This is a genomic window from Saccharothrix lopnurensis, assembly GCF_042658445.1.
GTDB classification, from domain to species: domain Bacteria; phylum Actinomycetota; class Actinomycetes; order Mycobacteriales; family Pseudonocardiaceae; genus Actinosynnema; species Actinosynnema lopnurensis.
The window spans coordinates 1-56,178 of the sequence record NZ_JBHSQO010000007.1 but is presented as its reverse complement, the minus strand read 5'-3'; the positions used below and the strand labels follow the sequence as shown (position 1 = coordinate 56,178).

The 56,178-nt window shown below is 73.8% G+C and carries 55 protein-coding genes (1 of these 55 only partly in view); 28 read left to right on the top strand and 27 right to left on the bottom strand.

Annotated elements, in window-relative coordinates; genetic code table 11:
- Positions 1 to 962, bottom strand: partial view of a WD40 domain-containing protein gene (locus ACFP3R_RS09530; RefSeq protein WP_380634748.1) — the start only. The gene continues 4,015 nt to the left of window position 1, outside the view; the window shows 962 of its 4,977 coding nt (coding positions 1-962); its start codon is at positions 960 to 962; the stop codon falls past the left edge of the window.
- Between the two features lie 11 nt (positions 963 to 973).
- Here ACFP3R_RS09530 and upp point away from each other — a divergent pair, with 11 nt between their 5' ends.
- A complete protein-coding gene (gene upp / locus ACFP3R_RS09525; protein WP_380634746.1) occupies positions 974 to 1,597 on the top strand; it encodes a uracil phosphoribosyltransferase in 624 nt (207 codons plus the stop codon).
- Between the two features lie 106 nt (positions 1,598 to 1,703).
- Here the strand turns inward: upp and ACFP3R_RS09520 are convergent, their stop codons facing one another.
- Positions 1,704 to 2,543, bottom strand: coding sequence for an NAD(P)H-binding protein (locus tag ACFP3R_RS09520; RefSeq protein WP_380634745.1), 840 nt, complete (start codon positions 2,541 to 2,543; stop codon positions 1,704 to 1,706).
- Positions 2,544 to 2,752: 209 nt separating this feature from the next.
- On the opposite strand from ACFP3R_RS09520, the gene ACFP3R_RS09515 reads away from it, so the two are divergent.
- Entirely contained in the window at positions 2,753 to 4,048 is a 1,296-nt protein-coding gene (locus ACFP3R_RS09515) for a glycoside hydrolase family 18 protein (RefSeq protein ID WP_380634743.1), read from the top strand.
- Between the two features lie 97 nt (positions 4,049 to 4,145).
- Here ACFP3R_RS09515 and ACFP3R_RS09510 read toward each other — a convergent pair whose 3' ends face one another.
- Entirely contained in the window at positions 4,146 to 4,751 is a 606-nt protein-coding gene (locus tag ACFP3R_RS09510; protein ID WP_380634741.1) for a TetR/AcrR family transcriptional regulator, read from the bottom strand.
- An 81-nt stretch (positions 4,752 to 4,832) separates the two neighbouring features.
- Here ACFP3R_RS09510 and ACFP3R_RS09505 point away from each other — a divergent pair, with 81 nt between their 5' ends.
- The 5 genes from ACFP3R_RS09505 to ACFP3R_RS09485 all read left to right on the top strand — a co-directional run bounded on the left by ACFP3R_RS09505 (position 4,833) and on the right by ACFP3R_RS09485 (position 8,802).
- Positions 4,833 to 5,033, top strand: coding sequence for a type II toxin-antitoxin system VapB family antitoxin (locus ACFP3R_RS09505; protein ID WP_233824133.1), 201 nt, complete (start codon positions 4,833 to 4,835; stop codon positions 5,031 to 5,033).
- 365 nt (positions 5,034 to 5,398) lie between these two features.
- Positions 5,399 to 5,788, top strand: coding sequence for a type II toxin-antitoxin system death-on-curing family toxin (locus ACFP3R_RS09500; protein ID WP_380634740.1), 390 nt, complete (start codon positions 5,399 to 5,401; stop codon positions 5,786 to 5,788).
- Positions 5,789 to 6,398: 610 nt separating this feature from the next.
- The gene (locus ACFP3R_RS09495) at positions 6,399 to 6,782 is read left to right on the top strand and encodes a MerR family transcriptional regulator (protein WP_380634738.1); all 384 of its coding nucleotides are present in this window, start codon (positions 6,399 to 6,401) and stop codon (positions 6,780 to 6,782) included.
- Positions 6,783 to 6,826: 44 nt separating this feature from the next.
- Positions 6,827 to 7,735: an aldo/keto reductase gene (locus ACFP3R_RS09490; RefSeq protein WP_380634976.1), complete on the top strand. Its 909-nt coding sequence runs from the start codon at positions 6,827 to 6,829 to the stop codon at positions 7,733 to 7,735.
- A 146-nt stretch (positions 7,736 to 7,881) separates the two neighbouring features.
- Positions 7,882 to 8,802 (top strand): aldo/keto reductase, encoded by a 921-nt coding sequence (locus ACFP3R_RS09485; protein ID WP_380634975.1) that lies wholly within the window; start codon positions 7,882 to 7,884, stop codon positions 8,800 to 8,802.
- Positions 8,803 to 8,818: 16 nt separating this feature from the next.
- Here the strand turns inward: ACFP3R_RS09485 and ACFP3R_RS09480 are convergent, their stop codons facing one another.
- On the bottom strand, positions 8,819 to 9,268 hold the full coding sequence (locus ACFP3R_RS09480) for a flavodoxin family protein (protein ID WP_380634736.1): 450 nt from the start codon (positions 9,266 to 9,268) through the stop codon (positions 8,819 to 8,821).
- Between the two features lie 267 nt (positions 9,269 to 9,535).
- Between ACFP3R_RS09480 and ACFP3R_RS09475 the strand changes: the two genes are divergently transcribed.
- Positions 9,536 to 9,868, top strand: a complete 333-nt coding sequence (locus ACFP3R_RS09475; RefSeq protein ID WP_380634735.1) for a hypothetical protein — start codon at positions 9,536 to 9,538, stop codon at positions 9,866 to 9,868.
- On the opposite strand, the gene ACFP3R_RS09470 is transcribed toward ACFP3R_RS09475, so the two are convergent.
- From ACFP3R_RS09470 to ACFP3R_RS09460, 3 genes are all read right to left on the bottom strand, one after another.
- A complete protein-coding gene (locus ACFP3R_RS09470) occupies positions 9,855 to 11,480 on the bottom strand; it encodes a phospho-sugar mutase (protein ID WP_380634734.1) in 1,626 nt (541 codons plus the stop codon). The two genes, ACFP3R_RS09475 and ACFP3R_RS09470, sit on opposite strands and share 14 nt — an antisense overlap.
- Positions 11,477 to 12,289 carry a purine-nucleoside phosphorylase gene (locus ACFP3R_RS09465; RefSeq protein ID WP_380634732.1) on the bottom strand — a complete coding sequence of 271 codons (813 nt, stop codon included), beginning with the start codon at positions 12,287 to 12,289 and terminating at the stop codon, positions 11,477 to 11,479. Before ACFP3R_RS09465 ends, ACFP3R_RS09470 begins: the two co-directional genes overlap by 4 nt.
- A gap of 174 nt (positions 12,290 to 12,463) precedes the next feature.
- Entirely contained in the window at positions 12,464 to 14,092 is a 1,629-nt protein-coding gene (locus ACFP3R_RS09460) for a serine/threonine-protein kinase (protein WP_380634973.1), read from the bottom strand.
- 249 nt (positions 14,093 to 14,341) lie between these two features.
- Between ACFP3R_RS09460 and ACFP3R_RS09455 the strand changes: the two genes are divergently transcribed.
- The 6 genes from ACFP3R_RS09455 (at position 14,342) to ACFP3R_RS09430 (ending at position 22,419) form a co-directional block, all read left to right on the top strand.
- Positions 14,342 to 16,117, top strand: a complete 1,776-nt coding sequence (locus ACFP3R_RS09455) for a methylmalonyl-CoA mutase family protein (RefSeq protein WP_380634731.1) — start codon at positions 14,342 to 14,344, stop codon at positions 16,115 to 16,117.
- Positions 16,114 to 18,408: a methylmalonyl-CoA mutase gene (gene scpA / locus ACFP3R_RS09450; protein WP_380634729.1), complete on the top strand. Its 2,295-nt coding sequence runs from the start codon at positions 16,114 to 16,116 to the stop codon at positions 18,406 to 18,408. Before ACFP3R_RS09455 ends, scpA begins: the two co-directional genes overlap by 4 nt.
- On the top strand, positions 18,401 to 19,414 hold the full coding sequence (meaB, locus tag ACFP3R_RS09445; RefSeq protein ID WP_380634728.1) for a methylmalonyl Co-A mutase-associated GTPase MeaB: 1,014 nt from the start codon (positions 18,401 to 18,403) through the stop codon (positions 19,412 to 19,414). The genes scpA and meaB overlap by 8 nt, the downstream gene beginning before the upstream one ends.
- A 67-nt stretch (positions 19,415 to 19,481) precedes the next feature.
- The gene (locus tag ACFP3R_RS09440; protein ID WP_380634726.1) at positions 19,482 to 19,805 is read left to right on the top strand and encodes a hypothetical protein; all 324 of its coding nucleotides are present in this window, start codon (positions 19,482 to 19,484) and stop codon (positions 19,803 to 19,805) included.
- A 188-nt stretch (positions 19,806 to 19,993) separates the two neighbouring features.
- A complete protein-coding gene (locus ACFP3R_RS09435) occupies positions 19,994 to 21,160 on the top strand; it encodes a M20 family metallopeptidase (protein WP_380634725.1) in 1,167 nt (388 codons plus the stop codon).
- Positions 21,157 to 22,419, top strand: coding sequence for an amidohydrolase (locus ACFP3R_RS09430; protein ID WP_380634724.1), 1,263 nt, complete (start codon positions 21,157 to 21,159; stop codon positions 22,417 to 22,419). Before ACFP3R_RS09435 ends, ACFP3R_RS09430 begins: the two co-directional genes overlap by 4 nt.
- A 490-nt stretch (positions 22,420 to 22,909) precedes the next feature.
- Here the strand turns inward: ACFP3R_RS09430 and ACFP3R_RS09425 are convergent, their stop codons facing one another.
- Entirely contained in the window at positions 22,910 to 24,625 is a 1,716-nt protein-coding gene (locus tag ACFP3R_RS09425) for a glycerol-3-phosphate dehydrogenase/oxidase (RefSeq protein ID WP_380634722.1), read from the bottom strand.
- A gap of 204 nt (positions 24,626 to 24,829) precedes the next feature.
- Between ACFP3R_RS09425 and ACFP3R_RS09420 the strand changes: the two genes are divergently transcribed.
- Both ACFP3R_RS09420 and glpK read left to right on the top strand, forming a co-directional pair.
- Positions 24,830 to 25,570: an MIP/aquaporin family protein gene (locus tag ACFP3R_RS09420; RefSeq protein ID WP_380634721.1), complete on the top strand. Its 741-nt coding sequence runs from the start codon at positions 24,830 to 24,832 to the stop codon at positions 25,568 to 25,570.
- A gap of 32 nt (positions 25,571 to 25,602) precedes the next feature.
- Entirely contained in the window at positions 25,603 to 27,108 is a 1,506-nt protein-coding gene (glpK, locus tag ACFP3R_RS09415) for a glycerol kinase GlpK (RefSeq protein ID WP_380634720.1), read from the top strand.
- A 42-nt stretch (positions 27,109 to 27,150) separates the two neighbouring features.
- Here glpK and ACFP3R_RS09410 read toward each other — a convergent pair whose 3' ends face one another.
- Positions 27,151 to 28,554, bottom strand: a complete 1,404-nt coding sequence (locus ACFP3R_RS09410; RefSeq protein ID WP_380634718.1) for an NAD(P)H-quinone dehydrogenase — start codon at positions 28,552 to 28,554, stop codon at positions 27,151 to 27,153.
- A 127-nt stretch (positions 28,555 to 28,681) separates the two neighbouring features.
- On the opposite strand from ACFP3R_RS09410, the gene ACFP3R_RS09405 reads away from it, so the two are divergent.
- The gene (locus tag ACFP3R_RS09405; protein WP_380634717.1) at positions 28,682 to 29,131 is read left to right on the top strand and encodes a gamma-glutamylcyclotransferase family protein; all 450 of its coding nucleotides are present in this window, start codon (positions 28,682 to 28,684) and stop codon (positions 29,129 to 29,131) included.
- A gap of 79 nt (positions 29,132 to 29,210) precedes the next feature.
- Here ACFP3R_RS09405 and ACFP3R_RS09400 read toward each other — a convergent pair whose 3' ends face one another.
- The 9 genes from ACFP3R_RS09400 to ACFP3R_RS09360 all read right to left on the bottom strand — a co-directional run bounded on the left by ACFP3R_RS09400 (position 29,211) and on the right by ACFP3R_RS09360 (position 36,941).
- Positions 29,211 to 30,125, bottom strand: a complete 915-nt coding sequence (locus ACFP3R_RS09400; RefSeq protein WP_380634715.1) for an endonuclease domain-containing protein — start codon at positions 30,123 to 30,125, stop codon at positions 29,211 to 29,213.
- 122 nt (positions 30,126 to 30,247) lie between these two features.
- Positions 30,248 to 31,042 carry an ESX secretion-associated protein EspG gene (locus ACFP3R_RS09395; RefSeq protein ID WP_380634714.1) on the bottom strand — a complete coding sequence of 265 codons (795 nt, stop codon included), beginning with the start codon at positions 31,040 to 31,042 and terminating at the stop codon, positions 30,248 to 30,250.
- Entirely contained in the window at positions 31,042 to 32,328 is a 1,287-nt protein-coding gene (locus ACFP3R_RS09390; protein ID WP_380634712.1) for a PPE domain-containing protein, read from the bottom strand. Before ACFP3R_RS09390 ends, ACFP3R_RS09395 begins: the two co-directional genes overlap by 1 nt.
- A gap of 28 nt (positions 32,329 to 32,356) precedes the next feature.
- Positions 32,357 to 32,734: a transcriptional regulator gene (locus ACFP3R_RS09385; protein ID WP_380634710.1), complete on the bottom strand. Its 378-nt coding sequence runs from the start codon at positions 32,732 to 32,734 to the stop codon at positions 32,357 to 32,359.
- A gap of 110 nt (positions 32,735 to 32,844) precedes the next feature.
- Positions 32,845 to 33,432, bottom strand: coding sequence for a DUF3558 domain-containing protein (locus ACFP3R_RS09380; protein WP_380634708.1), 588 nt, complete (start codon positions 33,430 to 33,432; stop codon positions 32,845 to 32,847).
- A gap of 6 nt (positions 33,433 to 33,438) precedes the next feature.
- Positions 33,439 to 33,897: a GNAT family N-acetyltransferase gene (locus tag ACFP3R_RS09375; protein ID WP_380634706.1), complete on the bottom strand. Its 459-nt coding sequence runs from the start codon at positions 33,895 to 33,897 to the stop codon at positions 33,439 to 33,441.
- A gap of 11 nt (positions 33,898 to 33,908) precedes the next feature.
- The gene (locus ACFP3R_RS09370) at positions 33,909 to 34,781 is read right to left on the bottom strand and encodes an HAD family hydrolase (protein WP_380634704.1); all 873 of its coding nucleotides are present in this window, start codon (positions 34,779 to 34,781) and stop codon (positions 33,909 to 33,911) included.
- On the bottom strand, positions 34,778 to 35,164 hold the full coding sequence (locus tag ACFP3R_RS09365; protein WP_380634702.1) for a DUF1707 SHOCT-like domain-containing protein: 387 nt from the start codon (positions 35,162 to 35,164) through the stop codon (positions 34,778 to 34,780). Before ACFP3R_RS09365 ends, ACFP3R_RS09370 begins: the two co-directional genes overlap by 4 nt.
- Before the next feature lie 10 nt (positions 35,165 to 35,174).
- On the bottom strand, positions 35,175 to 36,941 hold the full coding sequence (locus tag ACFP3R_RS09360; protein WP_380634700.1) for an acetyl/propionyl/methylcrotonyl-CoA carboxylase subunit alpha: 1,767 nt from the start codon (positions 36,939 to 36,941) through the stop codon (positions 35,175 to 35,177).
- A 116-nt stretch (positions 36,942 to 37,057) separates the two neighbouring features.
- On the opposite strand from ACFP3R_RS09360, the gene ACFP3R_RS09355 reads away from it, so the two are divergent.
- The gene (locus tag ACFP3R_RS09355) at positions 37,058 to 37,729 is read left to right on the top strand and encodes a hypothetical protein (RefSeq protein WP_380634698.1); all 672 of its coding nucleotides are present in this window, start codon (positions 37,058 to 37,060) and stop codon (positions 37,727 to 37,729) included.
- A gap of 180 nt (positions 37,730 to 37,909) precedes the next feature.
- On the opposite strand, the gene ACFP3R_RS09350 is transcribed toward ACFP3R_RS09355, so the two are convergent.
- Both ACFP3R_RS09350 and ACFP3R_RS09345 read right to left on the bottom strand, forming a co-directional pair.
- Entirely contained in the window at positions 37,910 to 39,232 is a 1,323-nt protein-coding gene (locus ACFP3R_RS09350) for a dicarboxylate/amino acid:cation symporter (RefSeq protein WP_380634696.1), read from the bottom strand.
- A 173-nt stretch (positions 39,233 to 39,405) separates the two neighbouring features.
- Positions 39,406 to 40,014 carry a Maf family protein gene (locus ACFP3R_RS09345; protein ID WP_380634694.1) on the bottom strand — a complete coding sequence of 203 codons (609 nt, stop codon included), beginning with the start codon at positions 40,012 to 40,014 and terminating at the stop codon, positions 39,406 to 39,408.
- Between the two features lie 259 nt (positions 40,015 to 40,273).
- Here ACFP3R_RS09345 and ACFP3R_RS09340 point away from each other — a divergent pair, with 259 nt between their 5' ends.
- Positions 40,274 to 40,681 (top strand): hypothetical protein, encoded by a 408-nt coding sequence (locus tag ACFP3R_RS09340; protein WP_380634692.1) that lies wholly within the window; start codon positions 40,274 to 40,276, stop codon positions 40,679 to 40,681.
- Here the strand turns inward: ACFP3R_RS09340 and ACFP3R_RS09335 are convergent.
- Complete coding sequence (locus ACFP3R_RS09335) at positions 40,678 to 40,887, bottom strand: acyl-CoA carboxylase subunit epsilon (protein WP_380634690.1); 210 nt, start codon at positions 40,885 to 40,887, stop codon at positions 40,678 to 40,680. The two genes, ACFP3R_RS09340 and ACFP3R_RS09335, sit on opposite strands and share 4 nt — an antisense overlap.
- The gene (locus ACFP3R_RS09330; RefSeq protein WP_380634689.1) at positions 40,884 to 42,515 is read right to left on the bottom strand and encodes an acyl-CoA carboxylase subunit beta; all 1,632 of its coding nucleotides are present in this window, start codon (positions 42,513 to 42,515) and stop codon (positions 40,884 to 40,886) included. The genes ACFP3R_RS09335 and ACFP3R_RS09330 overlap by 4 nt, the downstream gene beginning before the upstream one ends.
- 176 nt (positions 42,516 to 42,691) lie before the next feature.
- On the opposite strand from ACFP3R_RS09330, the gene ACFP3R_RS09325 reads away from it, so the two are divergent.
- The 7 genes from ACFP3R_RS09325 to ACFP3R_RS09295 all read left to right on the top strand — a co-directional run bounded on the left by ACFP3R_RS09325 (position 42,692) and on the right by ACFP3R_RS09295 (position 48,791).
- On the top strand, positions 42,692 to 43,471 hold the full coding sequence (locus ACFP3R_RS09325; RefSeq protein ID WP_380634687.1) for a biotin--[acetyl-CoA-carboxylase] ligase: 780 nt from the start codon (positions 42,692 to 42,694) through the stop codon (positions 43,469 to 43,471).
- Positions 43,472 to 43,501: 30 nt separating this feature from the next.
- Complete coding sequence (locus tag ACFP3R_RS09320; protein WP_380634685.1) at positions 43,502 to 44,020, top strand: PH domain-containing protein; 519 nt, start codon at positions 43,502 to 43,504, stop codon at positions 44,018 to 44,020.
- Entirely contained in the window at positions 44,007 to 44,936 is a 930-nt protein-coding gene (locus tag ACFP3R_RS09315) for a hydroxymethylglutaryl-CoA lyase (protein WP_380634683.1), read from the top strand. The genes ACFP3R_RS09320 and ACFP3R_RS09315 overlap by 14 nt, the downstream gene beginning before the upstream one ends.
- A 147-nt stretch (positions 44,937 to 45,083) precedes the next feature.
- Positions 45,084 to 45,536: a YbaB/EbfC family nucleoid-associated protein gene (locus ACFP3R_RS09310; protein WP_380634681.1), complete on the top strand. Its 453-nt coding sequence runs from the start codon at positions 45,084 to 45,086 to the stop codon at positions 45,534 to 45,536.
- Entirely contained in the window at positions 45,533 to 45,841 is a 309-nt protein-coding gene (locus tag ACFP3R_RS09305; RefSeq protein ID WP_380634680.1) for a WXG100 family type VII secretion target, read from the top strand. The genes ACFP3R_RS09310 and ACFP3R_RS09305 overlap by 4 nt, the downstream gene beginning before the upstream one ends.
- A 35-nt stretch (positions 45,842 to 45,876) precedes the next feature.
- Complete coding sequence (locus ACFP3R_RS09300) at positions 45,877 to 48,510, top strand: TNT domain-containing protein (protein WP_380634678.1); 2,634 nt, start codon at positions 45,877 to 45,879, stop codon at positions 48,508 to 48,510.
- On the top strand, positions 48,507 to 48,791 hold the full coding sequence (locus tag ACFP3R_RS09295) for a hypothetical protein (protein WP_380634677.1): 285 nt from the start codon (positions 48,507 to 48,509) through the stop codon (positions 48,789 to 48,791). The genes ACFP3R_RS09300 and ACFP3R_RS09295 overlap by 4 nt, the downstream gene beginning before the upstream one ends.
- Positions 48,792 to 48,811: 20 nt before the next feature.
- Here the strand turns inward: ACFP3R_RS09295 and ACFP3R_RS09290 are convergent, their stop codons facing one another.
- Positions 48,812 to 50,086 carry an ATP-binding protein gene (locus ACFP3R_RS09290; RefSeq protein WP_380634675.1) on the bottom strand — a complete coding sequence of 425 codons (1,275 nt, stop codon included), beginning with the start codon at positions 50,084 to 50,086 and terminating at the stop codon, positions 48,812 to 48,814.
- Positions 50,086 to 50,757 (bottom strand): response regulator transcription factor, encoded by a 672-nt coding sequence (locus ACFP3R_RS09285; RefSeq protein WP_380634673.1) that lies wholly within the window; start codon positions 50,755 to 50,757, stop codon positions 50,086 to 50,088. The genes ACFP3R_RS09290 and ACFP3R_RS09285 overlap by 1 nt, the downstream gene beginning before the upstream one ends.
- Before the next feature lie 33 nt (positions 50,758 to 50,790).
- Here ACFP3R_RS09285 and hisN point away from each other — a divergent pair, with 33 nt between their 5' ends.
- Positions 50,791 to 51,576, top strand: coding sequence for a histidinol-phosphatase (gene hisN, locus ACFP3R_RS09280; protein ID WP_380634671.1), 786 nt, complete (start codon positions 50,791 to 50,793; stop codon positions 51,574 to 51,576).
- A 1-nt stretch (position 51,577) separates the two neighbouring features.
- Here hisN and ACFP3R_RS09275 read toward each other — a convergent pair whose 3' ends face one another.
- From ACFP3R_RS09275 to ACFP3R_RS09265, 3 genes are read right to left on the bottom strand one after another with little or no spacing between them, the layout of a single operon-like run.
- Positions 51,578 to 52,132 carry a GtrA family protein gene (locus ACFP3R_RS09275; RefSeq protein WP_380634669.1) on the bottom strand — a complete coding sequence of 185 codons (555 nt, stop codon included), beginning with the start codon at positions 52,130 to 52,132 and terminating at the stop codon, positions 51,578 to 51,580.
- 35 nt (positions 52,133 to 52,167) lie between these two features.
- Complete coding sequence (locus tag ACFP3R_RS09270) at positions 52,168 to 52,683, bottom strand: GtrA family protein (protein WP_380634971.1); 516 nt, start codon at positions 52,681 to 52,683, stop codon at positions 52,168 to 52,170.
- Between the two features lie 34 nt (positions 52,684 to 52,717).
- Complete coding sequence (locus tag ACFP3R_RS09265; RefSeq protein ID WP_380634667.1) at positions 52,718 to 55,081, bottom strand: sigma-70 family RNA polymerase sigma factor; 2,364 nt, start codon at positions 55,079 to 55,081, stop codon at positions 52,718 to 52,720.
- Between the two features lie 148 nt (positions 55,082 to 55,229).
- On the opposite strand from ACFP3R_RS09265, the gene ACFP3R_RS09260 reads away from it, so the two are divergent.
- Positions 55,230 to 56,036, top strand: a complete 807-nt coding sequence (locus ACFP3R_RS09260) for a GGDEF domain-containing protein (RefSeq protein ID WP_380634665.1) — start codon at positions 55,230 to 55,232, stop codon at positions 56,034 to 56,036.
- The last annotated feature ends 142 nt before the right edge of the window (positions 56,037 to 56,178 follow it).

Sequence of the window (56,178 nt, the reverse complement as noted above, 5' to 3'; positions counted from 1 at the left end):
GCGCCGCCGTAGAACTCGTCGAACGCCTCCTTGAACGGCCCCCACTTGGGCCAGTACGGCGGCGTCGGCGTGCGGCCCCACGCCTCCTCGTGGGTGAAGTACGCCCGGCACGCCATCCGGTTCACGTCGCGGGAGCCGGGCACGACCACCACCCGGCGGCGCGGCAGGTCGACGGCCTCGGCCAGGTCCGCCAGCGACCGGAACGCGCGGGCGAACTCGTCCGGCCTGCCGTTCGCGGTCAGGTGCCCGGTGAACACCACCAGGTCGGGGCGCAGGTCCTCGAACTCGCCGAGGTCCGCTCCCGGCACGCGCGTCAGGTGCAGCACCACCACCCCGTCGCCGCCGGTCCGGACCTCGGGCCTCGGCGGGCGCAGCGCGTCGGCGCCGATGGCGTAGCTGTCCGGCCCGGCGGAGGTGGCGATGATGCCCACCACCCGGCCCGTGGCCGGGTCCCACACCGCGCTGCCGCTGTAGCCGCGCCGCACGCGCGGCGCCGAGTCGCTGTCCAACCGCACCAGCCGCCCGCCCACCGGCCCGCGCACCACGGCCCGCACCCACGCGCCGTCGGGCCGGTCGGCCGGGTGGCCGAACACGTCCACCGGGCTGCCGGGGTGCGGTGGCGTCCTGATCAGCCGCGCGGGCGTCACCCCGGCGGGCAGGTCCAGGGCCAGCGCGGCGACGTCACCGCCCGGCACGCCCTCGCGCGGTGGCGGGGGCGTCCAGGAGGCGACCCGCGCGGTCACCGGCGGGTGGTCCAGGGCCGGGAAGTCGACCCGCACGCCCCCGCCCGGGGGCTCGGCCGACCGCGCGTCGAGGCCGAGGGCGAGGTTGACCACGTGCGCGCAGGTCAGCACCCGCCCGCCGACCACGACCCCGCCGCCGACCGGATCGCCCCCGGGATCGAGCACGCGGACGACCGAGGTGGGTAAGGAGGCGTCGGGCACCGGCCAGGGGTACCACATACTGTTCGACCATGGACGTCCTCGTTGTCGACCACCCGCTGGCGCGGGCGCGACTGACCACCATGCGCGACGCCCGCACCGACAACGCGGCGTTCCGCGCGGCGTTGCAGGAGCTGACCGTGATGCTCGTGTACGAGGCCACCCGCGACGCGGCGGTGGCCGAGGAGCGCGTGCACACGCCCGTCGCCCGCACCACCGGCCACCGCCTGGCCACCCCGCCGCTCCTGGTCCCGGTCCTCCGGGCCGGCCTGGGCATGGCCGACCAGGCGCACAAGCTGATCCCCGACGCCCAGATGGGCTTCGTGGGCCTGGCGCGCGACGAGGAGACGCTCCAGCCGACCCCGTACATGGAGTCGCTGCCCGAGTCCCTGGCCGGCCGCCCGGTGTTCGTGCTGGACCCGATGCTGGCCACCGGCGGCTCCATGGCCTACACGATCCGCCTGCTGACCGACCGGGGCGCGACCGACGTGACCGCGATCTGCTGCCTGGCCGCCCCGGAGGGCATCGAGCACCTGTCCGCCTCGGGCCTGCCGGTCCGCCTGGTCACCGCCAGCGTCGACGAGCGCCTGAACGACTCGGGCTTCATCGTCCCCGGCCTCGGCGACGCGGGCGACCGCCAGTACGGCGCCGTCTAGGTCATGAACCCGTCGCGAGTCGTACGTTCACGACCACCGTGTCGTACGTCCAGGACCCCCGAGTTCAACGTTCGCGACCCGGGAGCCCTGGACGTGCGGCGGGTCCTCAGGTCAGTTCGGCGGCGTGGTCGGCGACCCACCGGGCCAGGGTCCGGCCACGCCCGCCGGTGACCCGCTCGAAGTCCGGCGTGACGACGGCCGGCTCCTCGGCGTGCTGCGCCATGTACCCCATCAGGTACTCGGCGACGTCCCACGGCAGCCCCTCGTCGCGGATCAGCGCCGCCCGCGCCTGCCCGTAGGTCAGCCGCTCGAAGCCGATCGGCCGCCCGAGCCCCCGCGCGAACGCCTCGGCCTGCTGCCGGTGCGTCAGCGCCTCCGGCCCGCTGAGCGTGTACGCCTCGCCGTCGTGCCCCTCGCGCAGCAGGGCGTGCACGACGACCTCCGCCACGTCGGCCTCGTGCACGGGCGCGCCGACCGCGTCCGGGAACGGCGCCCGCACCACGTCGTCGGCCTTGACGCCCCGCGCCCAGATCAGCTTGTTGCTCATGAACTCGCCCGGCCGGACGTGCGTCCACGCCACGCCCGACTGCTCGATCACCCGCTCCACGTCCTGGTGCTCCTCGTAGCTGCCCGGCCGCTCGAACGTGACCGCGCTGCTGGACAGGAACACCGCTTTCCGCAGGTCGTGCGCGTGCTCCAGGAACGCCGCCATGTGCGCGGCCGGGTCACCCACCCCCGGCACGGCGACCAGGAAGACCGCGGTCACGCCGGTGAGCGGCAGCTCGTCGGGCCTGGTCAGGTCGCCCGCCACCACCTCCACGCCGCTCGGCGGGTCGGCCCGGTCGGGGTTGCGGGTCAGCGCCTTGACCGGCACCCCGTCGTTCGCCAGTTGTCGGACCACGGCGCCGCCGATGGTGCCGGTCGCGCCGGTGACCAAGATGCTCAAGGTTCCCCCTGGTGAATCGCCGTTCAAACTTGAGCACCGACGCTAGCGCGGTGGTACCTCGATGCGCACATGCAAACTCTTGCACTGTCGGGCAGAGCTGTTCGGCGTGCGCGGATTGGGCCTTTTGGGCGTAGCAATGGTCTAGACCTCATCCCTATCGTGGTCTGGACCACAAGGAAGTGACGTCGCCGCACCCCGCGAGGAGAAGCATGACGAGCAGGAGATGGGTGCTCCCCGCACTCCTGGCCACCGCGATCACCGCGTCCCTGGCCCCGCACGCCACCGCTCACGACAACGACCGCGGGCACGGTCACACCAAGACGCGCACCGTCGGGTACTACACCCAGTGGAGCGGCTACGACCGCAACTTCCTGGTCAAGAACCTGGTCACGAACGGCACCGCGCCCAGGCTCACCCACCTGAACTACGCCTTCGGCTTCCTCGACGAGTCCGGCAAGTGCGTCAGCTCCGACCCGTGGGCCGACTACCAGCGCCCGTTCACCGCCGAGCAGAGCGTCAACGGCAAGGCCGACGTGGCGGGCCAGCCGCTGTCGGGCAACCTCAACCAGCTCAAGCAGCTCAAGGCCAAGTACCCCAAGCTGCGCATCAACATCTCCCTCGGCGGCTGGACCGGCTCGAAGTACTTCTCCAACGCGGCCCTCACGCCCGAGTCGCGCGCCGCGCACGTGGCGTCGTGCCTCGACATGTGGCTCAAGGGCAACCTGCCCGACGCCGCACCCGGCGCGGCGGCCGGCGTCTTCGACGGCATCGACCTCGACTGGGAGTGGCCCTCCTCCGAGGCCGCGCCCGGCAACGTCGTGCGGCCCGAGGACAGGCGGAACTTCACCGCGCTGCTGGTCGAGTACCGCAAGCAGCTGGGCAGGATGACCTGGCGCACCGGCAAGGCGTACGACCTGACCGCGTTCCTGCCCGCCGACCCGCGGCAGATCGACCGGGGCTTCGAGGTCGCGCGCGTGTTCGGGCTGCTGACCTTCGGGACCCTCCAGGGCTACGACTTCCACGGCGCGTGGGACCCGCAGACCAACCAGCAGTCCGCGCTCCGCACCCCCGCGGGCGACCCGGCGCCGCTGCCGTTCAGCTCGCAGGTCACCGTCGACCACTACCTGAAGAACGGCGCGCCGAAGAACAAGGTCGTGCTGGGCGTGCCGTTCTACAGCCGCGGCTGGACCGGCGTGACCAACGCCGGCAACGGCCTGTTCCAGGACGCGACCGGGCCCGCGCCGGCCACCTACGAGGCCGGTTACGAGGACTACCGCATCCTCAAGGCGCAGCTGGGCAACTTCACGGTGCACCGCGACACCAGGGCCGGGCACGCCTGGCTGTTCGACGGCACCACGTTCTGGACCTGGGACGACCCCACCGAGATGAAGCGCAAGGGCCGCTACGTGGCGGAGCGGCGCCTCGGCGGCGCGATGATCTGGTCGCTCGACGGTGACACCGCCGACGGCGAGCTGATCAAGGCGCTCACCAGCGGACTGTCCTGACAAGGGCAGTCCACCGGGGCCCGGGGAGGTTTCGCGGCGGCCGCCTCCCCGGGCCCCACCTCCATCTGCGCCTGTCCTGGTCTCGCCCGCTGCGGCCTTACCTGTCCCGGCTTCGCCCGCGCCAGCCGTCCGCCTGTGCGCGGACGGCTCGTTCGTACATCGGGGCGACCTCGACGCCGGGCGGCAGGTTGCCGTTGATCTCCAGGCTCACCAGCCCGTGCGCCAGGCCCCACAGCGCCAGCGCGGCGTCCTCGTGCGGCACCTCGGCGAACAGGCCCGCCCGCACCGCGCGGCCGACGTTGCGCACGACCGGTAGGAACGTCCGGCGGGCGGCCTCCCGGCTCTCCTCGGCGGGTTCGAAGCTCGGCACGGCCCTGCCGAACATCACCAGGTAGAACTGCGGGTCGGCGAGCGCGCTCTCCCGGTAGACCAGGCCCATCCGGACGATGTCCTCCACCGGGTCCTCGGTCTCGGGGACCTCCGCGATCCGTTCACCGAAACGGCGGAACGCCTCGTCGTACAGGGCGTTCAGCAGGGCCGACTTGCCCCCGAACAGCGAGTACACGGCCGTGGTGGAGGTGTTGACATCCGCTGCGAGCCTGCGCAAGCTCAAAGCGCCCGGACCCTCCGCGGACAGCAGCTCGCCCGCGCGGTGGAGCAGGCGGACGCGGAGCGCGTCGTCGTGGGTTTTCGGTCGCGGCACGGCCCGATCTTATCAAAACAACGTTATAAAACTTGGTCTGGTCAACGTGGTATCAAGTTGGTACCGTCATTTCCCATGGCTATGACCCTGCGTCTGAGTGACGAGGAGAACCGGCGGCTCGACGAGCTCGCCGCGGCCGAAGGGCGCTCCAAGCAGGAGGTCGTGCGCCTGGCGCTGGCCGAGCGCTGGGCCCGCCTCCAGAAGGAGGAGCAGCTGTCCGAGGTGCTCGGGCGCGTGCTCCCCAAGTACCGGGGGCTGCTGGACCGGCTCGGCTCGGCCTGAATCGTTGCGGTTTCCCGCACCCGCACACACGTTCGGGTGGTACCGCCCCTTGCGCCCTCCTCGTTCGAACACATGTTCGATACGATCAATCCATGCAGCTCAACGACCCCCACTCCCGTTTGCCGCCCCGCCACGCCTGCGAACGTCCACGGCGATCACCGGTGCACCGGTATGGTGCGCCGTTGAAGATCGGGTCGCGTTCAGGTTGCACTTCGGTGCACAACGCGGCCGACACCATCCTCGCCGCCGCTCAGGCGGGGAGGCGACACGGACCTGAGGGGGTGGGTAGTGGCGGCAGATGCTGCCCTGATGCGGTGAGGTCGCACCACGGCCCCCTCCCTTCGGGACAGGGAGCGCGTCAAGCAGTGGTCAACTACCTCGACGCCGGCGACTTGCTCGTGCTGGCGACCGCCGTGACCGGCGGGGACCTGGTCGTGCGCGATTTAGGTCTCCTCGACTCCGCAGCCCACCGCCCCCGGGCGACAGTGTTGGGGGTCGAGGCGTACGACACGCTCTGGCTGAAAGCCTCCGCCCTGCTCGACTCGATCGTGCGCACACGCCCGCTTGCCGAGGGCAACTGGCGACTGGGCTGGGTGGCGGCGGTGACCTTGTGCGACATCAACGGCTGGTGGATCGACGCCGACGAGGACGAGGCCCTGGACCTGGTGCGGGCACTGGGCAGGGAGCAGATCGACGTGCCGGGGATGGCGGCGCACCTGGAGGCGTGGGGTATGCCCAAACCGAGGGGGGAGTAGCCGCGCGGGTAGGGCCAGGCGTGGGCACGCGAGCTTTGGGGGACGGAAGCGCTGGTTGACGCCGCGATGGGCTGGTGCCTGGGGTGGCCGGTGCCTGGGTAGCTGGTGCTTGAGTCGGTTGCCGCTTGAGCTGGCCGCTGCCTGAGACGGTCGCCGCCTGGGTTGGCCGCTGCCTGAGTTGGTTGCCGCCTGGGTTGGCCGGTGCCTGAGACGGTCGTCGTCTGAGCTTGCCGGTACCTGAGCGCTTGGCTTCCGAGCCGGCTGGTGCGCGAGCGGGTCGGAACCGGGCAGGCCGGTGTTCGAGCCGTTCCGCGTCCGAGGTTGATCGACCCGGCGGTTGCCGACCGCCGGAACCGTTGTCCGGCCTCACCTGTGGGAGCGATTCCACCCGCACCCGCCCCTGCGCTCGTCCGTCCCTGCGCTCGTCCGCCTCGCGCTCCTCCACCTCGCGCTCCTCCACCCCGCCCTGCTCTCCCCCTCCTCCCGCGCACGTGCCACTCCGCACGCCGCCGCGCCGGCCTGTCCACGAGGTCGTGCGGGGGTGACCGGGCGTGCCGGGTGGCTGAACCGGGTTGACCTGGAGTGCACTCCAGCTCCTACGGTCGACACCGTGACTTACTCGATCGCCCAGGCGGCCGAGCGCAGCGGGTTGTCCATCGACACGCTGCGCTACTACGAACGCATCGGTCTGGTCGACCCGCCGGCCCGGGACTCAGGCGGGCGGCGCACCTACAGCGAGGAAGACCTCGGCTGGTTGATCTTCCTCACCCGCCTGCGCACCACCGGTATGCCCATCCGCATGATGCGCGAGTACGCGCAGCTCAGGCACCGCGGTGACGCCACGGCCGGCCGTCGCAAGCAGATGCTGTACGAGCACCGCGCCTCGGTGCGCGAGCGCATCGCCGAACTCCAGACCTGCCTCGACGTGCTGGAGTACAAGATCACGCACTACGAGCAGATCGAGAGCACCTTCGTGGAAGGGATCACCGCGTGACCCAGCTGGGAGAACTCCGGGTCGGCAGGCAGGGACTCGGCTGCATGGGCATGAGCCAGTCCTACGGCGCCGGCGACGAGACCGAGTCCACCGCCACCGTCCACCGCGCCCTGGACCTGGGCGTCACCCTCCTCGACACCGCCGACGTCTACGGCGCGGGCGCCAACGAGGAGCTGGTCGGCCGGGCGATCGCGGACCGCCGGGACCGGGTCGTCCTCGCCACGAAGTTCGCCCTCGGCGACCCCGACCGGCGCCCGCGCGGCGACGCCGCCTACGTCAGGCAGGCGGCCGAGGCGTCGCTGCGCCGGCTGGGCACCGACCACATCGACCTGTACTACCAGCACCGCGTCGACCCGGAGGTCCCGATCGAGGAGACCGTGGGCGCGATGGCCGAGCTGGTCCGGGAGGGCAAGGTCCGCTACCTGGGCCTGTCCGAGGCGGGCGCGGCCACGATCCGGCGCGCCCACGCCGTCCACCCGATCACCGCCCTCCAGAGCGAGTGGTCGCTGTGGACGCGCGACATCGAGGCCGAGGTCCTGCCGACCTGCCGCGAACTGGGCATCGGCCTGGTGCCGTTCTCGCCGCTGGGGCGCGGTTTCCTGACCGGCCGCGTGACCTCGGTGGACGACCTCGACGCCGACGACGTGCGGCGCGGCCTGCCCCGGTTCTCGGGGGAGAACTTCGCCCGCAACACCGCCATCGTCGACGCGCTGCGGGCACTCGCGGACCGGCGCGGCGTCACGGCGGGCCAGTTGGCGCTGGCCTGGGTGCACCACCAGGGCGACGACGTGGTCCCGATCCCCGGCACCAAGCGGGTGAAGTACCTGGAGGAGAACGTCGCCGCGGCCGACCTGGTGCTGTCGCCCGAGGACCTCCGCGCCATCGAGGACGCCGCGCCGACCGTCTCCGGGGAGCGCTACACGCCGGAGATGCTGAAGCTCTCGAACCGGTAGTTGACCGAGTAGCGCCGACGACGTTGGCCGCACCTCGCGAGCCCTGCACAGTGGGGCTCGCGAAGCTCGCGCGAAAGGGGAGGACCGACACCGTGGAGAAACGTCGTTTGGGCTCGCTGGAGGTCAGCGCCCAGGGCCTGGGCTGCATGGGGATGAGCGAGTTCTACGGCCCCGGCGACGAGGCCGGGTCGACCGCCACCCTCCACCGCGCCCTGGACCTGGGCGTGACCTTCCTCGACACCGCCGACATGTACGGCCCGTTCACCAACGAGGAGCTGATCGGCCGGGCCGTCGCGGGCCGCCGGGACGAGGTCGTGCTCGCCACGAAGTTCGCCGTGGTCCGCGAACCGGGCAGCGAGTGGGGTCTGCGGGGCGACCCGGAGTACGTCAGGCAGGCGGCCGAGGCGTCGCTGCGCCGGTTGGGCACCGACCACATCGACCTGTACTACCAGCACCGCGTCGACCCGAACGTGCCGATCGAGGACACCGTGGGCGCGATGGCCGAGCTGGTCCGGGAGGGCAAGGTCCGGCACATCGGCCTGTCCGAGGCGGGCGCGGCCACGATCCGCCGGGCCCACGCCGTGCACCCGATCGCGGCGGTGCAGACCGAGTGGTCGCTGTGGTCGCGGGACATCGAGGACGAGGTCGCGCCGACCTGCCGCGAGCTGGGCATCGGCGTCGTCGCCTACTCCCCGCTGGGGCGCGGCTTCCTGACCGGCCGCTACACCTCGCCGGACGACTTCGCGGCCGGCGACGTGCGCCGCACCCACATGCCGCGGTTCAGCGAGGAGAACCTGGCCCGCAACCTCGCCCTCGTGGAGTCCCTGCGCGAGGTGGCCCGGGAGCACGACGTGACGGCCGGCCAGATCGCCCTCGCCTGGGTGCACCACCAGGGCGCGGTGCCGATCCCGGGCACCAAGCGGGTGAAGTACCTGGAGGAGAACGCCGCCGCGGCGGACATCCGGTTGACCGGGGAGCAGTTGGAGCGCATCGCCGCGGCCGTGCCCGCGGACGCGGTCGCCGGCACCCGCTACAACGCCGACACGATGCGGTTGATCGGCCGGTAGGGCGCGGCGGGCCGCGTCACAGGAGCGTGGCGGCGACCGTGGCGCCCAGCTCCCGGCACCGCAGCACCGTGGCGGCGTCGGGAGCCCCGGTGAGCACGAGGGTGTCGGCGACCGGGCGCCACCGCAGGCCGGCGGTGATGTCGCGGATCGCCTTCACCGCGCCCTCGGCGCCCTGGTTGCCGTGCACGTACGCGCCGAACGGCCGCCCGCGCGTGGCGTCCAGGCACGGGTAGTAGACGGTGTCGAAGAAGTGCTTGAGCGCGCCGCTGATGTACCCGATGTTGGCGGGCGTGCCGAGCAGGTAGCCGTCGGCCTCCAGCACGTCGGAGGCTGTCGCGCCCAGCGCCGGGCGGCGCACCACCTCGACCTCCGCGAGCTCGGGGTCCGACGCGCCCTCCAGCACCGCCTCGAACAGCTCGTGGGTGGCGGGCGACGGCGTGTGGTGCACGATCAGCAGGCGGGGCACGTCACGCGAGCCTGCCGACATCCCGGCCTCACCGCAAACCCGACGCCGGCAACCCCACGCCGGCCAACCCCACCCGGGCGAACCCATCGCCGGTGAACCCCACCCGGGCAATTCCGCCCCCGGCGCGCTCCGCCCGGCAAACCCGCCGGTCAGCGGCACCGCACACCGCGCGAGCCGCACCCCCGACCGCAACCCCAAGATCAATAGCCGGGCCCCGGGGAACCGGCCGACCCCCCACGCGTCTTTAATGGTGACCAGGAGGGAGTCATGGACACTCGCAGCATCGCCACCATGGACCGGAACCGGCGGATCACCTGGGGCGCGGGGGTAGGTATCAGCGTCGGCCTCATCGGTCTGCCGCTCGTCTTCATCTCGCTGTGGCCGGGGGTCGACCACAGCCCGTGGGACGTCAACACGATGATCCTGGCCACCGGCGTGGCGCTGTGCTCGGTCAGCTACATCTCGGGCCGCATCTCGGTGGCCGCGTTCACCGAGTACCGCCGCAACCCGGTGAGCCCGCCGACCAAGCGGCCGTACATGGTGGCGGGCGGTGCGCTCGTCGTCGCCGTGCTGTGCCTGCTGCTCGCTATCGCGGTGTGAGGGTGAGCAGCCCGGAGACCTGAGCGCGGAGTTCGGCCAGCCTGTCCGCGGCTCGTGAGCGGGCCGCGGACAGGTCGCCGGACACCGGTTCGACGACCTCCAGGTACGCCTTCAGCTTCGGCTCGGTGCCGGACGGCCGCACGACCACCCGCACCCCCGACCCGGTCAGCCGCACGACGTCGGCTTCCGGCAGCAGGTCCTCGAACGCGAAGCCGGCGGGCGGTTCGGCCCGCAGCCGCGCCATCAGCTCCCCGATCCGGCTCAGGTCGGTGAACCGCAGCGACACCTGGTCGGTCAGGTGCAGCCCGTGGTCCACGGCCAGCTGGTCCAGCGCGTCGAGCAGGTCGCGGCCGGTCGCCTTCAGCCCGGCCGCCAGGTCGCACGCCACCACGGCCGCCGAGATGCCGTCCTTGTCGTTGACGTACCCGGGGTCGACGCAGGTGCCCAGCGCCTCCTCGTAGGCGAACACCAGCCCCTCGCCGGCGCGCACCAGCCACTTGAACCCGGTCAACGTCTCCGCGTACCGGGCGCCGTGCGCCGCCGCGATCGACCTGAGCAGCGACGACGACACGATCGTGGTGGCGACCAGCGGGTCCGGGGCGTCCGAGGTGGACAGCACCAGCGAGCCCAGCAGCACGCCCGTCTCGTCGCCGCGCAGCATCCGCCACGACCCGTCGCGCCCGCGCACGCCCAGCGCGCACCGGTCGGCGTCCGGGTCCAGCGCGATCGCCAGGTCCGCGTCCGCCGCCGCGGCCAGCTCCAGCAACCGGTCCGCCGCGCCCGGCTCCTCCGGGTTCGGGAACGCCACGGTCGGGAAGTCCGGGTCCGGCACGGCCTGCTCCCGCACCACCCGCACGTCGGTGAACCCGGCCCGCCGCAACGCCTCCACGGCCGTCGCGCCGCCCACGCCGTGCATGGGGGTCAGCACGACCCGCAGGTCCCGCGCCACACCGCGCGGCAGCGACGCGACCCGCTCCAGGTAGCCGTCGACCTCCGCGTCGGGCACGGTCTCGTGCTCGTCGGACAGCGGCACCGACACGGCCGCGGGCACCGCCCGGATCGCCGCCTCGATCTCCCGGTCGGCGGGCGGCACGATCTGCCCGCCGCCCTCCAGGTACAGCTTGTAGCCGTTGTCCGCGGGCGGGTTGTGCGAGGCGGTGATCTGCACCCCGGCGACCGCGTTCCGCGTGCGCACCAGGAACGCCAGCACCGGCGTCGGCAGCGGTCCGGGGAGCACCCGCACGGTGAACCCCTCGGCGGCCAGCACCCCGGCCCCCGCCGCCGCGAACGCCTCCGACCCGTGCCGCGCGTCCCGGCCGACGAACACCGTGCCGACCCGGTCGTTCGCCTTGAGCCACGCGGCGAGCCCGGCCGTGGTGCGGGTGACCACGGCCCGGTTCATGCCGTTGGGCCCGGCCCGCACGGGACCGCGCAACCCGGCGGTGCCGAAGGCCAGCGGCCCGGCCATCCGGTCGGCCAGGTCCTCGCCGGCCGCCGCGTCACCGGCCATGGCCCTGGCCAGCACGCCCTGGAGCTCGGTCCGGGTGTCGGGGTCGGGGTCGTCGGCGATCCAGCGGAACGCCGCGTCGCGCAGCGCCGGGGACAGGCTCATGCGCGGGTCACCAGCTCGCGCAGCAGCTCGCCCATCCGGCTCGCCGCGGCCTGGCCCGCCTCCAGCACCTCCTGGTGGTTGAGCGGTTCGCCGGTGATGCCCGCGGCCAGGTTCGTGACCAGCGACAACCCGAACACCTCGACGCCCTCGGCGCGGGCCGCGATGGCCTCCAGCACGGTCGACATGCCCACCAGGTCGGCGCCCAGGGTGCGCAGCATCCGGATCTCGGCGGGGGTCTCGAAGTGCGGTCCGGGCAGGCCCGCGTAGACGCCCTCCTCCAGCGACGGGTCGATCTGCCGGGCCAGGTCGCGCAGCCGCGGCGAGTACAGGTCGGTGAGGTCCACGAAGCGGGCGCCGACCAGCGGCGACGACGCGGTGAGGTTGAGGTGGTCGCTGATCAGCACGGGCCGGCCGACCGCCATGCCCTGCCGCAGGCCGCCGGCGGCGTTGGTGAGCACCACGGTCCCGACCCCGGCCGCGGCGGCGGTGCGCACGGCGTGCACGACCTTGGCCACGCCCTTGCCCTCGTAGCCGTGCGTGCGACCGAGCACGACCAGCACGTTCTTGCCGCCGATGGGCACCGAGCGGATCGTGCCGCCGTGCCCGACCGCGGTGGGCGCCTCGAAACCGGGCAGCTCGGCCACGGCCACCTCGGCGGCGGGCTCCCCGATCAGGTCGGCGGCCGGGCGCCAACCCGAGCCGAGGACCACGGCGATGTCGTGCCTGTCCACCCCGGTGCGCTCGGCCAGGGCCCGCGCGGCGTCGGTGGCCAGGGCCTCGGGGGTGGTGCTCTCACTGATGGCGGTCACGGCGGGGAGCCTAATAGTCGTCCGGAGGGGTCGCCCATGCTGTCGTGACCGCGGATCTGCGGCCTGGGTGGTGGCCCGGTCGGTGAAGCTGAGTGGGTGGAGCAGTTCGGTGCGGCGTTCGACCAAGGGTGATGGAGCGTGGCCTGCTGGACAAGGCCGCGAGGCGCGGAACCGCTAACCCGCCACCGTGAACGTGGGCGCGATCGTGTCGAACAGCTGCCGCCCCGTCTCCTCCTGCTCCGTGGGCACCACGACCTCCACCACCCACAGGTCGGCCTCCTGCGGCAGCACCAGCGAGTACCGCGTCCGCCGCAGGTCGGGACCTCCCTCACCGTCCACGTCGGCCGCCCGCTCCGCCGTCCGGTAGCTGTACCGGACCGCGTCCTCCCAGCCACCCCCCACCTCGGCGGGCTCCACGACCTCCCCGAAGTACCGGTCCCCGTCCCACCGCGACCGCACCATCTCCACGTAGTCCTCGACCGAGCGCCGCGGGTGGTAGTCCGGGAACCGCTGCACCGCCACCTCGTACGCCCCGGTCGGGTCGACCAGGTGCACCACCGTGCTCGGCACCAGCCCCCGGTTGGCCCGCTGCTCCAGGAAGCCGGTCCACCCGGCCCCGACCGAGATGGTGAACTCCGCCCCCTGCTCGCCGTTCGCCGTGGCGGCGGAGGCCGTCGTGGGGTTCAGGGACGGGGTGCCGGTCAGCGACGGCAGCGGCGGGGCGTCGTGGGCCGCGGGTGGCGGGGTGAGCGGTGCGCCGGCGACCGTCCTGGTCAGGGCGAACCCGCCGACGCCGGCGACGGCGAACAGCACCAGCGCGGCCAGGGCGACGGCCGCGCGGCGCCACCGGGGGACCGGCGCCGGCGGTAACGGGGCGGCGCCGGTCCGCAGGAACGGCAGCGGGCCCGGGTCGGCGGCCAGCGGGGTGTCCGGGGCGACCAGGGGCGGGCGCTCGACCCTCACCACCGGTCTGCTGGGCGCGTCGACCGGGAACACGTCGACGCCCGGTTCGGGCAGCAGGGGCCGCACCAGGCGGCGGACCTCGGCCAGCGGCATCCGGGCCGCCGGGTCGCGCACCATCAGCCCCGCCACGACGGGTTCCAGCGCGCCGCACACCGAGGCCGACGGGACCTCGCCGTGCACGACCTGGTTGATCGTCTGGAGCACGTTCGCGCCCTCGTACGGCCGGCTGCCGGTCATCGCGGTGAACAGCGTCGCGCCCAGCGACCACTGGTCGGCGGCCGAGGACACCTCCTCGCCCGCCGCGACCTCGGGCGCGATGAACGCGGGCGTGCCGAGCATGATCCCGCGACTGGTCAGGGTGGCCTCGGCGACGTTGCGGGCGATGCCGAAGTCGGTCAGCTTCACCCGCCCGTCGTCGGCGACCAGGACGTTGCCCGGCTTGACGTCGCGGTGCGTGATGCCCGCCCGGTGGGCCGCCTCCAGCGCCGCGGCCACCGCGTCCGCCACCACCGCGCCCTGCTCGTCGGTCAGCGGCCCGCGCTGCCGCACGACCTCCGCCAACGACGAGGACGGCACCAGCTCCATCACCACGTACGGGTCGCCGTCGACCTGCGCCACGTCGTGCAGCGTGACCAGGTTCGGGTGCGCCAGCGCCGCGGCCGAGCGCGCCTCCCGGAGGGTGCGCTCGCGCAGCACGGTCGCCTCGCCGTCGGGCGCGCCGGGCGGCAGCAGGATCTCCTTGACCGCCACGTCCCGGCGCAGCACCTCGTCGTGCGCCGCCCACACCGTGCCCATCGAACCGCGCCCCAGCACGTGTTCGAGCCGGTAACGGCCCGCGATGAGGCGACCGCCGCCGGGGTGGCCACCACCGGGACGGCCGTCACCCGGCCGTCCGCCACCCCCTGAGGCGTCACCAGGGGTTGCCAAACCGTCCCCGGTCATTTCTTCTGGGGTAACCCCTGAGATACCCCCGCCGCCCGCGCTCTCCACTGCACCATCGTCCATCAGCGTGAAAGACTGCCATCTGCATCGTTCACGGCGGCGGACCTCACATAGCCGTGACCCTACTGTTGAGTAACACTGCGGAGCATGATGGAGCCGTCAGGCGAGTTGGCGCTGGCCGCGGAGTTCCCCGCGATCGACCGCGACCAGTGGCTGGGCCTCGTCCGGGGCGTGCTGGACAGGTCGGGCGCGGACTTCGGGTCGCTCATCACCACCACTTACGACGGCATCGACGTGCGGCCGCTCTACACCGCCGACGACCGCGCCCCGGCCGCCGGGTTCCCCGGCCTGGCCCCGTTCACCCGGGCCGGCCGGCCGCAGGGCGCGGTGGACGGCTGGGACGTGCGCCAGCAGCACCGGGTCGCGGACCGCGAGGCGGTCATGGCCGACCTGGAGAACGGCGTCACGTCGCTGTGGCTGAAGGGCCTGGACCCGGCCTCCTACGACGACCTGCTGGCCGACGTCTACCTGGACCTCGCGCCCGTGGTGGTCGACGCGGGCGCGGACTTCCTCGCCGCCGGGCGCGCCGTGCTGCGCCTGTGGGACCAGCGGCCGGTGCTGCCGAGCGAGGTGCGGGGCAACGTCGGCGCGGACCCGCTGGGCGTGCAGGCCCGCACCGGGCAGCCCGCCGACTTCGGGGCCCTCGCGGACCTGCTGCCGAAGGCGCGGGCGTTCCCCGACCTGCGCCTGGTCGTGGTGGACGGGCTGCCGTTCCACGAGGCGGGCGGCAGCGACGCCGAGGAGCTGGGCGCCTCGCTGGCCGCCGGCGTGGCCTACCTGCGGCAGCTGACCGGGGCCGGGCTGAGCGCCGCCGAGGCCGTGCGGCTGCTGGAGTTCCGCTACGCGGCCACCGCCGACCAGTTCCTCACCATCGCCAAGTTCCGCGCCGCCCGGCGCCTGTGGGCGCGGGTCACCGAGGTCGTCGGCGAGCCCGCGCCGCAGCTCCAGCACGCGGTCACCTCGCCCGCGATGATGACCCGCCGCGACCCGTGGGTGAACATGCTGCGCACCACCGTGGCCTGCTTCGGCGCGGGCCTGGGCGGCGCGGACGCGGTGACCGTGCTGCCGTTCGACGCCGCCATCGGCCTGTCCGACGACTTCTCCCGCCGCATCGCCCGCAACACCCAGTCGCTGCTGCTGGAGGAGTCGAGGCTGGCGGGCGTGATCGACCCGGCGGGCGGCTCCTGGTACGTGGAGAACCTCACCGACGAACTGGCCCGCGCCGCGTGGTCCTGGTTCCGGGAGATCGAGGCCGCGGGCGGGCTGCCGGCGGCGTTCGGCCTGGTCGCGGACCGGATCGCGACCACCTGGGAGAAGCGCCGCGCCAACCTGGCCGACCGCACCGACGCCATCACCGGCGTCAGCGAGTTCCCCGACGTGGACGAGCGTCCGGTGGTGCGGCCGCCGGCGCCCGAGGAGCCCGGCGGCGGCCTGCCGCGCGTGCGGTACGCGCAGGCGTACGAGGCGCTGCGCGACGCCGCCGACGCGAGCCCCGAGCGGCCCCGGGTCTTCCTGGCCACGCTCGGCCCGGTCGCCGCGCACACCGCGCGCGCCTCCTTCGCCGCGAACCTGTTCCGGGCGGGCGGCATCGAGACGACCGACGCGGGCCCCACGGGCACCGTCGACGAGGTGGTGGAGCGGTTCCGCGCCAGTGGCGCCCGCATCGCCTGCCTGTGCGGCAGCGACAAGAGCTACGCCGAGCTGGCCGCGCCCGTCGCGCGGGCACTCCGCGAGGCCGGCGCGGAACGCGTCCTGCTCGCGGGCCGGGACTCGACGGCGGAGGTCGACGAGCACGTGTTCGCCGGCTGCCGCGCCCTGGACGTCCTGGAGCGTACGTTCGACTTCCTGGGGGTGCCGCGATGATCCCGAACTTCGCCGAGGTCGAGCTGGGCGAGCCCACCCCGGCCGGCGCGGACCAGTGGCACGCCGCGCTCCAGGAGGCGACCGGCAAGGGCGCGGACGCGCTGGTGCGGGAGACGCCGGAGGGCATCGGGGTCAAGCCCGTCTACACCGACGCGGACACCGAGGGCCTGGACTTCCTGGGCACCTACCCGGGCGCCGCGCCGTTCCTGCGGGGCCCGTACCCGACCATGTACGTCAACCAGCCGTGGACCATCCGGCAGTACGCCGGGTTCTCCACCGCCGAGGAGTCCAACGCCTTCTACCGGCGCAACCTGGCCGCGGGCCAGAAGGGCCTGTCGGTGGCGTTCGACCTGGCCACGCACCGCGGCTACGACTCGGACCACCCGCGCGTGGCGGGCGACGTCGGCATGGCGGGCGTGGCGATCGACTCGATCTACGACATGCGCCGGCTGTTCGACGGCATCCCGCTGGACCGGATGAGCGTGTCGATGACCATGAACGGCGCGGTGCTGCCGGTCCTGGCGCTCTACGTGGTCGCGGCCGAGGAGCAGGGGGTGAAGCCGGAGCAGCTCGCGGGGACCATCCAGAACGACATCCTCAAGGAGTTCATGGTCCGCAACACCTACATCTACCCGCCGCAGCCGTCCATGCGGATCATCTCCGACATCTTCGCGTTCACCTCGCGGCGGATGCCGAAGTTCAACTCCATCTCGATCTCCGGCTACCACATGCAGGAGGCGGGCGCGACCGCCGACCTGGAGCTGGCGTACACGCTGGCCGACGGCGTCGAGTACCTGCGCGCGGGCCGGGACGCGGGCCTGGACGTGGACGCGTTCGCGCCGCGCCTGTCGTTCTTCTGGGCGATCGGCATGAACTTCTTCATGGAGGTCGCGAAGATGCGCGCGGCCCGGCTGCTGTGGGCGAAGCTGGTCAAGGGCTTCGGCGCGGGCAACCCGAAGTCGCTGTCGCTGCGCACGCACTGCCAGACCTCCGGCTGGTCGCTGACCGCGCAGGACGTGTTCAACAACGTGGCCCGCACGTGCGTGGAGGCGATGGCCGCGACCCAGGGGCACACCCAGTCGCTGCACACCAACGCGCTGGACGAGGCACTGGCGCTGCCCACGGACTTCTCCGCGCGCATCGCCCGCAACACCCAGCTGCTGCTCCAGCAGGAGTCCGGCACCACCCGGGTGATCGACCCGTGGGGCGGCAGCGCGTTCGTGGAGCGGCTCACCCACGACCTGGCGCGCCGCGCGTGGGCGCACATCACCGAGGTCGAGTCGGCGGGCGGCATGGCGCGCGCCATCGACGAGGGCATCCCGAAGCTGCGCATCGAGGAGGCCGCCGCGCGCACGCAGGCGCGCATCGACTCCGGGCGGCAGCCGGTGATCGGCGTGAACAAGTACCAGGTCGCGGTCGACGAGCGGATCGACGTGCTCAAGGTCGACAACGCGGGCGTGCGGGCCCAGCAGCTGGCGAAGCTGGAGCGGCTGAGGTCCGAACGCGACCAGTCCGCCGTGGACCGCGCGCTGCACGCGCTGACCGGCGCGGCCGGGGGCGGGGGGAACCTGCTGGAGCTGGCCGTCGAGGCCGCCCGCGCCAAGGCGACCGTCGGCGAGATCTCCGAGGCGCTGGGCCGGGTGTGGGGTCGGCACTCCGCGCAGATCCGCACCATCACCGGCGTCTACCGGCAGGAGTCCGGCGCTGTGTCCAACGTGGACGAGACCCGCGAGCTCGTCGAGCGGTTCGCCGAGGAGGAGGGCCGCCGGCCGCGCATCCTGGTCGCCAAGATGGGCCAGGACGGGCACGACCGCGGCCAGAAGGTGATCGCGACCGCGTTCGCGGACCTGGGCTTCGACGTGGACGTCGGCCCGCTGTTCCAGACCCCGGACGAGGTCGCCCGCCAGGCCGTGGAGGCCGACGTGCACATCGTCGGGGTGTCGTCGCTGGCCGCCGGGCACCTCACGCTGGTGCCCGCGCTGCGCGCCGCGCTGGCCGAGGCGGGCCGCGAGGACATCATGATCGTGGTCGGCGGCGTGATCCCGCCCCAGGACTTCGACGCGCTGCGCGAGGCCGGCGCGGCGGCGATCTTCCCGCCCGGCACGGTGATCGCGGACGCGGCCGGTGACCTGCTGCGGAAGCTCGCCGCGGAGCTGGGGCACGAGCTGGTCGGCGGGTCGGTGGATCAGGAGTCGGTGGATCGCGGGTCGGCCGGGGACGGGTCGGGTTCGCGGGCCGGGTCCGGTGCGCGGGACGGGCGGGAAGCGCCGGGGCAGCCGGCGCATGGCTAGGCAGGTCGACGTCGGCGCGTACGCCGAGGGCGTGCTCGCCGGGGACCGCGGCACCCTGGCGCGGGCGATCACCCTGGTCGAGTCCACCCGCCCGGACCACCGGGCCGCCGCGCAGGAGCTGCTGGTCGAGCTGCTGCCCCGGTCGGGCGGCGCGCACCGCGTCGGCATCACCGGCGTGCCCGGCGTGGGCAAGTCCACCTTCATCGACGCGTTCGGCTCGATGCTGACCGCGGCCGGCCACCGGGTGGCGGTGCTGGCCGTCGACCCGTCGTCCACCCGCACCGGCGGCTCGATCCTGGGCGACAAGACCCGGATGGCGCGGCTGGCGGTGGACCCGGCGGCGTTCATCAGGCCGTCGCCGACCTCCGGCACGCTCGGCGGCGTGGCCAGGGCCACCCGCGAGACGATCGTGCTGGTCGAGGCCGCGGGACACGACGTGGTGCTGGTCGAGACCGTCGGCGTGGGGCAGTCCGAGGTCGCGGTGGCGAACATGACCGACTGCTCGCTGTTCCTGACCCTGGCGCGCACCGGCGACCAGCTCCAGGGCATCAAGAAGGGCGTGCTGGAGCTGGCCGACGTCATCGCGGTCAACAAGGCCGACGGGCCGCACGAGCTGGACGCCCGCAAGGCCGCCCGCGAGCTGGCCGGCGCGCTGCGGCTGCTGCGCCCGGCGGACGCGGTCTGGCACCCGCCCGTGCTGACGTGCAGCGGGCTGACCGGGGCCGGGCTGGACGCGGTGTGGGAGCAGGTCGTCAAGCACCGCGAGGCCCTGGAGGCGGCGGGCGAGCGGGACGGGCGGCGGCGGCGCCAGCAGGTCGAGTGGACCTGGGCGATGGTCAACGACCTGCTGCTGACCGGGCTGCGCTCGGCGCCCGCGGTGCGCGCCCTGGTGCCCGAGGTCGAGCGGCAGGTGCGGGACGGCGAACTGACCGCGACGCTGGCCGCCGAGCGCATCCTGGCCGCGTTCAACGGGATCACCGGTACCGCCGGCGCACACGCGACGTGAGTGCTCACCGGTTTGGCTGACCACTGACAGTGGTAACCGGGAGAAGCGGTGACTAGGCTAGGTGACCATGTGGCGTTCTGTGCTCGCGGTGTGCCTGCTCGTGCTCGCCGGGGCTCTCACCGTGTCGGGCACAGCGGCCTCGGTGCCGTCCTCGCCGGCGGGGTACGCCGCGCAGCCGACGGACGCGCCCGCGCCCGGCAACGAGACCCTCCAGCCCGGGAGCACGGTCGGGCCGGGTCCGGACATCAACGCACCCCAGGAACCCGCCCCGGCGAACCCCGAGACGCGCAAGAAGTTGTGGCTCGGAGGTATCGCGCTGCTGCTGTTCGGCCTCGTTTACTGGCGGAACAAGAAGCGCTGGACCAAGTGGAGGGCGGGGCGCAAGTCCTGAAACGTGACGGAGTCTCCTCCGTCCGCCGGAATCCGTCCTCACCCCGTCGGAGTACGGGCAGACTCGATCGGGCTTGATCGGTCTGACCGAACTCCGCGCACCGCTCGGCGCACCCGTGCGACCGGTTGCCGGTTGATCAACGCGAGGGGCGTCGCGCCTACCGGGCCGTGATGCAGGATGGACGCGAAATGGGTACCGACTTCAAGATGAGCACGCGCTCGGCCATCGAGCGGTACTCGGATGCGCTGATCGCGCTCTCGCGCAGCATCCACTCAGAGCCCGAGCAGGCGTTCGCCGAGCACCGCAGCGCGGCCAAGGTGGCCGACCTGCTCGCCGCCGAGGGCTTCGAGGTCGAGCGCGGGGTGGCGGACCTGGACACGGCGTTCACCGCCTCGTTCGGCTCCGGCGAGCTGGTGCTCGGCCTGTGCGCGGAGTACGACGCGCTGCCCGAGGTCGGCCACGCGTGCGGGCACAACGTCATCGCCGCCGCGTCCACCGGCGCGGCCCTCGCGCTGCGCGACCTGGCCGATGACCTGGGGCTCACCGTCAAGGTGATCGGCACGCCCGCCGAGGAGGTCGGCGGCGGCAAGGTGCTGATGCTCGAACGCGGCGTGTTCGACGACGTGGCGTTCTCGATGATGGTGCACCCCGCCCCGTACGAGGCGGTGGCCGCGCGCTCGCTGGCCATCACCGACGTCGAGGTCCACTACACCGGCAAGCCCTCGCACGCCGCCGCGGCGCCCCACCTGGGCGTGAACGCGGCGGACGCGATCACCGTCGCCCAGGTCGCCATCGGCCTGGCCCGCCAGCAGTTGGAACCGGGCCAGATGGTCAGCGGCATCGTCACCAGGGGTGGTGCCGTGCCCAACGTGATCCCGGCCCGCACCTCGGCGATGTTCGACCTGAGGGCCGACGACCTGGACTCCCTGCGCCGGCTGGAGGAGCGCATCAACCGCTGCTTCGAGGCCGGCGCGCTGGCCACCGGCTGCACCCACGAGGTCGTCAAGGTCTCCCCGGTGTACGCCGAGCTGACCCCCGACCCCTGGCTCGCGGGCGCCTACCGGCGTGCCGCCGTCGAGCTGGGGCGTCGTCCGTTGAGCCCCGAGGAGGAGCTCAAGGAGAAGATCGGCAGCACCGACATGGGCAACGTCACCCGTGCGCTGCCGGCCATCCACCCGACCATCGCCATCGACTGCGGAGACGCGGTGAACCACCAAATCGAGTTCGCGACCGCCTGCGCCTCGGCTTCGGCCGACCGGGCGGTGCTCGACGGGGCCCTTGCCCTCGCCTGGACGACAATCTCCACCGCGCTCGACCCCGAGCAGCGCGCACGTCTCCTGGCGGGCGCCGCATGACGGTCCTTGATTCGCGTCTTCCGGAAGAGGGTGCCGACGTGCTGTTGACCGAACGGGGGGTCAGCATTGCCCCTGTGGATGATCCCGGGGAGGGGCGCGGCCCCTCGTGGCTGGACGACTGGCTGGCGGCCAACGCCGGAGAGGTCGTCGCCTGGCGCCGGCACATCCACGCGCACCCCGAGCTGTCGCGCAAGGAGCACAACACCACCGCGATGATCGAGCAGATCCTCCGCTCGGTGGGGCTCAAGCCACGCATCATGCCGGGTGGCACCGGTCTGATCTGCGACGTCGGCAGTGGGCCGCGGTGCGTGGCGCTGCGCGCGGACATCGACGCGCTGCCGCTGACGGAGCACACCGGCCTGCCCCACGCGTCCACGGTGGAGGGTGCGTCGCACGCCTGCGGCCACGACGCGCACACCGCGGTGCTGCTGGGCGCGGCGCTGGCCCTGGCGTCGGCGACCGAGCTGCCCGGCCGGGTGCGGCTGGTGTTCCAGCCCGCCGAGGAGGTCATGCCCGGCGGCGCGCTGGACGTGCTCGCGGCGGGCGGCCTGGACGGCGTGGAGCGCATCTTCGGCCTGCACTGCGACCCGCGCCTGGAGGTCGGCCGGCTCGGCACCAGGATCGGGGCCATCACGTCCGCCTCGGACATGCTGGAGCTGCGCCTGACCTCGCCGGGCGGCCACACCTCCCGGCCACACCTGACGGCCGACCTGGTGCACGCGCTGGGCACGGTCATCACCGGCCTGCCGGGCCTGCTGTCGCGGCGGGTGGACCCGAGGTCGGGGACGGTGCTGGTGTGGGGCGCGGTGCACGCGGGGGAGGCGCCCAACGCGGTGCCCCAGGACGGCGTGCTGCGCGGGACCCTGCGGACCGGTGACCGGGACATCTGGGCCGAGCTGGAGCCGTTGATCAAGGAGTTGGTGGGTGCGCTGCTGGCGCCCACCGGGGTCGGCTTCGACCTGCACCACCGGCGGGGGGTGCCCCCGGTGGTCAACGACCGCGAGAGCACGATGCTGCTGCGGGCCGGGATCGAGGCGGCGCTGGGCGAGGACGCGCTGGCGGGGACGGAGCAGTCGTCCGGTGGCGAGGACTTCGGGTGGTACCTGGAGCACGTGCCGGGGTCGTTCGCGCGGCTCGGTGTGTGGGACGGGGTGGGGAAGCAGCGGGACCTGCACCAGCCGATGTTCGACCTGGACGAGCGGGCGTTGATGGTGGGGGTGCGCGTGATGGTCCACGCCGCTCTGGCGTCTTTGGCGTAGTTCTTGGTTTTGGTTTTTGGGGTGTTCACGGGCTGTCGCTCGCCGCTGGGCAGGCCGCCGGGGGAGGGGCTCGGCTCGTGGTCTCCCGTATGGCCTGCCTGAGGCAACCACCCTTGTCCAGGGGGTGTCGCGAAAAGCGTGCGACACCCCCTGGACAAGCGCGGTAGGGCTGCGCCCAGGCCATACGGGAGACCACGAGCACCCCACAGTTGGAGACTGCGCGCCCCGGTCCCGTCGTGCAACCGGTCTCGTCGGCGTCTTGTGAAGGCGTGCGCGAGTCGAACGTTCGGGCCCGTCGTGTCGAACGTTCGGGACGGGTGAGTTCTACGTTCGGGTTGCGCGAGTCGTACGTTCGGACCTCGCGTGTCGTACGTTGGGGACGCGCGTGTCGTACGTTCAGGTCGGGCGTGTCGTACGTTCGGGACCGGTGAGTTCAGCGTTCAGGACGTCTTCAGGGCGCGTTCGGAGGCCGCGTGCCCTGTTGTGGGTGTCAGCTCACCGGTTCCGTGAGTTCGGGTCGTACCTCGGGGGCCGCCGCTCGCACCGCGTCCGCCGCGTGGTCGTCCGGTTCGGCCTGTGAGGCCCGTTCCGCCTCGACCCGGGCCGTGTAGACGGCTACCTCGTGGGTTGTCCGCTCCTCGTCCCAGCCGAGGACGCCGGCCATCAGGCGGGCTACCGGTTCGGCGCACTCGGTGCCCCGGTGGGGGTATTCGATCGAGATGCGGGTTCGGCGGGTCAGCACGTCCTCCAGGTGCAGGGCACCCTCGTGCGACGCGGCGTAGACGACCTCGACCTGGAGGTAGTCGGGGGCGGCCGGTACGGGTTTGAGGAGGTCCGGGTCTGCTGATCCCAGGACCTCGTGCACCAGTGATCCGTAGCGGTCCAGCAGGTGCCTCACTCGGTAGGGGTGCAATCCGTACCTGGTGGCGAGTTGGTCTGCCTGGTTCACCAACGCGTGGTAACCGTCCGCGCCCACCAGGGGGACCTTGTCCGTGATGGACGGTTGGAGGCGGCCCGGCAGGTCGACTCCTGCGGCGTCCACGGCGTCCGCGCCCATCACGCGGTACGTCGTGTACTTGCCGCCGGCGATCGCGACCAGGCCCGGTGCCACGCGGGCCACGGCGTGTTCCCTGGACAGCTTCGAGGTCGACTCGCTCTCCCCGGCCAGCAGCGGGCGCAGGCCGGCGTACACGCCTTCGATGTCCTCGTGCGTCAGCGGGGTGGCCAGCACCGAGTTGACGTTCGTGAGGATGTAGTCGATGTCCGCGTGCGTGGCCGCCGGGTGGGCCAGGTCCAGGTTCCAGTCCGTGTCGGTGGTGCCCACGATCCAGTGGTTGCGCCAGGGGATCACGAACAGCACGGACTTCTCCGTGCGCAGGATCAGCCCGGCCTCCGCCACGATCCGGTCCCTCGGCACCACGATGTGCACGCCCTTGGACGCCCGCACCCGGAACCTGCCGCGCGAACCGGACAGCCGCTGGAGCTCGTCGGTCCACACGCCGGTCGCGTTGATCACCGCGTGGGCCTGCACGTCGACCTCGCGCCCGTCCTCCACGTCGCGCACCCGCACGCCCGACACGCGGTCCGCCTCCCGCAGGAAGCCGACGACCTGCGTCGACGTCCGCACGACCGCCCCGTAGTGGGCCGCCGTCCGGCCGACCATCATGGTGTGCCGCGCGTCGTCGGCCTGCGCGTCGTAGTAGCGGATGCCGCCGACCAGGGCGTCCGGCTTCAGCGCGGGCACGAGCCGCAGCGCGCCGGCCCGGGTCAGGTGCTTCTGCCCCGGCACGGACCGCGCCCCGCCCATCGTGTCGTACATGAGCAGGCCGGCCGCCGTGTACGGGCGCTCCCACAGCCGGTGCGCCAGCGGGTACAGGAACGGCACCGGTTTGACCAGGTGGGGTGCGATCCGGGTGAGCATCAGCTCGCGTTCCCGCAGGGCCTCGCGGACCAGCCCGAACTCCAGCTGCTCCAGGTAGCGCAGCCCGCCGTGGAAGAGCTTCGACGAGCGCGACGACGTGCCCGAGGCCAGGTCGCGCGCCTCCACCAGGGCCACCCGCAGGCCGCGCGTCGCGGCGTCCAGGGCCGCGCCGACGCCCACCACGCCGCCACCGATGATCACCAGGTCGAACGTCTCCGCGGCCAGCCGCTCCCAGGCCCCGGAGCGGTCTTCGGGCCCCAGCCGACCCGTAGTGGGCGAAACCACGAACGCCTCCCAGTTGTCGACGGCACACCAGGTCCGACCAGGAGTACCCGGTAACACCAGGACCGACTCGACCACGTTACCCGCTGGTACGCCACCCGTGGACAACTGATCGACCCGGAACTAGCGTCAACCGGACGTTGTGGGGTGGGCAGCGCCGCCGGACCCGGACAGTGCTGCCTCCTGACAAGGCCAGGAGGTCGGCTGGTGAGCAGTGGATCGATCTTCGTGTGGGAGACCCTCGGCACCGCGGTCCTGATCCTGATGGGCGCCGGCGTGGTCGCCAACGTCGTGTTGAAGGACACGCTCGGCAACGCGGGCGGGTGGCTCCTGATCAACTTCGGCTGGGGCTTCGCGGTGTTCGCGGGCGCCAGCATCGCCGCGCCCAGCGGCGCGCACCTCAACCCGGCGGTGACCCTGGGCCTGGCGATCGCGGACAAGACCCCGTGGGACCAGGTGCCCGCCTACTTCGCCGGTCAGCTGGTCGGCGCCTTCCTCGGCGCCGTGCTCGCCTGGCTGGCCTACAAACTCCAGTTCGACGCGCACGACGACCCCGCCGGCACGCGGGGCATCTTCTGCACCGGCCCGACCGTGCCGCGGGCCGGCTGGAACGTCGTCACCGAGGTCATCGGCACGTTCGTGCTGGTCGCCTGGGTGCTGCTGAGCCCGGCCGCCAAGGAGGCCGCGGACGGGGTGCCGCAGCTCGGCAACTCGGCCCTCGGCTACGCGGGCGTGGCGTTCGTCGTCATCGGCATCGGCAACTCGCTGGGCGGCCCCACCGGGTACGCCATCAACCCCGCGCGCGACCTCGGTCCCCGCATCGCCTACGCGATCCTGCCCATCCGCGGCAAGGGCGGCGCCGAGTGGGGCTACGCCTGGGTGCCGGTGGTCGGGCCGCTGATCGGCGGCGCGCTCGCCGCCCTGCTGTTCCTGGCCCTCCCGGTCTGACCCCACCACCGGTTCGAAAGGACAACGCCGGCATGACGCAGTACGTAGCCGCGATCGACCAGGGCACCACCTCCACCCGGTGCATGATCTTCGACCACTCGGGTCGGGTGGTCTCGGTCGACCAGAAGGAGCACGAGCAGATCTTCCCCAGGGCCGGGTGGGTCGAGCACGACGCCGACGAGATCTGGGCCAACACCCGCCAGGTGGCGGCGGGCGCGCTGGCCAAGGCCGACCTGTCCGCCGGGGACGTCGTCGCCGTGGGCATCACCAACCAGCGCGAGACCGCCCTGGTGTGGGACCGCACCACCGGCCGCCCGGTCCACAACGCGATCGTGTGGCAGGACACCCGCACCGACCGGATCTGCCAGGAGCTGGGCGACCTCGGCGGCGGGCAGGAGCGCTACCGCGCCCGGACCGGCCTGCCGCTGGCCACCTACTTCTCCGGTCCCAAGGTGCGCTGGATACTCGACAACGTCGAGGGCGCGCGGGAGAAGGCCGAGGCGGGCGACCTGCTGTTCGGCAACATGGACACCTGGGTGCTGTGGAACATGACCGGCGGCGTGAACGGGGGCGTGCACGTCACCGACCCGACCAACGCCTCCCGCACCCTGCTGATGGACCTGGACACGCTGAGCTGGGACGAGGGCATCGCGGCCGACATGGGCATCCCGGTGTCGATGCTGCCGGAGATCCGCTCGTCGTCCGAGGAGTACGGCAGGGTCCGGGAGCGCGGCGCGCTGGCCGGCGTGCCGATCGCGGGCATCCTCGGCGACCAGCAGGCGGCCACGTTCGGGCAGGCGTGCCTGTCGCCGGGCGAGGCCAAGAACACCTACGGCACCGGCAACTTCGTGCTGCTCAACACGGGCACGGAGAAGGTGATGAGCGAGAACGGCCTGCTCACCACCGTCTGCTACAAGATCGGCTCCCAGGCGCAGGTCTACGCGCTGGAGGGCTCGATCGCGGTGACCGGGTCGCTGGTGCAGTGGCTGCGCGACAACCTCGGCATGATCACCAGCGCGGCCGAGGTCGAGCAGCACGCGCGCACCGTCGAGGACAACGGCGGCGCGTACTTCGTGCCCGCCTTCTCCGGCCTGTTCGCGCCCTACTGGCGCTCGGACGCGCGCGGCGCGATCGTCGGGCTCACCCGCTTCGTGAACAAGGGGCACCTGGCGCGCGCGGTGCTGGAGGCCACGGCGTTCCAGACCCGCGAGGTCATCGACGCCATGAACGCCGACTCGGGGGTGGCGCTGACCTCGTTGAAGGTCGACGGCGGCATGGTCGTCAACGAGCTGCTGATGCAGTTCCAGGCGGACATCCTGGGCGTGCCGGTGATCCGGCCCGTGGTGAACGAGACCACGGCGCTGGGCGCCGCCTACGCGGCCGGGCTGGCGGTCGGGTTCTGGGCGTCCGAGGACGACATCCGGCAGAACTGGGCGCAGGACAAGCAGTGGGACCCGGCGATGGACGAGGAGACCCGGGCCGAGCGGTACCACCTCTGGAAGAAGGCCGTGACCAGGACTTTCGACTGGGTGGAGTGAGCCGTCGGGGCGGTGCTCCCGGGCACCGCCCCCTCGTCGGGGTCAGTCCAGGTCGTCGTGGCGCATGAGCTGGCGGCCGGCCTCGGTGATCGACCCGGTCAGCGACGGGTAGACCGAGAACGTGGTCGCCAGGTCCTCCACGGTCAACTGGTTCTGCACGGCCAGCGCGATCGGCAGGATCAGCTCGCTGGCGTTCGGCGCGACCACCACGCCGCCGATGACCACGCCGGTCGCCGGGCGGCAGAACAGCTTCACGAAGCCGCGGCGCAGGCCCTCCATCTTGGCCCGCGGGTTGGTGGCCAGCGGCAGCATGATCGTGCGCGCGGGCACCTCGCCCGAGTCGATGGCCTGCTGGCTGATGCCGACGGTGGCGATCTCCGGGTTGGTGAACACGTTCGCGGCGACCGTCTTGAGCTTGATCGGGCTGACGCCCTCGCCCAGCGCGTGCCACATGGCGATGCGGCCCTGCATGGCGGCCACGGACGCGAGCAGCAGCAGGCCGGTGCAGTCGCCGGCCGCGTAGACGCCGGAGATGTTCGTGCGCGAGACCCGGTCGACCGGGATGTACCCGCCGCGGCCCAGCTCGATGCCGATCTTCTCCAGGCCGATGTCGCTGGTGTTGGGGACCGAGCCGACCGTCATCAGGGCGTGGCTGGCCTCGATCCTGCGACCGTCCTCCAGGTGGATCAGGACGCCGTCGCCGACGTTCTCCACCCGGTCCGCGCGGGCGTGCTTGACCACGGCGGTGCCGCGCTCGGCGAACACGTCCTCCAGCACGGCGGCCGCGTCGGCGTCCTCGTGCGGGAGCACCCGGTCGCGCGAGGAGACCATCGTCACCTTCACGCCCAGTTCCGTGTAGGCGGAGGCGAACTCCACACCGGTGACGCCCGAACCGATGACGGCCAGGTGTTCCGGCAGCTCGGGGAGGTCGTAGATCTGGCGCCAGGTGAGGATCCGCTCGCCGTCCGGCTCGGCGCCCGGCAGCACGCGCGGGGTCGCGCCCGTGGCGATGAGCACCACGTCGGCGGGCAGGACCTCCTTGGTGCCGTCCTCGACGAGCACGACGACCTCGTGCTGGGCCAGGCCGCGGGCGCCGTCGCAGAACTTCGCCCTGCCGTTGACGATGCGGACGCCCTCCCGCTGGAGCCGCGCCCGGACGTCGGCGGACTGGGCGAGCGCCAGGCCCTTCACCCGGCCGTGGACGGCGGGCAGCTCGACCGCGGCCTCGGTGTTGTCCATGCGGATGCCCAGCTCACCGGCGTTGCGGAAGGCGCTGCGCCCACCCGCGGAGGCGATGAACGTCTTCGACGGGACGCAGTCGTAGAGCACGCACGCGCCACCCGGGCCCTCGCGCTCGACGACGGTCACGTCGGCGCCGTGCTGGGCCGCGACGAGCGCCGCCTCGTAACCTGCCGGGCCGCCGCCCATGATGACGATGCGGGTCACGCCACGTCCTCCTCCGGGGTTGTCTGCGCTGTTCGCAGCCGTGTCAAAGGTACGCGGTCGGGTACCGGGGCGTGTCGTCCGGTCTTCTGGTACCTCGCGGTGATCGAGAGGTCGCTAGGCTGTGGGCGTGCCGCTCTATGCCGCGTACGGATCCAACATGGACCCGAACCAGATGATGGAGCGAGCCCCGTACTCCCCGATCGCGGGGACCGGGTGGCTCGCCGGCTGGCGTCTGACGTTCGGGGGCGAGGACCTCGGCTGGGAGGGCGCGCTCGCGACCATCGTCGAGGACCCGGACTCGCAGGTGTTCTGCGTCCTCTACGACGTGAGCCCGCGTGACGAGTCCCGCCTGGACCGCTGGGAGGGGGCGCTGGGTCTGTACCGGAAGATCCGCCTGCGCGTCCAGACCCTGGAGGGCTCGGTCACGGCCTGGCTCTACGTCCTGGACGCCTACGAGGGGGGGCTGCCCTCGGCCCGCTACATCGGCGTGGTGGCCGACGCCGCCGAGGCCGCCGGCGCTCCCGACGACTACGTGGCCGACCTCCGCACCCGCCCCTGCCAGGGCATAGGCCCCTAACCCCGCGCGAGTCGTACGTCCAGACCTCGCGAGTCGTACGTCCAGGCCCGGCGAGTCGTACGTTCAGGACCCCCGAGTTCTACATTCGGAACCCTCGACTCCTGCGTTGCGGCGGGGAGAGCGCGGCACTGAGGTGCCGGAACAGCCTGGTCGGCTCACGCAGGTCCGAGGCGTCGGCCCGGAGCACCTTCCAGCCACGTCGTCGCAGGTCCTCGTCCCGGGCCCGGTCGAAGTCGGCTTTGTCGACGTGCGCCGCGTAACCGTCGTACTCCAGGGCCAGGCGTTGCTCGGGCCAGGCGAAGTCGAGCCGCCAGATCTCGCGGTCGTCCAGGTCGCGCACCGGGTACTGCGGTCGGGGCACCGGGAAGCCCGCTTCGGCGATCATCAGCAGCAGCGTGCTCTCGGCCGGTGACTCGGGCAGCCCGGAGGCGAGGTCCAGCAGGAACACGCCCTGCCGTCGGCCACGAGGGTCGCGCCGACCCGCGAGGCGCACGGCGAGGTTGGTCTTGAACTCGGTCCGCTGCTCGGCCGGCAGCGCGGCGAGCGCCTGGTCCGCGCAGGCCAGCGCCGTGCTGCGGCGGCCACGGCAGAGCAGGTCGGTGAGCGCCTGGTCGAGCACCATGCAGCGCAGGCCGTCGATCTTGACCACGTCGGCCGCGTCGTAGTTGTGGTAGTGGATCGCGACGTCGGGGCGCGGCAGGACCCTGCGCTCGTAGCACAGGGCCAGGTGGATGCGGTTGGTCTCGGCGGCGGTGCAGCCGTGCAGCCAGGCGGAGGTGTGGCCGGCGAGTGCCGCCTCCGGGCCCGCCATCAGCAGAGCCGCGGCGGCACGCGCGTGCACGGTGAGCATGTGCTCCCGCTGCACGAGGACCGTGCGGCAGTAGCTGACCAGCCGACCGTCCTCGATGGCGCGGCGCACCACCTTGGTGCCGATTTGCCGGTGGAGGTGCGCGCGCTGGTGGACCCCGTGCAGGCCGGGCGGTAGTTCGATCATGCAGAACCGAGTGGCGGAACGCCGATTCCGTACACGGTTCACCCGGAAGGGTGTCCTGAACGCTGAACTCGGGGGGCCTGGACGTACGACTCGCGAGGTCTGGACGTACGACTCGCGGGGGGTCAGGGGGTGGGTAGGGATTCCAGGTGGTGCAGGAGGCGGCGGTGGTCCACCGGGGAGACGGTGGACCACGGTTGTTGGCCCGGGGTGGAGCGGCGGAGCTGGAGGTAGCGGCCGGCGGGGGTGTCGAAGAAGGCGACCACGTCGGCCGGGCGCACCCGCTTGCCCCACTTGTCGCGGTGGGCCACGCCGAACTGGCCCCGGGACGAGACGTCGCGGAACATGTCGGCCAGGGTCTGGGCGTCGTCCGGGCGGACGCCCCGGGAGGTCAGGGCGCCGACCAGGTCGTCGGGGGTGGCGGCGGCCGCCGCGGCGGCGTCCAGGTCGGCGCTGGGCAGGGTCACCGAGTGGCCCGGTCCGGCCGGGAGCGGGGGGAGCGTCGAGAGGGCTTCGCGGTGCAGGCCCTCGCTGGAGGCCGGGCGCAGGGTCAGCCGGTCGTCGTCCAGGACCGCGAGGACGGCCGACTGGCCCTTGGCGGCCGCCAGGACGCGGACGCTGCGGCCCAGCCACAGCCGGCCGTCCACCTCGCGCTGCGGCCGGTTGAGCAGGTGGAGCAGGTCCTCCAGCACGGGGTCCAGGGACACCGGTCGGCCCAGGCCCCGCCGCTCCAGGTCCGTCCACGCCCGGCGCTCCAGCTCCGCGCGCTCGGCGTGCGTCTTGCCCGGTGACGGCACCTTGAGCACCAGCGGCATGGTCTCCAGCCGCAGGTGCTCCCACAGCACGTCGAACTCCAACGCCGAGATCGTCACCGGCTCGCGCACGTCGTTGAGCCCCAGGTCCAGGCCGAAGGTCGTCATCAGCGGGTGGTGGTCTCCCCGATGACCGGCGGGGAGAACCCGCCGATCCCGTAGATGTCGTCGGTCTCGCGGAGGTAGTCGGCCGCGTCGTGCGTGGCGTCCTCCTCCTCTTCCACCGCGCCGCGCGCCGCGCCCAGCCCGCCGAACGGGTCGAACGAGGCCGGGACGGGCGCCGCCGCCACGGTCCGCTTGTGCACGGTGTCGTTGTTGCCGGCCTGGCCCGCGCCCATCATCGTGCCCGCCGAACCGCCCGGACCCGCCGTCGCCGCGTGCTGGGCGTTGGCCGTCGCGAACGCGCCGAAATCGGCTGAGCTGACCGACGTCGTGCCGACGGGCACCCGGTGCTCGGGGCCGCCGATCGACTGCTGCCCGGCGCTGCCCTGCTGCTCCGTCGTGTCGTTGGACACGCCGGAGGACGAGGACGAGGCCGACCCGGACTGCTTGCGGCGGTCCTGGCCGGTGCCGCCCACCACGCCGCCCGGGGCGTGCGCGCCGGTGGTCGGGCCCGTCGTGGGCGCCTGGGCCGACGAGGGCCGGGTGTTGGACTGCTGCTGGGACGACGAGGACGTGCCGGTGGTGCCGCCGCCCGGCGACGTGGCGCCGGGGCGGTGCGCGGGAGCCGTGCCCCGCCCGCCGCGGCCACCGGGCCTGCCCCGACCGCCGCCGTACCCGCCGCGCCCGCGCGACCCGCCGTAGGCCCAGCCGTGCCCCGGCACGCCCGCGCCGTCGTTGCGCACCACGTCCGGCGCGCTGATCACCAGCTGCGGCGGCTGGTGGAACTGACCGAGGGTGCTGGTGTTCGAGGAGGTGCTCGACGCGTAGGTGGCCATGACCTCGCGGGCCCGCTGCTCGGCCGCGTCCTGCGCCTGCTCCTGCTTCTCGAAGTCCGTCTGCCCGCCGACCAGCGCGGTGAGCAGGCCGACGACCGGGTTCGGCTTCTCCGCGGTCACCGGCACGGGCGCGGGCATGTCGGCCCGCGCCTTGGCGATGTGGTCGGCCTGGAGCTCCGCCGACGTGCGCATCATCTCGGCGCCGGTGCGCGCCTCGTCCGCCCACGCGGCCAGCGGGTTGATGCCGTGCCGGGCCTGGTCGGCCGCGGTGCCCTCCCACCTGGCGCCGGAGCGCAGGACGCCCGCGTGCAGCTCGGCGTTGATCTCCGCCAACGCCGACGAGACGCCGACCCAGCGCGCCACCGAGGTGTGCGAGGCCCCCGGTCCCGGACCGGAGTTGATCTGCCGGTACAGCTCTTCGTGGCTGTACCCGCTCCAGCGGTGTCCATCGGGCATGAAGATTCCCCTTGCCTGCGCCGGGTGCTCAGCGGCCGCCCTGCTGTCCCATCAACCCGGTGTTGTCGTCTTCGATGGACTGGTACTGGCGCTCGACCAGGTTCAACGCGTCCATGGCCGACTTGAGCTGCTGCTGGTAGTTCTGGAGCGCGGCCAGCGCCGAGTCGCCCGACTCCAGGGACCGCTCGTTGAACTGCTCGGCGGCGTCCTGGCTCACCGGGTCACCCGCCCAGGGCCGCACCCTGATCTCGGTGATCGCGAGCTCGATCTGCTGGTCCAGCTTGGTGAGCGCGCCCGCGAACGCGCTGCGGAGCCCGGGGATGGCACCGGGTTCCACGTTCAGGGTGTGCGACACGGGCGGTGGTGAGCCGGTGTCGGCACCACGCCCGTGGTCTTCCGACGACATGGACGACCTCCCGTCTTCCCGATTCACGTCACGTTCCCGTCGCGCAGGGTCACTCTAGCCAGAGGGTCCGACAACGGGGAGTAGGTGGCGCGCACCATCCCCCGCGTGGGTCAGCCCCGTTGCAGCAAAGCGGCGATCGCCGCCTCGGCCACCCGTTGCGCCCCCAGGCATAGCGTCTCCTGCGTCGCTTTCGTTTCATTCCCGCCGTCGCGGAACATGACGTCCAGGAACTGCCCTTCCGCCACGTCCACCTCGACGTTGCACACCTGGTCCATACCCGGTGTGCGGACGATCAGTCCCGGGAATCCGCCCACCGTCGTCGGCCGGGCGTCCACCTGGGCGTTCTCGTCGAGCCACACACCGACTCCCTCAGCTGTGACGAGGGCGAGCCGCGCCACGTTCCCGCTGATGCCGCTGCGCATCGTGCACGCCTTCGCGTTGCCGAAGCCCGACTCCACGTACGGGTTCGGCGGGTGGTCGAGGCTCAGCAGCAGCCGCTGCTCCTCCGGCAGCACCCCGCACGGGTCCAGGCCGTCCAGCCGGACCTCACGGGGTCTGGGCGGCAGGGACGGCGCGGTGGTCGCGGAGGCGATGTCGTGCTCCTCGGACCGGCCGTCCGCGGTCTTCTCGGGTAAGGGCGTGCAAGCGCAGATCGTCAACGCGCACAACGTGGCGATGATCACGCGAGCGGCCCTCATGAGCACCTACCGTAGCCGTGTCCACACGGGATGTGGACCCTCTGTGACGAATCCGCACTTCACCGCCACCCGGCGCGCCGCGGAGACCGCGTCGTCCGGGTCGTCCGGTGGCCGGGCGGTGATCCGGTCGAGGTCGAGGAACCCGAACCCGAACCGCAGCACGGCGGCCACCGCGTGGGTGGCGACGCCCCGACCGCGCAGTTCGGGGGTGGTCCAGCAGGTCAGCTCGCCCGTCATCGCCAGCTCGACCTGGCCGACCGCGACGCCGGTGAGCTGGTCGCACACCGCCCAGGAGCAGCTCTCGTCGGCGTGCCAGCGCCGCGCGCGTTCGGCGATGTGCGCGCCGGCCGCGTCCGGGTCGGGGCAGAGACCGCCGCCCACCAACGCCGCCCGGTCGTCGACGCGGTCGTCGGCGCGCAGTTGCCGCAGGTAGAACTCACCCGCGTTGATCTCCACGGCCTCCATGGCCGCGCAGACTAGTCCGTGACGAACCCGTCGTAGCGGGCGGCCAGCTCTTCGAGCAGCCCGCGGTGCGCCGCGGCCGGCTGGTCGTCGGGCCCGGTGACCAGCTCCACGACCCAGTCGGCGTCCTCGGCGTCGTCCTCGCCGGCCAGCAGGTCCCGGTGCACCGCGCACGGCGACCACCCGGCGTCCGCCAGCTCCCGCGCCGCCTCCTCCGCGTCCCCGCGGTCGTGCAGCACCACCAGCAGCGCGCCGCCGGGGCCGTCGACCGGACCGGTGGTCCCGCCGTCGAGCAGGCCGCGCGAGGACAGGGCGCGGTGCAGGGCGGGGAGGTCCGGCGTGTGCACCGCGTCGATGCCGACGGTCCGGGCGGCCGCGGCGTTCTCGGCCCGGTCGTCGCAGAACAGCGTGCCCGAGGCCGAGTGCTGGAGCACCCGCAGGGCCCGCCGGAACGCCTCGGGCGACGGCTTGGCCACCCCGAGCCGCGCCGAGGTCACCACCGCGTCCACCTCGCGGTCCAGGCCCAGCTCCGCCAGGTCGCGCGGCAGCCGGTCGGTGGCGTTGGACAGCAGCGCCACCCGGCACCGCTCCCGCACCCGCCGCACCAGCTCCAGCGCCTCGGGGATCACCTCGCCGGCCCGCGTCCACGCGGCCACCGCCCCCTCGGCCCGGTCCGCCGGGACGCCGTCGCGGACCAGCTGGTCCCGCACGGTCGCGCGCCACCGCTCGTCGGTGACCTCGCCCACGACCGCGGGCCGGGACAGGGGGTGCGACACCCGCGCCAGCGTCCCGCGCGGCAGCCCGAACCGGTCCTCCAGCGGCGCGTCCGACCCGAACCGCCGCAGCACGCCGTCCAGGTCGAGCAGCAGCAGCGACGGCGCGCTCACCGGTTGCCCATCCGGCCGGCGATCACCAGCACCACCGGGATGATCAGGAAGACGTAGGGGTTGAACCGCGACACCAGGAACAGCACCACCGACAGCGCGATCGCCGCGGGCAGCAGCACCCCGGACACCTTCGGGGAGAACAGGGCGGCGCGGCCCGGCCGGTCCGCCGGCGGCAGCGGGGCGACCCGGCTGAACTCCGGCCGCGGCGCGGGCAGGTCCGCGAACAGGACCAGCAGGTCGCCGCGCGTCCTCGCGGTGGCGACGCGGGCGGAGCGCTCGCCGAACTCGTCCACCGTCAGCCGCCCCTGCCCGAGGTGCGCGCCGAGCAGTTCGAGGGCGTGCTCGCGTTCCGCGTCGCCGATCCGGATCTCCCGCTCGCTCACCCCACCGAGCCTATTCCTTGATCTCGCACAGGACCGTGCCCTGGGTGACGGTCGCGCCCGGCTCGGCGGCCAGGCCGGTGACCACGCCGGCCTTGTGCGCGGTGACCGGGTTCTCCATCTTCATGGCCTCCAGCACGAGGAGCAGTTCGCCCGCCTCGACCTGCCGGCCGTCCTCCACCGCGACCTTCACGATCGTGCCCTGCATCGGCGCGGTCACCGCGTCGCCGGACACGGCCGCGCCGGACCCGCCGCCCGCGCGCTTGCGCGGCTTGGCCCTGGCGCCCGCCTGCGCGCCGCCCCCACCGGAGATCGCCAGGTCACCGGGCAGCGAGACCTCCAGCCGCCGGCCGCCGACCTCGACCACGACGGTCTGCCGCGCCTCGGCCTCCTCGGCCTCCGCGCCGCCGGTGAACGGGGCGATGGTGTTGTCGAACTCGGTCTCGATCCACCGGGTGTGCACGCTGAAGCCCGCGTCGGAGCCGACGAACGCCGGGTCGCGCACGACCGCGCGGTGGAACGGCAGCACGGTGGCCATGCCCTCGACGACCATCTCGTCCAGGGCGCGGCGGGCGCGCTCCAGGGCCTGCGCGCGGTCCTCGCCGGTGACGATCAGCTTGGCCAGCAGGGAGTCGAACTGGCCGCCGATGACCGTGCCGCTCTCCACGCCCGCGTCGACCCGGACACCCGGGCCGGACGGCGCGGTGAACGTGGTCACGGTGCCGGGGGCGGGCAGGAAGTTGCGGCCCGCGTCCTCGCCGTTGATGCGGAACTCGATCGAGTGGCCGCGCGGGGTCGGGTCCTCGGTGAACCGCAGCGGCTCGCCCGCGGCGATCCGGAACTGCTCGCGCACCAGGTCGACGCCCGCGGTCTCCTCGCTGACCGGGTGCTCGACCTGGAGGCGGGTGTTGACCTCCAGGAAGGAGATCGTGCCGTCCAGGGCCACCAGGTACTCGACGGTGCCCGCGCCGTGGTAGCCGGCCTCCTTGCAGATGGCCCGCGCGGAGGTGTGGATCGCCGCGCGCTGCTCGTCGGTCAGGAACGGCGCGGGGGCCTCCTCGACCAGCTTCTGGTGCCGGCGCTGGAGCGAGCAGTCGCGCGTGCCGACGACGACGACGTTGCCGTGCTGGTCGGCCAGGACCTGGGCCTCGACGTGGCGGGGCTGGTCCAGGTAGCGCTCGACGAAGCACTCGCCGCGGCCGAACGCGGTGACGGCCTCGCGCACCGCGCTGTCGAACAGCTCCGGGATCTCCTCCAGCGTGCGGGCGACCTTCAGGCCGCGGCCGCCGCCGCCGAACGCCGCCTTGATCGCGACCGGCAGGCCGTGCTCCCGCGCGAACGCCACGACCTCGTCCGGGCCGCCGACCGGGTCCTTGGTGCCGGGCACCAGCGGCGCGCCCGCGCGCGTGGCGATGTGCCGGGCGGTGACCTTGTCGCCGAGGTCGCGGATGGCCTGCGGGGTCGGCCCGATCCAGGTCAGGCCCGCGTCCAGGACGGCCTGCGCGAAGTCGGCGTTCTCGGACAGGAAGCCGTAGCCGGGGTGCACCGAGTCGGCGCCCGACCGCTTGGCCACGTCCAGCAGCTTGTCCACCGAGAGGTAGCTCTCGCCGGGGGTGCTGCCGCCGAGGGCGAACGACTCGTCGGCGAGCCGCGCGAACGGGGCGTCGCGGTCCGGATCGGCGTACACGGCAACGCTGGCCAGACCGGCGTCCCGGCAGGCGCGGATGACCCGGACGGCGATCTCACCGCGGTTGGCGACGAGGACCTTGCGCAGCGACACGACGTCCTACCTCCTGCAACGCTGGACATGGAGCGGCAATGGAGGGGGAGTTTAGTGACCCGGCAGTACGCGGTGGCCGAGAGACAGCTCACGCTTCGGTGAAACAATCGGCGACCGTGACGCGTCCACCCGCAGCTGTGCTCCTGGTCGCCTGCCTGGCCGTGGTCACCACGGTCGCGGGCCTGGCGTTCGCGTGGTCGACGCGCCCGGGATCGCCCGCGGCGACCGGTTCGGAGCCGCCCCGGGACGAGCTGAGGTGCGGTGCGGAGGCGTGCCGCCCGGTGGTGGAGCAGCGGGTCGGGCCCGACTCGGTGGCGCTGCTGGTGGGTTCGGGGGTGGGGCGGATCCGGGCGTCGGGGGCGTCGGGGCCGAACGTCTTCGAGTTGACCATCGCCGCGTCCGGGGCGGAGATCACCGAGCGGTCGCTCCAGTGCGTGGACGCCGAGGTCGGGGTGTGCCTGGTGCGCGGCGAGGTCGGGTCGGAGGTGCGCGGGGAGGTGCTCGTGCGCCGGTCGGGGGCGTGGTCTCGGGCGCAGGTGCCCTACGTGTCGAGCGGGGGGCACCTGGGGCTGCACGACGTGAACCGGGACGCGGTGGCCGACGTAGTGGCGGTGCAGCGCGAGTGCCCGGCGGGGGTGGACTGCGCGGAGCGGTTCGCGCAGGTGTTCTCGCTGGTGGACGGGGGTGACGAGCTGGGCTGCACGGCGGTGGTCGAGGCGCCCGAGCTGTTGCCCGGCTGGCCGGCGGTCGTGCCGGACGCCGCCGACCTCGGCCCGTGCGGCGGCTGAGCCGTGTCGTCCTGAACGGTGAACTCGGGGGTCCTGAACGTACGACACGGTGGTCCTGAACGTACGACTCGCGCACGTGTCGAACACTCGCGCCGCGCGAGTCGTACGTTCAGGTCGCGTGAGTCGTACGTTCAGGTTGGGTGAGTCGTACGTTCAGGGCTGGTGAGTTGAGGGGTTGGGTCAGGCTGGGACGGGGGTGCGGGGGGTGGTGGACAGGAGGGGCGGCTCGCTGGGGGCGTTGAGGACCTCGTCGTCGAGCAGGCCCTCGGTGCGCGCCACCAGGACCGGGACGGTGATCTGGCCGGCGACGTTGGTCGCGGTGCGGACCATGTCCAGGATCGGGTCGATGGCGTAGACGACCGCGACGCCGGTGGCGATGACCTCCGGCGGCATGTTCACCGCGCCCAGGGTCAGCGTCAGCATGGTGAACCAGCCCGTGGTGCCCGCGGTCGCCAGGGAGCCGAACACGGCCACCGCGATGATCGCCGCGTACTGCCAGAGGCCCAGCTCGACGCCGAACAGGTTCGCGATGAACACCGTCGCGATCGCCGGGTACACCGCGGCGCAGCCGTCCATCTTGGTCGTGGTGCCCAGCGGCACGGCGAACGACGCGTAGTCCTGGTCCACTCCGAGGTTGGCGGCGGTCTGCCGGCTCAGCGGCAGCGTGGCGCCCGACGAGCGGGACACGAACGCGAACTGGATGGCCGTCCACGCCTTGCCGAAGAACGTCACCGGGCTGACCCGGCCCACGAACCGCAGCAGCACCGGGTACACCACGAACAGCACCAGCAGCGTTCCGCCGTACACGGACGCGATCAGCGAGAACAGCGGGCGGACGAACGAGTTGCCGTAGGTGGCGAACGCGGTGCCGATCAGGCCGAACACGCCGATCGGCGCGAGCAGCACGATCCAGCCGACGACCTTCTGGATCAGGTCGAACACCGACCGGGTGAGGTTGACGAACGGCTCGGCCCGGTCGCCGAGGGCGAAGGCGGCGAAGCCGACCAGCACCGAGATGAACACGACCTGGAGCACCTCGCCCTCGGTGAAGGCGGCGAACAGGTTGCTCGGGACCAGCGTCTCCAGCAGCGTGCTCCACGAGCCGGGGTCGCGGGCCGCGAGCCGCTCCACCGCCGCCTCCGACGGCTGGACCTGCACCCCCGAACCGGGGCTGAAGATCAACGCGATGGCCAGGCCGATGGACACCGAGATCAGGGACGTGATGGCGAACCACAGCAGCGTCTTGCCGCCGAGCCGCGCGGCGCGGTTCGTGCCCAGGCGGCGCAGGCTCGTGATGCCCACGACGATCGCGGTGAACACCAGCGGGATGACGGTGAACTGCAACAGGCTGGTGAACACGTCACCGATCTGGCTCAGGGTGGTGGTGAGCCACGCCTGGTCGGTCGCCTGGGCGAGGTAGCCCGTGAGCGCGCCCAGGACGAGCGCGGCGAGCACGGTGAGGCCGAAGACCTTCGGTTTGGTGTAGGTGCGGATGAACGACACGACTGCTCCGGTGGGTGCGCGGGGACGGGAGACGGGGTGTCAGGGGCGACAGCCCGTACTCGTCCGGCGACCGAAGTCGATGTGCCGGCGACGCGTCAGCAACTCGTTCATCGGCTACCCCAACGCTCGACGCCCAGGGGGAACTTCCCCGATCGGGGGAAGTGTGACAACCGCTACCAGATGCTGGACACCGAGACGCCGACCTTGCGCAGCAGGCGGCGGGTGAGCGGCAGGCTGATGCCGATCACGCTGGACGGGTCCCCGTCGATGCCGTCCACGAACCAGCCGCCCAGGCCGTCGAGCGTGAACGCGCCCGCGACGTGCAGCGGCTCGCCGGTGGCGAGGTACGCCTCCAGCTCGTCGTCGGTGGGGCGGCCGAACCGGACGGTGGTCGACTCGTGGTCGACGGCCCGGTCGACGACCACGCCGTCCCGCACCAGCAGCACGGCGTGCCCGGTGAGGAGGGTGCCGGTGGTGCCCGCCATCCGCTTCCACCGCTCGCGGGCCACGTCGGTGGTGCCGGGCTTGCCGTGCACCTCGCCGTCGGCGGTGCGGAGCATCGAGTCGCAGCCCACGACCACCTCGTCCCCGGTGGAGCCGCCGGCGATGGCCTCGGCCTTGGCCAGGGCCAGCGCGGTGACCAGCTGCTCGGGGGTGGGGTCGGTCAGCGAGGCGGCGAGGGCGTCCTCGTCCACGCCGGAGACCCGGACCTCGGGCTCGACGCCGGCGGCGCGGAGGACGGCTAGGCGGGCGGGTGACTGCGAGGCCAGGACGAAGCGCACGGTGGGAAGCCTAAGGGGGACGGGGCGGGTGGCTCGCGGTAGGCCGAGTGGGTGGACGGGGCCGGGGGAGCGCTGCTGGGCCTGGGTCGGGGGGAGTGCTGCTGGGCCTGGGCTGGGCGTCGCCGGCGTGGCCCGGGTCACCGCGGTGCCGCGAGCGGCTCGGGTCACGGCGGTGCCGCGAGCGGCTCGGGCGCCCGCGCGAACCGGCTGCGTAGATCTACCGATGCGCGCCCCGCCACCGTTGGGCAACCTCGGAGAGGTGCAGCGTTGGGCTCTGGTGGTGCGTCGGGCGGACCGGGGTCGCGGTCGCCGCCGGTGGTTGTTGGTCCTGCCGGCCGTGGCGGTGCTGGGGGTGGCGCTGAAGGTCGTGTCCACCGACCCGGTCGGGTACGGCGTCCCCTTCTGGCCCTTCGCCGACGCGGGCGACCGGGTCGAGAGCCGGGTCATGGGCGAGGTCACCACCACCGCCCGCGCCCTGCGCCGCCTCGACGCCGTCCCCGGCGCGGTGGCCGGGGAGGACGGCGTCGAGGTGCTGGAGGCGCGGGTGGCGGCGGGGCGCATGTGGATGCGGGTCCGCCTGCGCGTGCCCGACGGCGTCCGGTGCCGCGAGGTCGGCGTCCTGCGGGACGTCGCCACGCAGGTCACCAGCCGCCGGGTGGAGTGCTAGGGCAGGCCGGAGGCCCGCCACGCGCCGGGGCCGGCGTGGAGGGGGCGGCGGACCAGGCGCGAGCGGTCCGCCCACGCCGAGCGGCGGGGTGCCGCGGCCTGCGGCGCGGGCCGGGACGCGAGCGCCGCCACGACGGCGGTCAGGGCGGCCAGCTCCTCGTCGTCCGGGTTGCCGCGCACGACCCGGAGGTGCGGCTGCGCGCTCACAGCGGGATGTTCCCGTGCTTCTTGGGCGGCAGCACCTCGCGCTTGTCGCGCAGGATCGCCAGCGCGCGGGCCACGTGCGCCCGGGTGAACGACGGCGGGATCACCGCGTCCACGTAGCCGCGCTCGGCCGCCACGTACGGGTTGCACAGCGCGTCCTCGTACTCGCGCTGCAACCGGGCCCGCAGCGCGTCGACGTCCTCGCCGCCGTCGACCGCGGCGGCCAGGGTCTTGCGGTGCACGATGTTGGCCGCGCCCTGCGCGCCCATCACCGCGATCTGCGCCGTCGGCCACGCCAGGTTGACGTCCGCGCCGAGGTGCTTGGACCCCATCACGTCGTACGCGCCGCCGTACGCCTTGCGGGTGATCACGGTGACCAGCGGCACGGTGGCCTCGGCGTAGGCGTAGATCAGCTTCGCGCCGCGCCGGATGATGCCGTTCCACTCCTGGTCGGTGCCGGGCAGGAAGCCGGGCACGTCGACGAAGGTCAGCACCGGGATGTTGAACGCGTCGCAGGTCCGCACGAACCGCGCCGCCTTCTCCGAGGCGTCGATGTCCAGGCAGCCCGCGAACTGGGTGGGCTGGTTGGCCACCACGCCGACCGAGTGGCCGTCGACCCGGCCGAACCCGATCAGGATGTTCGGCGCGAACAGCGGCTGGACCTCCAGGAACTCGCCGCCGTCCAGCACCCGGGTGATGACCTCGTGCATGTCGTACGGCTGGTTGGCCGAGTCCGGCACGAGGGTGTCCAGCTCGCGGTCGGAGTCGGTGACCGAGTCCTCGACCGAACCGTGCACCACGTCGTCCGGCGCGTCGAACACCGGCGCCTCGGCCAGGTTGTTGGCCGGCAGGTAGGACAGCAGCTCCTTGACGTAGGAGATGGCGTCCTCCTCGTCGGCGCCCAGGTAGTGGGCGTTGCCCGACTTGGTGTTGTGGGTGCGGCCGCCGCCCAGCTCCTCGAAGCCCACGTCCTCGCCGGTGACGGTCTTGATCACGTCCGGGCCGGTGATGAACATGTGCGAGGTCTGGTCGACCATGACCACGAAGTCGGTGAGCGCCGGCGAGTACACGTGCCCGCCCGCGTTCGCGCCCATGATCAGCGAGATCTGCGGCACGACACCGGACGCGGCCACGTTGCGGCGGAAGATCTCGCCGTAGAGGCCCAGCGAGACGACGCCCTCCTGGATGCGCGCGCCGCCGCCCTCGTTGATGCCGATGATCGGCCTGCCGGTCTTGATCGCCAGGTCCATGACCTTGACGATCTTCTCGCCGTACACCTCGCCGAGGGACCCGCCGAACACCGTGACGTCCTGGCTGAACACGCACACCGGGCGGCCGTCGACGGTGCCGTAGCCGGTCACCACGCCGTCGCCGTAGGGCCGGTTCCGGTCCTGGCCGAAGTTGGTCGAGCGGTGCCGCGCCAGTTCGTCGAGCTCCACGAACGAACCCGGGTCCAGCAGCAGCTCGATGCGCTCGCGGGCGGTCTTCTTGCCCTTGGCGTGCTGCTTCTCGACCATGCGCGCCGAGCCGGCGTGCACGGCCTCCTCGTTGCGCCGGTGCAGGTCGGCCAGCTTCCCGGCCGTGGTGTGGACGTCCGGCTCCTCGCCGACGGGGGCGGTCGCACTGCTCATGACCGGGCAGCTTAGCCGGCTGCGCCAGGCCCCGTCCGGGCTAGTAGCCCAGGTCACGATCGGTCGATTTGACCTCCAGCGCGCTGGAGGTCGCAGGCTTGGCGGGAGCGGCCCGCCCCGCCTCCACACCGCTCCGACACAGCGCGCGGTGCGGGCCGCTCCTACCCTGCACACCCGTGGACGCCGCAACCCTCCGCGACCGGCTCGTCGGCCCCTACGCCGCCGTCGACGTCGTCGCCAGCACCGGATCGACCAACGCCGACCTGCGCGCCGCGGCGGGCTCGGGCGCGCCCGACCGCACCGCGCTGATCGCCGGGGAGCAGCTCTCGGGCCAGGGCAGGCGCGGCCGCGGCTGGGTCTCGCCCACCGGCGGCCTGTACCTGAGCGTGCTGTTCCGCCCGGTCGGCGTGCCCGCGCAGCGCGTGCCGTGGCTGACCCTGCTGGCCGGGGTCGCCCTGGTCCGCACCGCGGCCGACGCGGGCGTCCGGGCCACCCTGAAGTGGCCCAACGACCTGCTGGTGGGCGGCGCGAAGGCCGCGGGCGTGCTCGCCGAGGTCACCGCCGACGAGGCCGTGGTGCTGGGCGTGGGCCTCAACGTGGCCAGGCTGCCCGCCGACGTCGAGCCCGGCGCGGGCGGCCTCGCGCCGACCAGCCTGGCCGACCACGCCGCGGCACCGGTGGACCGCACCGAACTCGCCGTCTCGCTGCTCCGGCAGCTGCACGACCTGGAGGCCCGGTGGCGCGGGCTGGCGGGCGACGACCCGGCGCTGCGCGAGGAGTACCGGGCGCACTGCGCCACGCTGGGCCACCCGGTCCGGGTCGAGCTGGCCCGGGGGGTGGCGCTGCTCGGCACCGCCCGCGACGTGGCGGACGACGGCACCCTGGTGGTCCGCGACGAAACGGGCGCCGACCACCCCGTTTCCGCCGGGGACGTGGTGCACCTGCGGGTACGGTGAGGCGAGCACCAGCCACCGAAGGGGACCGCCGTGGCCCACCCGGACGACCTGCTCGGACCCGGCGAGCACGTCGTGATCGACAAGCACCCCCACTGGAGGGCGCTGTTGCTCCCGGTGGTCGCGTCGGTCGCGCTGGCCCTCGGCGGCGCGTCGCTGGCGGGACCCGTGTCGGCCCTGACGTGGGCGACGACCGCGTGGTTCGTGCTGGCCGGCGTCACCGCGGTGCTGGTGGCGTGGCTGGTGGTCGCGCCGGTGCTGCGCTGGCTCACCACGCACTTCGTCGTCACCGACCGGCGGGTCATGTGCCGGATCGGCGTGGTCCGGAAGGCCCGGCTGAACCTGCCGCTGGAGCTGGTCCACGACGTCCGCTTCGAGCAGGGCGCGCTGGACCGGCTGCTGGGCTGCGGCACGCTGGTGGTCGAGTCGGCCGCGGACGGGCCGCTGGAGTTCGACGACATCCCGGCGGTGGCGGAGGTGCGCGCGGCGCTGGGTCGAGTGCTCGACGGCGGGCACCTACAGGAGGGCAGGAGCACGAATGGGCGCGCGTGAGGTCGGCCTGCCGGAGGCGGTCGCGGGCGACGGGTTGCCGGACCGCGTCACGATCTGGGAGGTCGGGCCGCGGGACGGCCTCCAGAACGAGTCCGGGGTGGTCCCCGTGGCCACGAAGCTGGAGTTCCTGGACCGGCTGGCCGACGCGGGCGCCCCGGTCCTGGAGGCGACCAGCTTCGTGCACCCGAAGTGGGTGCCCCAGCTCGCCGACGCCGAGGAGCTGCTGGCCGGCCTGGACCGGCGGGCCGGCGTCGACTACCCGGTGCTGGTGCCCAACGAGCGCGGCCTGGAGCGGGCGCTCGCGGCGGGCGTCGACCACGTCGCGATCTTCGCCAGCGCCACCGAGACCTTCGCCCGGCGCAACCTGAACCGGTCCCTGGACGAGCAGTTCGCCATGTTCGACCCGGTGGTCACCCGCGCCAAGGCCGAGGGGCTGCGGGTCCGGGGCTACGTCTCCATGTGCTTCGGCGATCCGTGGGAGGGCGCGGTCGGGCGCGAGCAGGTCGTGGGGGTCGGCAAGCGCCTGCTGGACATGGGCTGCGACCAGCTGTCCCTGGGCGACACCATCGGCGTGGCCACGCCGGGGCAGGTCACCGCGCTGCTGGCGGCGTTCGGCGACGTCGACCGGCTGGCCGTGCACTTCCACGACACCTACGGCCAGGCGCTGGCCAACACGCTGGCCGCGCTGCGGGTGGGCGTGACCGCGGTCGACTCGTCGGCCGGCGGGCTGGGCGGCTGCCCCTACGCGGAGTCCGCGACCGGCAACCTGGCGACCGAGGACCTGGTGTGGATGCTCGACGGCCTCGGGATCGGGCACGGCTTCGACCTGGACCGGCTCGCCGACACCAGCGCGTGGATGGCGGAGCGGCTGGGCCGGCCGAGCCCGTCGCGGGTGGTCCGGGCCCTGCGCGGGTAGCGCCGGACCCGAGGGGTCCTCACGTGCGGGGCGACGTGCCGCGCACACCGGTTTTCCCCCGAAGGGCCCCGGAACCGGGTGCCGGGTCGTAACGTCCAACGCGCGACCGACGACCATGCCCGGCGACGGTTGGAACCGGAGGTGGCCGTGACGACCGATCACCGCGCCCGGGTCGACGAGCTGCTCGCCGACTACCGGCGCAGCCGAGAACAGCTCGCGTCCGTGCAGCGCGACCTGGCCGGGGTGACGGCTGCCGCGAGCAGTCCGGGCGGTGAGGTGACCGCGGTGGTGGACGCCCGCGGCACGCTGACCGACCTGGAACTGACCGACGCCGCCTACCGGTTGCGGCCCCCGCAGCTCGCCCAGCTGGTCGTGCGCACCGCGCGGGAGGCCGTGGCCCTGGCCGCCGAGCGCACCTACCGGGCGCTGGGGCCGGCGCTGCCCGCCGGGACCGACCCGGAGGCGCTGGTGCGCGGCACCGCCGACCTGAGGCCCGAGGAGATCGCGCCGCCCGCGCGGCCCGGCCGGGTCGACGACGACGAGGACTTCGAGCAGCGCGACTGGCTGGACGTCGACGCCACCGGGAGGCACCTGAGATGACCGGCTTCCACACCGACCTCGCCCGCCTCACCGAGGGGGCGCGGGACTTCGGCGCGTTCGCCGAGCGCGCTGGGAAGATCGCGGGCGACCTGGGCGTCGCGCTCGACTCCCTGGGCGCGTGCTGGGGCGACGACGCGGTGGGGCAGAGCTTCGCGGCCGGCCACGTGGGCCCGTCCGGCGACGTGCTGAGCGGGATGGGCGCGCTCGGCCCCGGTTTCGGCGGCGTCGGTGAGCGCCTGACCGAGACGGCCCGCACCTACCGCGAGGCCGAGCGGGGCAACACCGACTCGTTCCGCGCCCTCTGACCCCCGCGCCGTCCGAAACACTCCTGGGAGCCGCCATGGGCATCGAGCTGCCGGCCGAACTGGTCGAGGTCGCCGCCAAGGCCGGGGTCGCGTGGCCCCGGGCCGACGAGGACGCCATGCGCGCGTCCGCCACCGCGTGGCGCGAGGCGGGCACGCGGCTCGCCGCGCTGGCCGGCGAGTCCGACGGCGCCGCGACCAGGGCGCTGGGCTCGATGAGCGGGGCGACCGGCGACGCGGCGCGCGGGCACTGGAACGCGTTCACCGCCCCGGACGGCGCGCTGAACTCGGCCGTGCGCGGCTGCCGCTCGGCGGCGGACCGGCTGGACCACGCGGCCGAGCAGATCGGCGCGGCGAAGGCCGAGCTGGTGCGCGAGCTGGTGACCCTGGCCAGGAACAACGACGCGGCGCAGCAGGCCGCGACCGCCGGCCACCCGGCGGCGCTGCTGGGGCTGGACACGGCGGTGCGGGGCGCGGCGACCAACGTCGCCCACCTGACCGACGTGCTGACCAACGCGGTGCGGCTGGACAGCGGCGTGACGGTGGGCGGGAGCCTGCCACCGGTCGACACCAGCCCCGGCGTGCACGGGCCCGGGGGCGGCGGTGCGGGTCCGGGCGGGCCCGGTGACGCGCCCGGCCAGGGCGGCGACCAGGGGCGCGGCACCCAGTCGAACGGCGGCGGGCTGCCGGGTGGTGGGCTGCTGGGTGGCGGCGCGCTCGTGGACGGGCTGCTCGGCAACGGCAGTGGCAACGGCAGCGGCGCCGCTGGTGGCGGTGGCAGCGGTGGCGACGCGGGCGGCAACCGGGCTCCCGGGCTCGTCGGCGGGCTGCTGGGCGGGGTCGCGGACACGGTCGGCGCGGTGGCCGACCCGCTCGTGGACGCGGTCGGCGCGGTGGCCCCGCCCGTCGCCGCGGTCGTGGACCCGCTGGTCGACACGGCCAAGGACGTGGTGAGGGGCGCGGGCGACACCGTCGACCAGGCCCTGCCCGGTCCGGTGGGCCAGGGCCAGGGGCAGGGTCCGGCGGGCCAGGGTCCGGGTGCCGGTCAGGGGCCGCCCGCCGCCGCGCCCGGCCTGGTGAACCAGGTCCTGAACCCGGTGGACCACGTCGTGAGGCCGGTCGGGGACGCGGTCGGCGGCTCGGTCCCGGGCGCGCCCGTCGTGGACGCGGTCGGCCGCCCGGCCGACACGGTCGGCCAGTCGGCGGCGGCGGTCCTGGACCGGCCGGTGCTGCCGGTCGACACCCCCCACGCGCCCGCGCAGCAGTCCGCCGCCCCGGCGGCGAACCAGGCCGCCCCGCAGGGACCCTCGTTCGGCGGCACGACCGGTGGCGCGCCCGGCGCGTCCCCGGCGGCCGGCGCGGCGGCCACCCAGTCCCCGGCGGCCAACGCCGGGGCGCAGGCGTCCGCGCAGCCGGGCCAGGCCGCGCCGAAGGCGGAGGCGCGAGCCGCGCAGGCGGCCGTGCCCACCCAGGGCTCGTCGGGTCAGGGCTCGCCGGGTCAGGGGTCCGGTGCGGCGGGCCCGGGTCAGGGCTCGTCGGCGCAGGGGTCCGCCCAAGGGCAGAACCAAGGGCAGAACCAAGGGCAGGACCAGGGCGCGGCCAAGGACGCCGGCGCCGCCAAGGGGGAAGCCGCCAGGCCCGAGGCCCAGGCCAAGACCGAGGCGCCGGCCAAGGCGGACACCCAGGCCAAAGCGGACGTCAAGGGCGAGGCGAAGGCCGAGTCCACGGCCGGCGACCTGCGCGAGGCGCTGATCACCGCCGCCCGCGACGTCGAGGACGCGGCCCAGGACGGCTCGCTCGCGTTCGCCGTCGTGCCGATCCCGGTCGCCCGGGACGGCGCGGCCCGGACCCCGCTCCTGCCGGGCCCCGCCCCGACGACCCCGCCGGCCCGGCGGGACGAGCCCGCGCCCGACCCGGTCCCCGCCGCGAGCACCGCGCGGCCGAGCACCGAGGCCGTCGCGCTGTTCCTGGCGCACATGTTCCCCGGCGGCACGCTGCCCCGGCCCCGCACCGCGCCGGTCCGCCAGCTCCCGCCGCCGTCCGGCGAGCAGGTGTTCGCGGCCGGCCTCCGGTTCGAGCCGGGCGGCCACCCGGACCGGAACCTGGTCGACACCTCCGCGCAGCTCGGCCTGGACCTGACCTACGGCGACCTGCTGCGGTCCCGGCTCTCCGGCGCGGCCGGCGACCCGGCCGCCGAGCCGCGACCCGCCGTCGCCCGCCCGCGCCTGGTGCTCGCGCCGGGCGCCGCGCCCGACCCCGCGCTGCTGGTCGGCCACGACCCCCAGGCCGGGATGCACGAGCGCGACTGGGACCGCCGCTTCCTGGTCCGGTCCGACCCGCCGGAGTACGCGTGGCCGCCCGGCGAGCTGTTCCCCGAGGGCGGCTACGAGGCGGGGCAGCCCGGCGTGCTCGCGGTCGGCGTGGAGCTGGACCGGTTCGGCCCGGCCGAGGGCCGGGTGCTGGCCGAGTCGGGCACCGCCTACGCCGCCCGCTCGCTGCCGCCCGCGCTGCTCGACGCCGGCCACCACCGCTACCGGGTCGCCCGGGTGCTGCCGGTGTGGTTCACGCTGTCCGCCGGGTGGTTCGGGCAGCCCGGCGGTGGCGTCCGCTACCGCACCACCCACCCCGTGGCCGACCTGCTCGCCCTGGGCTACCTGGAGGAGGTCCGGTGAACGCGGAGTCGGTCGAGGGCTGGCTGCTGGCGGTGGGCGTGCCCGCCGAGGTCGTGTCGATCGGGGCGGAGGCCGAGAACCGGTGGTGCCTGCTGCCCACCGGGGAGGGCTTCGAGGTCTTCTGGCGCGAGCAGGGCAACCGCTACGACTGGGCCGCGTTCACCAGCGAGGACGTGGCCTGCCACTACCTGTTCGGCCGCCTGGTGTGGGCGCAGGTGGTGCGCGGCGCGGTCGGCGTGCTGCCGGAGGCGGCGGAGCGGAGCGCCCCCGGCGGGGCCTGAGATCCGGCTGGAGACGGGGTCTAGCGGGGCGTGAGGTCGGTCCGCCAGCTCACGCCCACCACGTCCTCGGCCTTCGGCACCGGCAGGAACACCGCGAACGTGGCGGGCCGGGCGGTGGACAGCTCCAGCCGCCCGCCGTCGGCGTCGACCAGGGCCCGCGCCAGCGCCAGGCCCACGCCCGTGGAGCCGCCGCCGGACACGCCGCGCTCGAAGATGTGGTGCGACAGCTCGTCCGGCACGCCCCGGCCCGAGTCGCTGACCTCCACGACCACCGTGCCGTCCTCCCGGCGCGCGGACACGACCACCTGGCCCTCGCCGTGCCGCAGGGCGTTGTCCAGCAGCACGCCGATCGCCTCGCGCAGCCGGGCGGGCGTGGCGCGCGCCAGCAACCCGTCCGGCACCCGCACCCGCAGCACGCGCCCGACGCCGCGCAGCGGCTCGCGCCACTCCTCCGCGATGGCGACCAGCTCCGCGGCGAGGTCCAGCGGCTCCGCGCCGACCGCGCGGGCGGCGCGGGCGGCGGCCAGCATCTCGTTGAGCACCTCGGCCAGCCGCTCGGCCTGCTCCAGCGCGGCCCGCGCCTCGGCCGCGGTCTCCGGCTCCGGGTGCAGCGACAGCGCCTCCAGCCGCAGCTGCAACGCGGTCAGCCGGCTGCGCAGCTGGTGCGACACGTCGCCGACCAGCTCCCGCTCCCGCTGCACCAGCTGGGCCAGCGCGATCGCGGACCGGTCCAGCGCGTCGGACACCAGGTCCAGCTCCGGCACGCCGTGCCGCCGGTCGTCGCTGCGGAAGTCGCCCGCGCCGAGCCGCGTGGCGCGGGCCGCCACGTGCCGCAGCGGCTCGGCGAGCCTGCGCGCGGTGACCCTGGCCACCACCGTGCCGGTGCCGACGGACAGCACCACCAGCAGCACCACGAGCCCCGACACCTGGTACTGCGTGGTGTGCACCGGGTCCGCGGACACCTCCAGCCGCACCGTGCCCTGCTGCGCGATCGGCACCTGCACCGACAGCGCGTCCTCGCCGGGGGTGCTGCCGAACTCCAGCACCCGGCCGCCCGTGGTGACCACGAGGTGGCCGCCCTCCGGCACCCCCACCTCGACCGGCCCCAGGTCGATCGGCTGCCCGTTCGCGATCTGGTCGTCGATGGAGGCCGCGATCCGCTGCGCCCGCGTGCCCAGGTCGTTGCGGGCGGCGCCCTCCACGAGCTGGAGCGCCGTGTAGCCGAGCGGGATGCCCAGGGCGAACCCGGTGACCGCGACGGCCAGCAGGATGGCCCGCAGGATGCGGCTGCGCATCAGTCGGCCGCGTTGAAGCGGAACCCGACCCCGCGCACGGTCGCGATGCGGCGCTCCACGCCGCGGGCGTCGCCGAGCTTGCGGCGCAGCCACGACATGTGCATGTCCAGGGTCTTGCTGCTCTTCAGCTCCGGGTCGTTCCAGACCTCGGACAGGATCTCGTCGCGGTGCACGACCTGGCCCGCGCGCTGGATCAGCACGCGCAGCAGCTCGAACTCCTTGTTGGCCAGCTGCACCTCCTGCCCGTCCACGGTGACGCGGCGGGCGGCGAGGTCCACGCGGACGCCGTTGACCTCCAGCGTGCCGGGGGCGCGCCGGCGCAGCAGCGCCCGGATCCGGGCCATCAGCTCGGCCAGCCGGAACGGCTTGGCCACGTAGTCGTCCGCGCCCGCGTCGAGCCCGACCACGAAGTCCACCTCGTCGGACCGGGCGGTGAGCATCAGCACCGGCAGGCCGCGCCCGTTCGCGCGCAGCCGGCGGCACACCTCCAGGCCGTCCATGCCGGGCAGGCCCAGGTCGAGCACCAGCAGGTCGATGCCGCCGTGCGCGGCCGCGTCCAACGCGCCGGGACCGTCCCCCACCACCTGAACCTGGTACCCCTCGCGCTGAAGCGCGCGGGACAGCGGCTCCGCGATCGCCGGGTCGTCCTCGGCCAACAAGACCACGCTCACGGCACCCAGCGTAGGCGTGGCACGATCGCCCGCGTGTCCGCCCTTCGCGCAGATCTCGCCCTCGCCCTCCGCCTCGCCGACGAGGCCGACCTGATCACCACCTCCCGGTTCCGCGCGCGGGACCTGGTGGTGGAGCGCAAGCCCGACCGCACCCCGGTCACCGACGCCGACGTGGCCGTGGAGGACGCGATCCGCGCCGTGCTGGCCGTCGAGGCGCCGGACGACCAGGTCGCGGGCGAGGAGCGGGGCGGCGAGGTGGGCGCCGGGCGCGCGTGGGTGGTCGACCCGATCGACGGCACCAAGAACTTCCTGCGCGGCGTGCCGGTGTGGGCGACGCTGATCGCGCTGGTGGAGGACGGCACGCCGGTCGTCGGGGTGGTCAGCGCGCCCGCCCTGGGCCGCCGCTGGTGGGCGTCGACCGGGGGCGGCGCGTTCTCCTCGGACGCCTCGGGGGAGCGGCGGATCGCCGTGTCCGGGGTGCGCGACCTGTCCGACGCCTACCTGTCCACCACGCACCTGGGCTCGTGGGTCGAGCACCACTCGCGCGAGGCGTACCTGGCGCTGGTGGACGCGTGCTGGGAGAACCGGGCGTTCGGCGACTTCTGGCAGCACTGCCTGGTCGCGGAGGGCGCGATCGACGTGGCCGCCGAGGCGGTGGTGAACCCGTGGGACGTCGCGCCGTTCCAGGTGCTGGTGACCGAGGCGGGCGGGCGGTTCAGCGACCTGACCGGGGCCGGCCGCTACGACGGCGGCAGCGTGCTGACCAGCAACGGGCACCTGCACGAGGCCGCGCTGGCGGTGCTCGCGGCCGGCCGCTAGGTCACGAGTGGCCGAGGGCCTGCTCGTCCTCCTCGGGCAGGTCGTAGGCGCGGGTCACCCGGCGCGGGCGGTAGTCGGCCTGCGGGAAGACCCACCTCTTGTAGCCGTACCAGCGGAACACCATGGCGATCAGGGTGCCGATCACCTGCGCGCTGAGGAAGTCGGAGAACTCCTCCGCGAGCCGGCTGACGTTCGGCTCCTGGAGGTGCAGCAGGTACCGCGACACCCACAGCGGCGCGGAGTTCAGCACGATGCCGATCCCGTTGATCAGGAAGAACAGCGCGGCCTCGTGCCTGCGCTCGCGCCCGCCCCGGGTCTTGAACGACCACTCGCGGTTGAGCACGTAGGACACGATCGTGGCGACCAGGGTGGCCACGATCTTCGCGGTCACCGGGTGCTCGCTGAGCACGATCGACTTCAGGCCGAAGAAGATGGCCGTGTCGATCACGAAGCAGGTGCCGCCCACCACCGCGAACTTGAGCAGCTCGCGGTGCTTGAGCGCCAGCGAGCGCAGCGGTTCGGGCAGGCGCAAGACCACGTTCTCGACCACGGACACCACAGCATTGTACGGAGCGGCGGTAAAAGTGCTGTTCAGGCCACGTCGAGCCGGTCGCGCACGACCCGCAGCTCCTGCACCGGCGGGCGGGCGTCCGCCTGGGGGAAGACGAACTTGCGCATCGCCCAGAACTTGAAGCCGGTGGCCAGCAGCATCCCGATCACCCCGCCGCTGGCGAAGTCGGCCACCTCCGAGTGCAGGTCGAACACGTGCCGCGACGCGTACAGCGGCAGCAGGTTCACCCCGACGCCGATCCCGCTGACGAGGAAGAACAGCGCCGCCTCGTGGTGCCGCTCCCGGCCACCGCGGGTGTGGAACGACCACTCGCGGCTGAGCACGTAGGAGGCGATGACCGCCACCAGCACCCCGATGGCCTTGGCCGTGACCACCTTGTCGTCCAGGACGGTGAGCTTGAGCGCGTACCAGACGCCGTTGTCGATCAGGAACGTCGTGCCGCCCACGGCGGCGAAGCGGATCAGCTCCCGGTGCTCGCGGACCAGGGAGCGAACCGGTTCCGGCAGACGGCCCAGGAGCCTGCGCACGAGTGGCAGCACCGGGGCAGGTTACCGGCCGGTGATCGACCGATCACGAAGGGGTTCGACAGGGGTCGGGCAGCAGGTCGCCCAGGATCGGCAGCCACGGCAGGAGCGGTTGGCAGGGCTCGGTCCGCCTGGTGGTGGTCGTCGGGGTGGTGGTGGTCGTCGTCGTGGTCGGCGCGGTCGTGGGCGGCCCGGTCGGCCGCGGCGGCGGGTCGGTCCGCGACGTCGTGGTCGGGGTGGTCGGCCGCGGCGGCGCGGGCGGTGCGGTGGTCGACGAGGTGCCGGTGGGGCGGGGGACCGTCGTGGTCGTCGTGGGCGTCGTCGTCGGGGTGGTGGTGGTGGTCGGCCGCGGGGTGCCGGTCGGCTCGTCGGCCGGGGGTTCCGGCTCGCCGTGGCCGTGGCCGGGGCGCCGCGAGATCGGCACCTCGACGCTGCGGGAGGCGGTGCCGAGGGTGGCGGTCACCCGGACCACGCCCTCCCGCCACGGCACGCCGAACACCCACACGGGCAGCTGGAACGACCCGCCCCGGTCCAGCCGCACCTCGCACACCACCCGGTGGTGCGACCGCTCGCACCCGCGCCACAGCGTGACCAGGGTGAGGTGCTCGTCGCCCTCGACCACCAGGCGCAGGGTGCCGGGCCGGCCGCCGGTGTTGACCGCCGTGACGTCCAGCCTGGGGTCCCAGAAGTGGTGCTGCCACGTGCGCACCGACAGTTTCAGGGCGTCCTCGGCCGGGGTGACCTCGACGTCGACCTCGATGTTCACGCTGATCGCGGTGCCGGCGCTGACCGTGCCGGTGATCAGGCCGGTCATCGCCTCCCAGTCGGCCTGGAGGTGGAACACGAACGTGGCGGTGCCGCCGGGCGCGAGGCCCTGCGGGGTGGCGCAGGTGATCGCGCCGACGCCCGCCGGGCAGGCCACGGTCTGCTCGGGCAGGCCGTCGAACTGCGCCAGGCGGCGCGGCGCGAACGACGCCGGTCCGCCGACCGACCGCACGCCGGGCGGCAGCAGCAGCGCGGTGCCGGCGGGCGCGGAGGCGGTCTCGCCGGTGTTGCGCACGGTGATCGGCAGCGCGACCGGGTCCGTGCCGGGGGTCAGGCTGAAGCCGCTGGGCACGGTCGGCACCAGGTTCGGCGGCGTCGGCTCGGGTTCGGGCTCCGGTTCCGGCTCGGGCTCTGGTTCTGGTTCGGGTTCCGGCTGCGGTTCGGGTTCCGGCTCGGGCGCCGGTTGCGGTGCGGGTTGCGGCTGCTCCGGCACGGTTTCGGTGGTCGTCGTCGGCGCCGTGGTCGTGGTGGGCGCGGTGGTGGTCGCCGGGGCCTGCGTCGGCGAGGGCGCGGTGGTCGGCAGGACCCGGGTGGCGGTCGTGGGCAGCGGCGAGAGCTGCGCGGCGGGCACCTCCTGCTCACCGCCGCTGGCCAGGCCGATCGCCACCGCGAGCGCCAGGGCCGCCACGGACGCCGCCGCGCCGAGCGCCTGGCGCGGCGCGGAGGTGAGCAGGTTGGCCACGCCGCCCGAGCCGGTCGCGGAGCCGCCGGCCGCCGTGCCCGCCACCCCGGCCGCTCCCGCCGCACCGACCGCCCCGGCGGTGACCGCGGCGGCCTTGGCGCTGCCCGCCGCGGCGGCGAGGTAGCCGCCGGCGCCCAGGCCCAGCACCATGGGCGCGATGATCCCGCGCAGCGCGCCGTTGACGTCGGCCAGCTCGGCGGCCAGCGCGCGGCAGTTCGCGCACTCGTCCAGGTGGGTCTCGACCTGGGCGGTCTCCCGCTTGGACAGCCCACCGCGGGTCCACGCGCCCAGCCGGTCGACCGTGGCGCGGCACCGCTCGGCCTGCGTCTCGGCCAGGTGGACCTGGAGGTACGCCTGCTTGAGGCCCTCGCGGGCCCGGTAGGCCAGCGCGGACACGCCGTTGGCGGTCAGGCCCAGCAGCGGCGCGACCTCGGCGGGGGACTGGCCCTCGATCTCGGTGTGCCACAGCACCGTCTGCCAGCGCTCGGGCAGCCGGGCGAACGCCCGCGCGGCCAGCGACCGCTCCAGGCCCGCCACGGCGGTGTCGGCGAAGGGCACGGCGGTCGCCTCGGGCGCGGCCTCGGCCACGTCCTCGGAGAGTTCGAGCTTGCGGTCCCGGCGCGTCTTGTCGTAGGCCGTGTGGCGCAGCGCGGTGAGCAGGTAGGCGCGGAAGGCCGTGTCGGGGCCGCGACCGGCGCGCAGCGTGTCCAGGACCTTGGCGAAGGCGTCCGAGACCAGGTCGTCGCACTCGGCGGAGGACCTCGCCAGCTGGCGGGCCAGGTTGTAGGCGGCGCCCACGTGCCGTTCGTAGAGCTGCCCGTAGGCGTCGGTCGACCCGGCGCGCACGGAGTCGATCAGCTCCGCATCGCTGGGTCCCTGGACGTCAGCAGGAACGGTCGCCACGTGTTTCCCCTCCTCGCGCGGGGCCAGTTTGGCGCACCAGGTCGCACACCGTCACGGGAAGACCCTCAATCGTGTCCTGTGAATGCCGTCATGGATGACGCCCGGCGACGTCCCTTACCCGGCAGACCGACGTCGAGGAGGCATCCGAGTGGGTGTTCGGGTAGCGGTGGCACGGCGGTTCGGCGCGGGCGGTGCACGCGTCCTGCGGTCGAGGTGGCGGACCGCGGCCATGGCCGCGGGCTGGGCCTTCCCGGCCGACTGGCCGGTGCGCGAGGTCGACGAGGTCTGCTCGGCGGTGCTGGACGCGGCGGACCCGAGCGGCGCGCTGTACCGGCTGGGCGGCGCGCGGGCCGAGGCCGGCGCCGGGCTGGCCGAGACGCTGCTGGACCTGGCGGCGCTGCACGCGGTGCTCACCGGGCCGAGCGGGACCGACGGGATGGTCTCCCCGGACGTGGACGCGGTGCCCGCGCGGATGCTCCGGGCCGCCGCCCTGGGCTGGGGCGAGGTGGTGAGCTCCCAGGCGGCCGAGTGCGCCGCGGACAACCCGCTGACCGGCCTGGCCACCTCCGCGTACCTGCGCACCCGGTTGCGCGAGGTGTACGCGGAGGAGCGCGCCACCGGCCGCCGGGAGCACGCGCTGGTGCTCGCGGCGCTGGACCTCAGCCGGGTGAGCGGCTGGTCCCGGGTGGTGGCGATGACGCTGCTCGCGGACGCGCTGCGGGAGGTGTTCGACGCGGGGCAGACGCTGGCCTCGATCGGCCCGGCCACGGCGTGCGTGCTGCTGCGCCGCGACCACACCCTGCCCAGGGTGCTGGCCAACCTGCGCCTGCTCGCCGCCGACCGGCTGGCCGTCGACCCGCACGTCGCGCCCACCGGCCCGGTCCGGGTCCGGGTGGAGGAGCTGCCCGGGACCTGGGACGAGGCCACCGCGCTGATCACCGGGCTCGGGCGCTGAACCCCCTGTCCGGCGCCCGCCCCGTGCCCCACCGGGCGGGGACCGGTGCCGCACGCGCCGGCCGCGGGGCCGTGCCCGGCGGGAGGGCCGGCGCTCCCGCGGCGACGAGGGGTCCCGCTGGGCGCGGCGCGTCGACCGGGGC

Coding starts and splice junctions, on each gene's coding strand:
- upp (WP_380634746.1), top strand. CDS start 974: ATGGACGTCCTCGTTGTCGACCACCCGCTGGCGCGGGCGCGACTGACC.
- ACFP3R_RS09300 (WP_380634678.1), top strand. CDS start 45,877: ATGGGCATCGAGCTGCCGGCCGAACTGGTCGAGGTCGCCGCCAAGGCC.
- ACFP3R_RS09330 (WP_380634689.1), bottom strand. CDS start 42,515: ATGAGCAGTGCGACCGCCCCCGTCGGCGAGGAGCCGGACGTCCACACC.
- ACFP3R_RS09400 (WP_380634715.1), bottom strand. CDS start 30,125: ATGATCGAACTACCGCCCGGCCTGCACGGGGTCCACCAGCGCGCGCAC.
- ACFP3R_RS09470 (WP_380634734.1), bottom strand. CDS start 11,480: ATGAGCCTGTCCCCGGCGCTGCGCGACGCGGCGTTCCGCTGGATCGCC.
- ACFP3R_RS09515 (WP_380634743.1), top strand. CDS start 2,753: ATGACGAGCAGGAGATGGGTGCTCCCCGCACTCCTGGCCACCGCGATC.
- ACFP3R_RS09380 (WP_380634708.1), bottom strand. CDS start 33,432: ATGAGGGCCGCTCGCGTGATCATCGCCACGTTGTGCGCGTTGACGATC.
- ACFP3R_RS09430 (WP_380634724.1), top strand. CDS start 21,157: ATGACGGTCCTTGATTCGCGTCTTCCGGAAGAGGGTGCCGACGTGCTG.
- ACFP3R_RS09315 (WP_380634683.1), top strand. CDS start 44,007: ATGGGCGCGCGTGAGGTCGGCCTGCCGGAGGCGGTCGCGGGCGACGGG.
- ACFP3R_RS09435 (WP_380634725.1), top strand. CDS start 19,994: ATGGGTACCGACTTCAAGATGAGCACGCGCTCGGCCATCGAGCGGTAC.
- ACFP3R_RS09290 (WP_380634675.1), bottom strand. CDS start 50,086: ATGCGCAGCCGCATCCTGCGGGCCATCCTGCTGGCCGTCGCGGTCACC.
- ACFP3R_RS09455 (WP_380634731.1), top strand. CDS start 14,342: ATGATGGAGCCGTCAGGCGAGTTGGCGCTGGCCGCGGAGTTCCCCGCG.
- ACFP3R_RS09375 (WP_380634706.1), bottom strand. CDS start 33,897: ATGGAGGCCGTGGAGATCAACGCGGGTGAGTTCTACCTGCGGCAACTG.
- ACFP3R_RS09475 (WP_380634735.1), top strand. CDS start 9,536: ATGGACACTCGCAGCATCGCCACCATGGACCGGAACCGGCGGATCACC.
- meaB (WP_380634728.1), top strand. CDS start 18,401: ATGGCTAGGCAGGTCGACGTCGGCGCGTACGCCGAGGGCGTGCTCGCC.
- ACFP3R_RS09440 (WP_380634726.1), top strand. CDS start 19,482: ATGTGGCGTTCTGTGCTCGCGGTGTGCCTGCTCGTGCTCGCCGGGGCT.
- glpK (WP_380634720.1), top strand. CDS start 25,603: ATGACGCAGTACGTAGCCGCGATCGACCAGGGCACCACCTCCACCCGG.
- ACFP3R_RS09385 (WP_380634710.1), bottom strand. CDS start 32,734: ATGTCGTCGGAAGACCACGGGCGTGGTGCCGACACCGGCTCACCACCG.
- ACFP3R_RS09395 (WP_380634714.1), bottom strand. CDS start 31,042: ATGACGACCTTCGGCCTGGACCTGGGGCTCAACGACGTGCGCGAGCCG.
- ACFP3R_RS09390 (WP_380634712.1), bottom strand. CDS start 32,328: ATGCCCGATGGACACCGCTGGAGCGGGTACAGCCACGAAGAGCTGTAC.
- ACFP3R_RS09490 (WP_380634976.1), top strand. CDS start 6,827: ATGGGCATGAGCCAGTCCTACGGCGCCGGCGACGAGACCGAGTCCACC.
- scpA (WP_380634729.1), top strand. CDS start 16,114: ATGATCCCGAACTTCGCCGAGGTCGAGCTGGGCGAGCCCACCCCGGCC.
- ACFP3R_RS09485 (WP_380634975.1), top strand. CDS start 7,882: ATGGGGATGAGCGAGTTCTACGGCCCCGGCGACGAGGCCGGGTCGACC.
- ACFP3R_RS09305 (WP_380634680.1), top strand. CDS start 45,533: ATGACCGGCTTCCACACCGACCTCGCCCGCCTCACCGAGGGGGCGCGG.
- ACFP3R_RS09505 (WP_233824133.1), top strand. CDS start 4,833: ATGACCCTGCGTCTGAGTGACGAGGAGAACCGGCGGCTCGACGAGCTC.